At 72.8% G+C, this 57671-nt stretch carries 35 protein-coding genes (2 of these 35 cut by a window edge); 28 read left to right on the forward strand and 7 right to left on the reverse strand.

Features of this window, described 5'->3' with window-relative positions; all coding sequences use genetic code 11:
* The 15 genes from ETD85_RS00250 to ETD85_RS00320 all read left to right on the forward strand — a co-directional run.
* Positions 1-1118 carry the 3' portion of an aminotransferase class III-fold pyridoxal phosphate-dependent enzyme gene (locus ETD85_RS00250; RefSeq protein WP_170246431.1) on the forward strand. It extends 124 nt beyond the left edge of the window, so 1118 of the gene's 1242 nt are visible here — the last part of the coding sequence; the start codon falls outside the window, past its left edge; it ends in the stop codon at positions 1116-1118.
* 5 nt (positions 1119-1123) lie between these two features.
* Positions 1124-2638 (forward strand): GMC family oxidoreductase, encoded by a 1515-nt coding sequence (locus ETD85_RS00255; protein WP_138687502.1) that lies wholly within the window; start codon positions 1124-1126, stop codon positions 2636-2638.
* 11 nt (positions 2639-2649) lie between these two features.
* The gene (locus tag ETD85_RS00260) at positions 2650-3906 is read left to right on the forward strand and encodes an MFS transporter (RefSeq protein WP_138687503.1); all 1257 of its coding nucleotides are present in this window, start codon (positions 2650-2652) and stop codon (positions 3904-3906) included.
* A gap of 124 nt (positions 3907-4030) precedes the next feature.
* On the forward strand, positions 4031-6079 hold the full coding sequence (locus ETD85_RS00265; RefSeq protein ID WP_138687504.1) for a thiamine pyrophosphate-binding protein: 2049 nt from the start codon (positions 4031-4033) through the stop codon (positions 6077-6079).
* Complete coding sequence (locus ETD85_RS00270) at positions 6079-6720, forward strand: transaldolase family protein (RefSeq protein WP_138687505.1); 642 nt, start codon at positions 6079-6081, stop codon at positions 6718-6720. The genes ETD85_RS00265 and ETD85_RS00270 overlap by 1 nt, the downstream gene beginning before the upstream one ends.
* A gap of 7 nt (positions 6721-6727) precedes the next feature.
* The gene (locus ETD85_RS00275) at positions 6728-7924 is read left to right on the forward strand and encodes a glycosyltransferase family 2 protein (RefSeq protein ID WP_138687506.1); all 1197 of its coding nucleotides are present in this window, start codon (positions 6728-6730) and stop codon (positions 7922-7924) included.
* 1 nt (position 7925) lies between these two features.
* Positions 7926-8636, forward strand: a complete 711-nt coding sequence (locus tag ETD85_RS00280; RefSeq protein WP_138687507.1) for an HAD family hydrolase — start codon at positions 7926-7928, stop codon at positions 8634-8636.
* Between the two features lie 12 nt (positions 8637-8648).
* On the forward strand, positions 8649-10466 hold the full coding sequence (locus ETD85_RS00285; RefSeq protein ID WP_138687508.1) for a class II aldolase/adducin family protein: 1818 nt from the start codon (positions 8649-8651) through the stop codon (positions 10464-10466).
* Positions 10448-13114 (forward strand): DUF4915 domain-containing protein, encoded by a 2667-nt coding sequence (locus ETD85_RS00290; RefSeq protein ID WP_138687509.1) that lies wholly within the window; start codon positions 10448-10450, stop codon positions 13112-13114. The genes ETD85_RS00285 and ETD85_RS00290 overlap by 19 nt, the downstream gene beginning before the upstream one ends.
* Complete coding sequence (locus ETD85_RS66630) at positions 13107-14519, forward strand: glycosyltransferase (protein ID WP_138687510.1); 1413 nt, start codon at positions 13107-13109, stop codon at positions 14517-14519. Before ETD85_RS00290 ends, ETD85_RS66630 begins: the two co-directional genes overlap by 8 nt.
* Positions 14519-15493, forward strand: a complete 975-nt coding sequence (locus ETD85_RS00300) for an aldo/keto reductase (protein ID WP_138687511.1) — start codon at positions 14519-14521, stop codon at positions 15491-15493. The genes ETD85_RS66630 and ETD85_RS00300 overlap by 1 nt, the downstream gene beginning before the upstream one ends.
* A 14-nt stretch (positions 15494-15507) precedes the next feature.
* Positions 15508-17079, forward strand: a complete 1572-nt coding sequence (locus tag ETD85_RS00305) for an alpha-amylase family glycosyl hydrolase (RefSeq protein WP_138687512.1) — start codon at positions 15508-15510, stop codon at positions 17077-17079.
* On the forward strand, positions 17076-18326 hold the full coding sequence (locus tag ETD85_RS00310; protein ID WP_138687513.1) for an FAD-binding protein: 1251 nt from the start codon (positions 17076-17078) through the stop codon (positions 18324-18326). Before ETD85_RS00305 ends, ETD85_RS00310 begins: the two co-directional genes overlap by 4 nt.
* A 15-nt stretch (positions 18327-18341) precedes the next feature.
* A complete protein-coding gene (cysD, locus tag ETD85_RS00315) occupies positions 18342-19253 on the forward strand; it encodes a sulfate adenylyltransferase subunit CysD (RefSeq protein WP_138687514.1) in 912 nt (303 codons plus the stop codon).
* Entirely contained in the window at positions 19253-20515 is a 1263-nt protein-coding gene (locus ETD85_RS00320; protein ID WP_138687515.1) for a sulfate adenylyltransferase subunit 1, read from the forward strand. The genes cysD and ETD85_RS00320 overlap by 1 nt, the downstream gene beginning before the upstream one ends.
* Positions 20516-20539: 24 nt before the next feature.
* Here the strand turns inward: ETD85_RS00320 and ETD85_RS00325 are convergent, their stop codons facing one another.
* Positions 20540-21556, reverse strand: coding sequence for a serine hydrolase domain-containing protein (locus tag ETD85_RS00325; protein WP_138687516.1), 1017 nt, complete (start codon positions 21554-21556; stop codon positions 20540-20542).
* Positions 21557-22071: 515 nt separating this feature from the next.
* On the opposite strand from ETD85_RS00325, the gene ETD85_RS66635 reads away from it, so the two are divergent.
* The 8 genes from ETD85_RS66635 to ETD85_RS00365 are packed head-to-tail and all read left to right on the forward strand — an operon-like array spanning position 22072 to position 45137.
* Positions 22072-23556 (forward strand): thioesterase domain-containing protein, encoded by a 1485-nt coding sequence (locus ETD85_RS66635; RefSeq protein ID WP_170246432.1) that lies wholly within the window; start codon positions 22072-22074, stop codon positions 23554-23556.
* The gene (locus ETD85_RS00335; RefSeq protein WP_138687518.1) at positions 23553-28253 is read left to right on the forward strand and encodes a non-ribosomal peptide synthetase; all 4701 of its coding nucleotides are present in this window, start codon (positions 23553-23555) and stop codon (positions 28251-28253) included. Before ETD85_RS66635 ends, ETD85_RS00335 begins: the two co-directional genes overlap by 4 nt.
* Positions 28250-33622 carry a type I polyketide synthase gene (locus tag ETD85_RS00340; protein ID WP_138687519.1) on the forward strand — a complete coding sequence of 1791 codons (5373 nt, stop codon included), beginning with the start codon at positions 28250-28252 and terminating at the stop codon, positions 33620-33622. The genes ETD85_RS00335 and ETD85_RS00340 overlap by 4 nt, the downstream gene beginning before the upstream one ends.
* Complete coding sequence (locus tag ETD85_RS00345) at positions 33619-33810, forward strand: MbtH family protein (RefSeq protein ID WP_138687520.1); 192 nt, start codon at positions 33619-33621, stop codon at positions 33808-33810. Before ETD85_RS00340 ends, ETD85_RS00345 begins: the two co-directional genes overlap by 4 nt.
* On the forward strand, positions 33803-36943 hold the full coding sequence (locus ETD85_RS00350; RefSeq protein WP_138687521.1) for a non-ribosomal peptide synthetase: 3141 nt from the start codon (positions 33803-33805) through the stop codon (positions 36941-36943). Before ETD85_RS00345 ends, ETD85_RS00350 begins: the two co-directional genes overlap by 8 nt.
* Positions 36940-40062 (forward strand): condensation domain-containing protein, encoded by a 3123-nt coding sequence (locus ETD85_RS00355; RefSeq protein ID WP_138687522.1) that lies wholly within the window; start codon positions 36940-36942, stop codon positions 40060-40062. Before ETD85_RS00350 ends, ETD85_RS00355 begins: the two co-directional genes overlap by 4 nt.
* Positions 40055-43888, forward strand: coding sequence for a non-ribosomal peptide synthetase (locus ETD85_RS00360; RefSeq protein WP_138687523.1), 3834 nt, complete (start codon positions 40055-40057; stop codon positions 43886-43888). Before ETD85_RS00355 ends, ETD85_RS00360 begins: the two co-directional genes overlap by 8 nt.
* Positions 43869-45137 (forward strand): MFS transporter, encoded by a 1269-nt coding sequence (locus ETD85_RS00365; protein ID WP_138687524.1) that lies wholly within the window; start codon positions 43869-43871, stop codon positions 45135-45137. Before ETD85_RS00360 ends, ETD85_RS00365 begins: the two co-directional genes overlap by 20 nt.
* Here ETD85_RS00365 and ETD85_RS00370 read toward each other — a convergent pair.
* From ETD85_RS00370 to ETD85_RS00390, 5 genes are all read right to left on the reverse strand, one after another.
* Positions 45106-46125, reverse strand: coding sequence for an LLM class F420-dependent oxidoreductase (locus ETD85_RS00370; RefSeq protein ID WP_138687525.1), 1020 nt, complete (start codon positions 46123-46125; stop codon positions 45106-45108). The genes ETD85_RS00365 and ETD85_RS00370 overlap by 32 nt on opposite strands.
* Complete coding sequence (locus ETD85_RS00375) at positions 46104-46838, reverse strand: thioesterase II family protein (protein ID WP_138687526.1); 735 nt, start codon at positions 46836-46838, stop codon at positions 46104-46106. The genes ETD85_RS00370 and ETD85_RS00375 overlap by 22 nt, the downstream gene beginning before the upstream one ends.
* Entirely contained in the window at positions 46835-50947 is a 4113-nt protein-coding gene (locus ETD85_RS00380) for a non-ribosomal peptide synthetase (protein ID WP_138687527.1), read from the reverse strand. Before ETD85_RS00380 ends, ETD85_RS00375 begins: the two co-directional genes overlap by 4 nt.
* Positions 50944-51249, reverse strand: a complete 306-nt coding sequence (locus tag ETD85_RS62780; RefSeq protein ID WP_170246433.1) for an acyl carrier protein — start codon at positions 51247-51249, stop codon at positions 50944-50946. Before ETD85_RS62780 ends, ETD85_RS00380 begins: the two co-directional genes overlap by 4 nt.
* A gap of 453 nt (positions 51250-51702) precedes the next feature.
* Positions 51703-52437 (reverse strand): SDR family NAD(P)-dependent oxidoreductase, encoded by a 735-nt coding sequence (locus tag ETD85_RS00390; protein ID WP_138687529.1) that lies wholly within the window; start codon positions 52435-52437, stop codon positions 51703-51705.
* Between the two features lie 81 nt (positions 52438-52518).
* Here ETD85_RS00390 and ETD85_RS00395 point away from each other — a divergent pair, with 81 nt between their 5' ends.
* Both ETD85_RS00395 and ETD85_RS00400 read left to right on the forward strand, forming a co-directional pair.
* Positions 52519-53067, forward strand: a complete 549-nt coding sequence (locus tag ETD85_RS00395) for a TetR/AcrR family transcriptional regulator (RefSeq protein WP_240778693.1) — start codon at positions 52519-52521, stop codon at positions 53065-53067.
* Positions 53068-53287: 220 nt separating this feature from the next.
* The gene (locus ETD85_RS00400) at positions 53288-53818 is read left to right on the forward strand and encodes a pyridoxamine 5'-phosphate oxidase family protein (protein ID WP_138687530.1); all 531 of its coding nucleotides are present in this window, start codon (positions 53288-53290) and stop codon (positions 53816-53818) included.
* Positions 53819-54138: 320 nt separating this feature from the next.
* Here the strand turns inward: ETD85_RS00400 and ETD85_RS00405 are convergent, their stop codons facing one another.
* Positions 54139-55068, reverse strand: coding sequence for a LysR family transcriptional regulator (locus ETD85_RS00405; RefSeq protein ID WP_138687531.1), 930 nt, complete (start codon positions 55066-55068; stop codon positions 54139-54141).
* Between the two features lie 122 nt (positions 55069-55190).
* On the opposite strand from ETD85_RS00405, the gene cnbZ reads away from it, so the two are divergent.
* The 3 genes in view from cnbZ to ETD85_RS00420 are tightly spaced (each overlapping or abutting the next) and all read left to right on the forward strand, a layout consistent with a single transcriptional unit that may run on beyond the window.
* Positions 55191-55961, forward strand: a complete 771-nt coding sequence (gene cnbZ / locus ETD85_RS00410; RefSeq protein WP_138687532.1) for a 2-amino-5-chloromuconate deaminase CnbZ — start codon at positions 55191-55193, stop codon at positions 55959-55961.
* Positions 55958-56788, forward strand: coding sequence for a fumarylacetoacetate hydrolase family protein (locus ETD85_RS00415; RefSeq protein ID WP_138687533.1), 831 nt, complete (start codon positions 55958-55960; stop codon positions 56786-56788). The genes cnbZ and ETD85_RS00415 overlap by 4 nt, the downstream gene beginning before the upstream one ends.
* Positions 56785-57671, forward strand: partial view of a serine/threonine dehydratase gene (locus tag ETD85_RS00420; RefSeq protein ID WP_138687534.1) — the 5' portion only. It continues 61 nt past the right edge of the window; the window shows 887 of its 948 coding nt (coding positions 1-887); the start codon lies at positions 56785-56787; its stop codon lies off the right edge, out of view. The genes ETD85_RS00415 and ETD85_RS00420 overlap by 4 nt, the downstream gene beginning before the upstream one ends.

Below are 57671 nucleotides of genomic sequence, written 5' to 3' on the forward strand. Positions count from 1 at the left end.
TCTCGGCCGGACGACCGGCGTTCTTCCGGGCGGCCAAAGGCGCGCGGGTGCTCACCGAGGACGGCACCACCCTGCTCGACCTGTACGGCGGCAGCGGGACGATCATCCTCGGGCACGGCAACCAGGCGCAGATCGACGCCGTGCGCGCCGTGCTCGACAGCGGCGCCACCGTGAGCCTTCGCCATCCCCTGGAGCCACGGCTGGCCGGGCGCGTGGTGGACCTGTGCCCCGAAGCCGAGTACGCCGCCTTCTTCAAGACCGGCTCGGAAGCCGTCCACGCGGCCATCACCGCGTGCATCCGGGCGACCGGACGGCGCAAGGTGCTCACCACCACCTACCACGGATGGCTGCTCCCGCTCGGGTACCTCAAGCCCGAGAACCGATCGGCCGCCAACCGGACCTCGGCGCGGGAGACGACGGGCAACGCGTCCGGCATCGACGTGGTCGATCTGGACTGGCAGTCGCCGAACCTGGTCGAGGAGGTACGTGCGGCCGCCCAGGGCGCCGCCTGCATCCTCGTCACGCCCAACGCGCTCACCCCCGGCGCTCCGATCGTGCGCGCCGTGGTGCGCGCCGCCCGCGACGCCGGCGCCCTGGTGGTGTTCGACGAGGTGAAGGCGGGCTTCCGCTACGCCTATCCCAACGTGACGGCGGTGTGGGACCTGCGGCCGGATCTGCGGGTGCTCAGCAAGGCCATGGGCAACGGCTTCCCCATCGCCGCGCTGGCCGGAGGCGAACTGCTCGCCTCCGAGGCCACTTTCAGCCTGTTCAGCACCTACGCGTCGGAGTTCGTCTCGATGGCGGCCGCCTCGGCCTGCCTGGACGAGCTGGCCGGCGGCGGCTACGACGCCTTCGCCCGCGCCTCGACCGCCCTGTACGAGGGGCTGCGGGAGATCGGCCCGCGCTACGGCGTCGCCGTCCGCGGCATCCCGACCTTCTTCCGGCTGGAGCTGCCCGGCACCGTGCAACCGGACGTGCTCTGCCGGGCTCTCTACGACCGGGGCGTCCTGTACCACCCGCTGGACGAGGTCCTGGCCAGCGCGGCGTACGGATCGGCAGAGGTCGAGCAGGCGCTCGCCGCCTTCACCGGCGCGTTCGACGAGACGATCCTGGGGTGAGCGGCATGGGCGGGAAGACCTATGACCACGTCATCGTCGGCGCCGGGGCGGCGGGCGCGGTGCTGGCCGCCCGCCTCAGCGAGGATCCGGCGTGCGAGGTGCTGCTCCTGGAGGCCGGGCCGGACTATCCCCGCTCGGACGACATGCCCTGGGAGCTGCGGCGGAGTTACGGTGCAGGCCACGTCATCCAGGGATACGACACCCACGACTGGAATCTCCGGGCACGGGTGACGGAGCTGGCGACGATCCACATGCCGCGCGGCAAGGTGGTCGGCGGTTCGAGCACCACCAACGGCCAGGTCTTCCTGCGCCCCGAACCGGGCGACCTGGACTCGTGGAACCTGCCGCGGTGGACCTTCGACCAGGCGCTGCCGTACTTCCGCAAGCTGGAGAGCGACCAGGACTTCGACGGGCCGCAGCACGGCTCGGACGGCCCGATCACGGTGCGCCGCTTTCCGCGCCCCACCTGGACGGCTGACCAGGAGGCGTTCTACGAGGTCAGCCGGACGTTCGGGCATCCCGACTGCGACGACCACAACCGGCCCGGGTCCACCGGCATCGGGGCCACCCCGCTCAACGACGCGGACGGGTTGCGGAGCAGCACCCTGACCGGCTACCTCAACCCCGTCCGCGGCCGGCCGAACCTGACGATCACCGCCGGCGCCCTGGCGTGCCGGGTCGTCCTCGACGGCGGACGCGCCACCGGCGTGGTCGTCGAGACGGACGGGCGGGTGGAGACGGTGCGCGGGCGGGAGGTCATCCTGTGCGCGGGCGCCATCGGGTCCCCGCACCTGCTCATGCTCTCGGGCCTCGGTCCCGCCGGACGCCTCCGTCACGTCGGCCTGCCGGTCGTCGCGGACCTGCCCGGTGTGGGCCGGAACCTACGCGACCACATGACGACCGAGCTGATCTGGCCGCTGCGCCCGGATTTCCGGCCCGACGGCGTCCACCACCCGCACCAGGTGCTCCTGCGGCACACGTCCTCCGGCTCGGCACCGGTCAACGACATGATCGTCTACGCCGCGGCCCGGTGGGCCGAGCGCACGTTCGCGATGCGGCCGACGGTGAACCTCGCCGTCAGCCAGGGTGAGCTCACGCCCGCCTCCGACGATCCCCACGTGCCGCCCGTCCTCGACTTCCGCTACTTCTCCTGCCCGTCCGACCTGGAACGGCAGCGGGACGGCATCCGGATGTGCGCCGCCATGGCACGGGAGCCCGAGCTCGACAAGCTCATCGACGCGCGTACCACCCCTGCCGAAGAGGTCCTCGGCTCGGACCGCGCGCTGGACCGCTGGATCCTGCGCAACGCCGCCACCGGCTACCACGCGTCCAGCACCTGCCGCATGGGCCCGGCCGGGGACGCGGCGAGCGTGGTGGACGAGTGCGGGCGGGTCCACGGCGTGGAGGGCCTCCGGGTGCTGGACGCGTCGATCCTGCCGGACAACGTCCGGGCGAACCTGCACGCCACCGTCATCATGATCGCCGAGCGAGCCGTGCCGCTGATCCGCGAGTCGACATAAGGAGCCAGGACATGTTCGGCATGATCGCCCCCTACCTGTCCCTGTTACGCCGGCCAGGCGTGTCGCTGCCGTTCGCCTCCGCGTTCGTCGCGCGCCTCCCCCTGGCCATGACGCCGCTCGGGCTCGTCGTCCTCATCGAGGAAGTGAGCGGCTCGTACGCCGACGCCGGTCTCGTGACCGCCGTGTACGCCCTGGCCACGGCGGCCTCCTCGCCCCTGTGGGGCATGGTCATGGACCGGGCGGGACAGTCGGTGGTGATCGCCGGCACCTCGCTGGGCTCGGCGGCGTTCCTGACGGGCGGGACGCTGGCCGCCGCCACCGGCGCCCCGAACCTGCTCCTGCTCGTCCTGATCGCCGGGGCCGGTCTCAGCTTCCCGCCGATCATCCCGGCCATCCGGGTCGCCTGGTCCGTCGTCGTCCCGCAGCCGGAGCAGCGTCGTACCGCCTACGCCATGGACGCGGTCGCCGTCGAGACCATCTTCGTCCTGGGGCCGCTGCTGCTCACCGGCCTGCTCTGGCTGCCGCCGGCAGTGCCCTTGCTCGTGACGGCGCTGCTCATGGCGGCCGGGGGCCTGACCTACAGCAGGACCCGTGCCGCCCGCCTGTCGCGGCCGGCGGGCGGCACGGGCCGCGAGGGCGCACGCGGGCGGCCACCGCTGACGGTGCCCGGGGTCTGGCTCACGCTGTTCACGGCCCTCGGCATGTCCCTCGGTTTCGGGCAGATGGACGTGGCGATGACGGCGTCCGCCGAGCGCCTGTTCCACAGCGAGAGCCTGATCGGGATCTTCTTCGCGTGCGCCGCCGTCGGCAGCACCGTCGGCGGGCTCTGGTACGGGAGCCGGACCTGGACCGGACCCGAGCGCCGTCACCTTCCCCTCACCCTGGCCGCCTACGCCACGGGACTGGCCGCGGTCATGCTGGCGCTGCTCCCCGGCGGCGGGCTGCCCGCTCTGGTCTTCCCGGCCCTGGTGGTGACCGGGCTGTGCATCTCGCCGAGCCTCATCGTGCAGCAGGCGCTCGTCGACCACAACACGGTGCCCGACCGCCGCAGCGAGGCGCAGGGCTGGCTGCAGACGTCCCTGACCTCGGGCGCGGCCCTGGGCATGGCGTTCGCCGGCGTGGTGGTCGAGCAGGCGGGCCCGCAGGCGGCCTTCGGCACGGCCGCACTCGCCGTGGCCGCCGCCGCGCTGGCCGGCACGGCCGCCCAGCGACGGTGGCGCCGGACCGGCGACGGCCACGACCGGGCCGAGGCCGCGCTCCCTTCCTGAGAAGTCCCAGCCCGAACCCGTACTGAAGATCGAAATCACTCACTCGCCGCCGGGGCGCGCGCATGCTCCGACGTCCGCGAGACGCCACATCCTGCCCTGAATCCACTGAAGGAGACGGATTCCCATGTCATCCCACCCGCTCGACACCGAGATCATCCGGTCACTCAACGGGGACCGGCCCGATGCGGCCCTCCTGACCCAGGCGTTCCGCCGCCCCGACGGCACGCCGGACGCCCTGCGCTGCGGCGAGTTCCTGGTGGCCGGCCGTGAACGGGCGGAGCTGCTGCTGCGCAAGGTGCTCGGCCTGCGCGGGGTGACCGATCCCGGCGCGCAGCAGGCCGTTGCGCGGGCCGCCGTCGACGACGTGCTCAGCTGGCGGGTCCGGCTGACCGGCGCGGAAGCGGTGGCGGTCCTGCTGGCCGCCGACGACGTGAAGACCGTCTTCGTCTACGCCGGCACCTCCGAGCTGTCCATGTGCGACGCGGTCGACCGGGTGCACGGTGTGCGCCTGGTGAACGGCCGCGGCGACAAGGAGTCGGCCTTCATGGCGGCCGGCGCCTCGCTGCTGGAGCCCAACAGGGGCGTCGCCATCCTGCACGGCGCCCGCGGGCTGACCAACGCGGCGGGCGCGGTCGCGGACGCCCGGCGCAACGAGGCGGGGACGCTGTTCATCGTCGGCATGCCGTCCACGAGCTCGGCCCGCTTCCTGCCGCCGCACGGGGAGGACGACCTGCTCGGCGGGATGGCGGCGTTCGCGGACTGGATCTGGCAGGCGAGCGCGATTCCCGACGACCCGGGCAGGCAGCGCGAGGCCGCCCGGCGGTTCGTCGCGCAGCTCCGGGACGGCCTGACCACGTCCGCCCAGCCGCCGACCCGCCCCGCGATCTTCGGCGTCCCGCAGGACGTGGCCGAGCAGCGGTGGATCCCCGTCGAGGACCTCATGCGCGCGCCCGCCGCCCCCCAGCGGCTGATCGACCTCGACCAGCCGGCCTTCGACGCCGCCTTCCGCGAGCTGCGCCACGCCGACAAGCCCCTGTTCCTCATCGACGACTACGCCCTGCGGCATCCCGGCCTGCGGGAGGCCCTCGACGATATCTGCGGCCTGCTCGGCGCCCCCGTGCTGCAGCTGCGCTACCGGCGCGGCCCCATGCTGTTCGAGCGGCTGCAGACCTCCGAGGTGGCGAACTTCGCGGGCTGGCTCAACCAGTTCAGCCCCGTCCACAACGATCTGGTCCAGGCGTGCGACCTGCTGGTGACGGTGGAGGACCGCAACCTCTACGAGAGGACCGCGGGCCGGCTGCCCTCCTGCCGGAAGATAGCGATCAACACGGACCCGGAGAAGGTGCTCAAGAACGAGTACCTGGACGCCGACGACGTCCTCGTCATCGGGGACTCCCCGGGCGTGCTGTCCCGCCTCGCCGATCGGCTGCGGCACACCGGGCACACGCGCACGGAGCCGTGGTGGCCGCACGAGGAGGTGCGCGCGGCGGCCCGCGTCACGCCGGAGCCCGCCGACCCCTGGATCGAGGAAGGGCGCGGCGCGGTGGCCGGCGCGCTGGCCGGCGTCCTGGCCGGCTGGGACACGCCCGTGCTGGTGGACGACAGCCAGATGTTCGGCGGCCTGCTGTCGGAGCACTACGACGACCTGCCGCCGGGCCTGCGCGTCTTCGGCGGGCACGGCGGGTTCGTCGGCGGGGGCCTGTCGTACGCGGTCGGCCTGGCCGTCGCCGACCCGCGGGCCCGGGTGATGTGCACGCTCGGCGACCAGGGGTTCACCAACTCCTTCCAAGGGCTGGTGGCCGCCGTACAGGAGCGGGCCCCCGTGCTGTTCGTGGTGTGCAACAACGGCAGGTCGGTGTCGCTGACCAAGCAGGCGCTCGCCTCCTTCGGCGGCACGGAGACGGGTCGCGCCTACCTGTCGAACGTCGCCGGGTTCTCCTACTGCCAGGTCGCGGCCGCCTTCGGCATGCCGGCCGAGCGCGTCCCGATCCCGATCGGCGGCCAGGAGGACGAGCTGCGCCGAGCGATCTCCGAGCTGCCGGACATCCTCGCGCGGGCCGCGGCGGCGAACGGGCCCGCCCTGGTGGAGCTGGTCCTGCCCGCCGACCCCGAGGTCTGGCGCGGGATCTGGATCACGCAGGGCTTCGAGCAGCGGACGGCGGTGCCGGTGTGATGGGGCTCTACCTGGACTCCGCCGGCCTGGACGACGCGGCCGCCGCCGCCGGGCTGGGATTCGTGCGCGGGATCACCACCAACCCCACGCTCATGCGGAAGGAGACCGGCGACCCGCTGCGGCACCTGCGTGACCTGCTCGCCGCCGTCGACCTCCCCGAGATCTACTACCAGCCGACCGGCGCGTACGGCGCGCTCCAGGAGGAGGCCGAGGAGGCGTGGTCGGCGGACAAGGACCGCGTCGTGCTGAAGCTCCCCGCCACCCCGGGCGGGGCCGCGCTCGCCGGGACGCTGGTGCGCCAGGGCGCCCGCGTGGCCCTGACCGCCGCCCAGACGCCGCACGCGATGATCGTCGCCGAGTCGATGGGCTGCGCGGCGGTGATCCCGTACCTGGACCGGGCCGTGCGCGACCTCCGCACGGACGCTGAGCTGATCCGGTCGCTGGCCGGGCTGCGGCGCGGATCCACCCGCGTCATCGCCGCCTCGGTGAAGAACGCAGGGCAGGTCCTGCAGGCCTTCGCCTCCGGAGCCGACGCGGTGACCACGCCGCTCCAGGTCCTCAGGGAGCTGCTCAGGCACCCGGCGAGCATCGAGGCCGAGCTCGCCTTCGCCCAGGAATACCGCACTGCCGGAAAGGAGTAGAACTGCGATGTCCGTCCTGATGCCGACGAATCCCGCCGTCCTGGCGACCGCCGTGGCCGACTCCCTCGTGATCGCATCCGACCTGGGGGCGCGTCGCGCGGGCCTGCTCTACTGGGAGCTCGCGCAGCCGTGGACCGCGGCCGTGGTCAAGGCCGTGCAAGAGAGCGACGACCCCATCAGGTCCCTGGGCCAGGCCCTCGCCGATGACCCCGCCGACCCCGGAGCCTACTTCGCCCTGACCTCGGCCCTGCTCCGCCGCGACCCGGGCGAACCCGCGGTGCGAGCGCTGTTCGACCTGGCCTGGCAGGCGGAGTGCAACTCGCGGGTGGGGTATCACATCGGCCGCTCGTACGGCGGGCCGCAACCCCCGGTGCCCGCCGAGGAGCTGATCGGGAGACCCGCGGGCGAGCCGCCGTCCGAGCCGTCCGGGGCCGGGGCGCTCATCGTCATCCCGTTCCGCGACCGCGACACCGGCGGTGTCCGGCTCCGCAACCTGCTCGCCTGCCTGCTCGCCCTCCGCGACCAGTCGGCGGCGCGCGAGGAGTATCGCGTCATGGTCGTGGAGTCGGACGATGTGCCCCGGTGGCGCGAGCACATCGAACCGTACGCCGACCACTACCTGTTCGCTCCCAAGTCCGGGTTGTTCAACAAGTCCTGGGCGGTGAACGCGGGCGTCATGAACTGTCCCGGTCAGGTCGAGCTGGTCTGCATCCTGGACGCCGACGTCCTGGCCGACCGCGAGTTCGTCGCGCGTAACGTGGCCCGCTTCCAGCGGCCGGGCACGGCCGGCCACCTGACGTACCGCGACATGTTCTGCCTCGACGACGACGCCACCTCATGGGCGATCCGCGAGCGGATCCACCGCAAGGCGGCCCACGCCGACCCTGCCCATCTGCGCGGCTTCCTCCTGCGGCGGCCGCCCGGCTGCTGCCTGTGGGTACGGCGAGCCGTCTTCGAGGGCATCGGCGGGATGGACGAACGCTACGAGGGCTGGGGCGGCGAGGACCACGACTTCGTCTACCGCTTCGACATCGCCGCCCCCTTCGACAGCTACGAGGACCCGCTGCTGCACATGACCCATCCCGAGGCGTCGGTCCTGAACGACGACGGCAGCCTGATCAACGCCCACATCCCGCCGCTGAGCTGGAAGCCCGCCGAGCCCATCGGGCGGCTGGACCGGTTCGCGCGGGCGGAAGGAGCCTGAGGTGTACGAGGCAGTGCTGTTCGACATGGACGGTGTCGTCGCCGACACCGAGCAGTCGGTGACGGAGTTCTGGCAGCGGCTGGCCGGCGATCTCGGCTACCTGCTGGGCGCCGAGGACCTGGAACGGCACGTGTACGGCCACCGTGCCGACCACACGCTGCGCGTGCTGTTCCCGGAAATCCCGGCGAGCCGCCACGACGAGATCTACCGGCAGCTCAGGGAGAACCAGGAGAGCCTGGTCTACACCGCGATTCCCGGCGTGCTGTCCCTGCTCGGCGCGCTCTCGCAGGCGGGCGTGCCGCTCGCCCTGGTGACGGGCGCGCAGGACTGGAAGGCCGCCGAGGTGCTTCGCCAGCTCGGCCTGCCCGCCGCCTTCGACGTCGTGATCTGCGCCGACGACGTGCCGTACGGCAAGCCGGACCCCGCCGGCTACCTGCTCGCCGCCGAGCGCCTGAGCGTGGGCATCGGCCGCTGCCTCGTCTTCGAGGACGCCGTGAGCGGCGTGGTCTCCGCGGTCGCGGCCGGTGCCGCCTGCGTGGCCCTGGCCACGTCGCGGCGCGCGGCACAGGTGCTGGACGCCGGCGCGACGGCCGTCGTACCGGACTTCCGGGACGCCGCGTTCGACGCGCTCACCCGCACCCTGCGGGTGGACGCGCGAACCGGGTTCTCCTTCGCTCTCGAACGCGAGAGCCAGCGGATCGACGTCGGATAGCGAGGGACGGTCATGGACGAGCTGTTCACCCCGCCGGTGGACCGGTGGGACCCCAAGATCGCCCGGGACCTCTCGGGCAGGGACGAGGTCATCTACCGCTCTCACCTGGTCGGCGCCGACCCGGCGCTGACCAAGGAGGGCGGCGGGAACTTCTCCGTCAAGGACGTCACGGTGGACCACCGCGGCCGCTCCACCCGGGTCCTGTACATGAGCGCCTGGGGCTGTGACGGCGCCACCACCACGGCGGACGACTTCCCGGCGCTGCGCCTGGACGAGCTGCTGCGGCTGCGGGACTCCGGCCCGTTGAGCGAGACCGAGATGGTCGGCCACCTGGTCGACAGCGGCCTGCACGGCGAGCAGCGCCGTCCGGGCATCGAGACGCTGACCCACGCGTTCATCCCCGCCCGCCACGTCGACCACTGCCATCCCGACGCGGTGATCGCGCTCACCTCGTTCCCGGGCGGGCGGGAGGCGGCCGAGGACGAGTTCGGCGAGGAGGCGGTCTGGTTCGACTACCGCCAGTTCGACGCCGGCGTGGCCCGCGAGCTCGCCGGCCGGATCGCGGCCGGGCCGCGGTGCCGCTTCGTGCTCCTGGCCAACCACGGGATCTTCACCTGGGCCGACACCAGCGAGCAGTGCTACCGCAACTCCCTGGAGGCGGTCGAACGCGCGATGCGGGCGCTGCGGAAGGCGCAGCGCCGGCCGGCGGACCTCGGCGGACCGGTCGTGAGCCCGCCGCCGCCCGAGCCGGCCGCGGAGCTGCTCGCCGAGCTGCTCCCGGCGATCCGCGGCGCCCTGTCGGACCCGGACCGCGGCGTCGTCCTGCACGCCGATCGCAGCCCCGAGGCAGTGGGCTTCGCCTCCTCCGAACGCGGGCCCCGGTGGACGCAGGCGGGGCCGGGCTGCCCCGACCATCTGGTCACGGTGGGGTACCGGCCCCTCGTCCTCGATCGGGTCCCCACCGGCCCCGCGGAGGTGCTGGCCGCCATCCGCCGCCACCGCGACTGGTACGACGCGTACTACGAGCGGCACGTGCCCCAGCACGCCCGGGCCCTGGGCAAACGCGACAACAGGCCCCGCGCGGTCGTGCTGCCCGGCCTGGGCGTGGTGAGCTGCGGCCCCGACGCCGCCAAGGCGCGCCTGTGCGCCGATCACCTGGCGCAGACCATGACGGTCATCAGGGCGGCCGACGCGGCAGGCGGCTACCGGTCGCTGTCGGAGGCCCAGGGCGCGGCCGACGAGTACTGGCCGCTCCTGCGGCTCAAACCGCAGCTGCGCGCGGCCGAGGAGCCGCTGGCGGGCCTGGTGTTCCTGGTCTCCGCCGACGACGCTCACGCGGACGCGGTCGCCGAGCGCCTGGCCGCCGCGGGCGCCCACGTCGCGCTCGCCGCTCCGCCCGAGCGGCACGCGGCGGCCGTCGCCACCGCCGCCACGATCACCGCCGGCCACGGCGAGCGCCGCGCGGTGGCGCTCGCCCGGGACACCGACCAGAGCGCAATCCGGGAGGCCGTGCTGTCCTACGGCGGCTTCGACGCGGTCATCGACGCGGACGGCGACCTGGCCCGCGCCGCGCTGACGGTGTTCGCCAGGCAGGGCCGCCACGGCTCGATCCTGCTCACCCGCGACACCGGCCAGAAGCTTCCCGTCCACGGGCTGCCCGGCGGCGGCGCGTCCGTCCACACCGTCGTCGCCGCGGACCCGGAGGCAGTGGCCCGGGCGGCGGTCTTCCTCACCGGCTCCGGCGGCACGTCGTGGCGGGACACGACGCTCGTCGCCACGGCCGGAGCCAACGCGACCACAAGGAGAAACCCATGTCCAGCGATCTGCTGACCAGCCTTGAGGGGCTGGTCCCCCCCGACCAGCACCTCCTGGCGTCGTGTTTCGACGCGCATCACACGATCGGCGGCGGCCTGTTCGCGATCAACGGCACCGTCGAGGAGATCGACCGGGTGTCCAGCACCGGCCTGCACGCGGACGACGGGCTGCTGTACCGGTGCCTGTGGAGCGCCGAAGGCAGCCCCGCCGAGCTGGTCGCCTACGACACGACCGGCGTGCGGCGCTACCACCGGCTCGACGACGTCTCCACCCCGCACGACATCCTCGCCCTGAACGGCCAGGTGCTGGTGGTGGGCACCACCCAGAACGAGGTGCGGTGCATGGCGCCCGACGGCAGGGTGGCCTGGCTCTGGCGGGCGCCAGGTGAGCAGGACAGCTGGCACCTGAACAGCCTGGCCGTGGCCGGTGACCAGATCGTGGTGTGCGGGTTCGGCCCGTTCCTGCGCCGCCGCGGCTGGGACGAGAACGGCAAGCCGGCCACCGGGCAGGTGGTCAACCTGGAGACGGGCGAGCCTGTCCTCCGTGGCCTGCACGCGCCGCACAACCCCCATTACAGCGACGGGACGTGGTTGATCTGCGACTCGGCGGCAGGCGACCTGGTGGAGTTCTCCGACGCGACCCGGCAGGAGATCCGGCGGCTCGGTCTGCCCGGCTGGCCACGGGGCCTGGCCGTGACCGACCGGTACCTGTTCGTCGGCGTCAGCCCGCACCGGTACCTGACCGCCTCGGTGGAGACGGCGGCCGTCGCGGTCGTGGACCGCCTGGAGTGGCGCCAGGTCGCGCTGGTCAGGCTGCCCGCCCGTGAGGTGTACGCGCTGGCGCTGGTCCCGTCGCCGCTCGCCGAGGGCGCCCGGCGGGGGTTCACCGCCAACCACACCAGGGTCCACGAGCAGGGCCAGCGGCAGCTGTTCGACCGGCTGGGCCGGCGGCCGAGCCGCTTGTGGGCCATCGGCGACCGGCTGGCCGAAGAGGAGTGCCGGGCCGAGATCACACTGGCCGGCCAGGCCGAGGAGCGGGCCGAGACGGGCAGCCTGCTGACCGTGGACTGCCGGGTCGGGAACACCGGCGCGGGCCTGCTCACCCCCGCGCCGCCGTACCCGGTCAGGGTGGTGCACCGCTGGTACGACGCGGACGGGCAGGAGGTCCCGACCCAGCCGATCAAGGCGGCGCTGCCGCGTACGCTGCCGCCCGAAGGCGTCGTCGAGGTGCCCGTCAGGGCACGCACGCCCGACGAGCCCGGCGACTACCGGCTGCGCATCACCCTCGCTCAGGACGGCGGCGTGCCGTTCGACGAGCTGGACCCGTCCGCCGCCGCGGACGTGCGCGTGCGGGTGCTGGCCGACGGCCCGGCCGCCGAGGCGCTGGCCGCCTTCGGCCTGCGGCCCCCCGAGGTGCAGGCGGCGCGGACGGCGGGCAGCACCGTGCACGACATGATCCGTGCGCTGCTGGCCCGCACCGGCGATGGCGTCAACGGGCTCACCGCGGCGCTGATCGAGGAGCGCGGACGGCAGGAGTTCGTCAAGGCGCTGGCCATCGCGCTCGGCGCGTCGGAGCGGGCGCTGACGCACTCCGTCGCCCAAGCCCTGCCCGATTCTGACGACGTGCTGCTGACCGGCGCGGAGGCCGTGGCGCTGACCCTGCGCCGCTCGGGCGTCGGCATCGTCTTCGCCGGATCCGGTGAGCCGCTCCTGCGCGACGCCATGGCGCGCCTGGGCCTGCTGGCCGAGGTGGCCGGAGACCGCGCGGCGGCGATCCAGGCGGGCGGTGCGAGCATGGTGCGGCCGGGGAACGGCGTGGCCGTCCTGTCGGGCACCCGGGGCCTGGCCGACGCGCTCGGCGCGCTGTCCGATCTGCGCCACGACGACATCGGCATGGTCGCGGTGGTCGAGTTGCCCGGCGACGGCGAACCCGGCCTGCCCGCGGCCTGCGGCGCCTTCGTCAAGTCCTGGTACGAGCCGGACGGACCGCCCGGCGATCCCGAAGGCCGCGGGGCGGCGGCGCACGCTCTGGTGGCGACGGTGCGGCAGGCGCTGGACGACAGCAGGCAAGCGCCTCTCGGCCCGGTGCTCGTGGCTCTCCCCCGCCATCTGGCGGAGACCGCCTGGGTGCCGTTGACCGCGCTGCCGGGCGCCGGCCGGGTGATCGGTGAGACGGCCGGGCGGCCGGCCCGCCAGGTGGCGCCGGTGGCCGACGTGCTCGGCGGCGTGCTCGGGGCCGTACCGCCGGGCGTGTATGTCACCGGCGGCGCCGCCCTGGCCACCGGGCTGGCCCTGGGCGAGCCGTCCGCCAGGGTGGTGTGCGGCCTGGGCGGCCAGGACGGCGGGGACGGGGTTCGGGAGCTGGTCGCCGCCGCGCGGCAGGCGGCGCCGGTGACGTTCGTGGTCTGCGACGGCGCCTCGCGGTACGGCGAGATCGCCGACGCGCTCGGGGTGCGAAGCCGCCGGGTGGACCTGAGCGGCCGGCTCGACGGCGACTACCTGGCCGCGCAGGGGAAGGCGTTCGCCGTCACGCTGCAGGCCATGACCGATCACCCCGGGCCGAGCCTCATCGAGCTGGTCCCTCCCGCGGGCACTCGGCTGTGGGACACGGGCTGGATCAGCATGCTGGAGCTGCCGACGACGGTGGGAGCGGGAAATGCGTGAGATCGCCTTCGCGGAGGTCCCCCTGGAGCCGTACCGGGACGCGCTCGGGGAGGAGCGGCTGGAGTCGCTCCGCCGGGGCTGCGAGCGGGTGCGGTCGCTGCTGGGCGGCCGGACCGTCTGGAACGTCAACTCCACCGCCGCGGGCGGCGGCGTGGCGGAGCTGCTGCACGTGCTCGGCCCGCTGGCCCGCGCGGCTGGCGTGGACGTGCGCTGGCTGGTGCTCGACGGTGACGCCGAGTTCCAGGCCATCGCCAAGCGGCTGGTCTCCCGCCTGTACGGCGTGGCCGGCGACGGCGGCCCGCTCGGCGACGCCGAGGCGCGCCGCTACCGTCGCCGGATCGAGGAGAGCGCGGAGCCGCTCGCCGCGTTCCTCCGGCCGGGGGACGTCGTGATCGTGCACGACCCCCAGCCGGCCGGCCTGATCGGGACGGCCCGGCGGTGCGGCGCGAGCGTGGTGTGGCGCTGCCACATCGGCAGCGACCAGGCCAACGAGCACACGCGCGACGGCGGTCGCTTCGTCGGCGGGTTCGTCGCCGAGGCCGACGCCACCGTGTTCTCCACGATCGGTCACGTGGCGGGCTGGGCGCCCCGGCCGCTGGTCATCCCGCCCTCGATCGATCCGTGCGGCCCGAAGAACATGCCCCTCACCGGCGCGCAGGTACGCGACGTGCTCGGTGTCGCCGGGCTCATCGCCCACGAGCGGCCGGCCCCGGTCGAGACGCCCGTCCCCGTCGGCGCCGGAGTGCGGGTGCACCGGCCCGCGGTGGTGCTGCGGGAAGGACCGCCGCCGCCCGCGGACCTGCCGATGGTCGTGCAGGTCTCCCGCTGGGACCGGCTCAAGGACATGATCGGGGTCCTGGAGTCCTTCGTCGCCTCCGGCGTGGACGGCTACCTGACGCTGGCCGGCGCGGATCTGGCGGGCGTCGCCGACGACCCGGCCGCGGCCGGGGTGTACGACGAGTGCCGGCAGGTCTGGGAGTCGCTGCCCGGCGGGCACCGCCGCCGCTGCCAGCTCGTCTGCCTGCCGATGGACGACCTGCGGGAGAACGCCGTGATGGTCAACGCGTTGCAGCGGCACGCGAGCGTCGTCGTGCAGAAGAGCCTGGCCGAGGGCTTCGGGCTGACCGCGACCGAGGCCATGTGGAAATCCAGGCCGCTGGTGGCCAGCGCCGTCGGCGGGCTGCGCGACCAGGTGACCGACGGCGAGACCGGGCTGCTGGTGGGCGACCCGCGCGACGTCGCGACCACCGCCGCGCACCTGCGGCGGCTCTTCCGCGACCGGCCGTTCGCGCGCCGGCTCGGGGAGGGCGCGCGGCGGCGGGTGCGCGAGCGGTACCTGCCCGACCGTCAACTGCTGGACTGGGCCCGGCTGATCGAGGGCGTGACGACGAAGGAGGCGGCGTGATGAGGACATTGGGACACGACGGGCCACGGGTCTCCGACCTCGGTCTGGGCTGCATGGGGATGTCGCAGTTCTACGGCGCGTGGGACGACGACGAGTCGGTCCGCACCATCCACCACGCGCTGGACCTCGGCGTCAACCTGCTCGACACCGCCGACATGTACGGCCCCTACACCAACGAGGAGCTGATCGGCCGCGCCGTCCGGTCCCGGCGCGACGAGGTGCTGATCGCCACCAAGTTCGGCAACGTCAAGGGGCCCGACGGCCGGGTGATCGGCGTCAACGGGCGTCCCGAGTACGTACGCGCCAGTTGCGAGGGCTCGCTGCGCAGGCTGGGCGTGGACGTCATCGACCTCTACTGCCAGCACCGGGTCGACCCGTCGGTGCCGATCGAGGACACCTGGGGGGCGCTCGCCGACCTGGTACGCCAGGGCAAGGTCCGCCACCTGGCGATCTCGGAGGCGTCTCCGGAGACCGTCAGGCGGGCCCACGCGGTGCATCCCGTGGCCGCGGTGCAGAGCGAGTACTCGCTGGTCAGCCGCGACCCCGAGCAGGGGCTCCTGGCGACGCTGCGCTCGCTCGGCATCGGGTTCATCGCCTACGCGCCGCTCGGCAGGGGCCTGCTGACCGGAAGGATCACCATGACGGACGACCTGTCCACCGAGGACTTCCGCCGCACCCTGCCCCGGTTCCAGCCGGGAAACCTCGCCCACAACGCGCGGCTGGTGGAGCGGATCACCCGCCAGGCCCGCGAGCGGGGCGTCACCGTCGCGCAGCTGGCGCTGGCCTGGGTCCTGGCGCAGGGCGACGACATCGTCCCCATCCCCGGCGCCAAGAGCCGGGCCCGGCTGGTGGAGAACATCGGCGCCACGAACCTGCGGCTCACCGCCGCGGAGCTGGCCCTGCTGGACGAGGCCGCGCCGTTCGGATGCGCGGCCGGAGACCGCTACCCGGACATGTCAGGAGTGAACAGATGAGCGTCCGGACCGGTATGACCCATGAGACATGGTGGCGGGAGGCCGTCATCTACCAGGTGTACCTCCGCAGTTTCGCCGACCACGACGGCGACGGGGTCGGCGACCTGCCGGGGCTGCTGGGCAAGCTCGACTATCTGCGGGAGCTCGGCGTGGACGCCGTCTGGCTGTCCCCGTTCCACCCGTCGCCGCTGGCCGACTTCGGCTACGACGTCAGCGACTACACGGCGGTGGACCCCGCCTACGGCACGCTCGGCGACTTCGACGTGCTGGTCCGGGCCGCGCACGAGCGGGGCATCCGCGTGCTGATCGATCTGATCATGAATCACACCTCCGCCGAGCACCCGTGGTTCGTGGAGTCGAGCTCGGATCGCACCAACCCCAAGCGCGACTGGTACATCTGGGCCGACCCCCGTCAGAGTGACGAGCCGCCCAACAACTGGCTCAGCTCGTTCGAAAGGTGCGGGCCCGCGTGGACGTACCAGCCGCGGACCCGGCAGTGCTATCTGCACAGCTTCACCCCCGGCCAGCCCGACCTCAACTGGCGCAATCCCGAGGTACGGGCGGCGATGCGCGAGGTGTGGCGGTTCTGGCTCGACCGAGGGGTGGACGGCTTCAGGATCGACGTCGCGCACCGGCTGATGAAGGACGCGGAGCTGCGTGACAATCCGGCCGAGCTCGCGCACGCCAGACGGCACACGGCTCACCCCACGCTGCGGATGCGCAATCTCGACCTGCCCGAGACCCTCCAGGTGCTGCGCGAACTGCGGGGGACGCTCGACGAGTACGGCGGGAAGCTCGCGCTGGGCGAGGTCCCCATCAGCGACGACGGGCGGCTGGCCGACTACTTCGGCGGCGACGGCATGCACACGGCCTTCCACATCGCATTCTGGGAGCAACCCTGGCGAGCCACCGCCTTCCGCCGGACCGTGGACGGGCTGGCCGCCCGGATCCGCCCGGGAGCCCTGCCGACCTATGCCCTGGCCACCCACGACATCTCGCGTACCGCCTCCCGGTACGGCGGCGCGGCTCGCGCCCGGGTGGCCGCCATGATGGCGTTCAGCCTGCGCGGGATCCCTTGCGTCTACTACGGCGAGGAGATCGGGATGAGCGACGCTCCGCCGCCTCTGGCGCTGGACGTCGACGGCCGGGACGGTCAGCGCACCCCGATGCAGTGGGACGCCACCGGCCGCGGTTTCACCACCGGCACGCCCTGGATGCCGGTGGCACCGGATCAGGCCGAGGTCAACGTGGCCGTCCAGTCAGGCGACCCCGATTCGCTGCTGACTCTGTACCGGAGGCTCATCTCCTTCCGGCGCGCGTCACCGGCCCTGCGGACGGGCGACTACCGATCCCTGGACGCCGGCGACGACGTCTTCGCCTACCTGCGTTCCGCTCCTGGCGAGCGGCTCCTGGTCGCGCTGAACTTCGCGTCCCGGCCGGCCACGGCCGTCCTGCCTGACCTGCCGGCCAAGGGCCGGGCCGACGTGTCGACCGGCGACCGGCCGGCCGGCTCGACGGTGGACCTGCGCCCGCTGCGGCTCGAACCCGGCGAGGGCGTGATCATCAGAATCGAGGACCGGTCATGACCACCAACTGGGCAGGCAACATCACCTACCGGGCGGATCGTATCCACCGGCCGGCCACCGTCGCCGAGCTGCAGGCGCTGGTGGCCGGCAGCCGGCGCATCCGCGCGCTCGGCACCCGGCACTCCTTCAACGACCTGGCCGACTCCTCCGGTGCGCTCGTGTCCCTCGCGGACCTCCGCTCGTCCGTCGAGCTGGACACGGGACGGGCCACCGCGAAGGTGCCGGCCGCGACCCGCTACGCCGAGCTCGTCCATTTCCTGGACGAACGCGGCTTCGCCCTGCCGAACCTGGGCTCGCTGCCGCACATCTCCGTCGGGGGCGCGTGCGCGACGGCGACCCACGGCTCGGGAGTGCGCAACGGCTGCCTGTCCACCTCCGTGTCCGCCATCGAGCTCGTGACCGCCGGCGGCGACCTGATCACCGTGGAACGGGGCGGCGAGCACTTCGACGGGGTCGTCGTCGGGCTGGGAGCGCTGGGCGTGGTGACCAGCCTGACCCTGGACCTGGTGCCCGCTTTCGAGATGCGCCAGCAGGTCTACGAGGGGCTGCCGCTGGAGGCGCTCGACGACCACTTCTCCGCCCTGGTCCACAGCGCCTACAGCGTGTGCCTGTTCACCGACTGGCGCGCGCCCCGCCTGACCCAGGTCTGGATCAACGAACGGCTGGACGAGCCGCCCGCGGACGTGGTCAAGCAGCCGTGGTTCACCGCCCTGCCGGCCGACGGGCCGCGCCACCCCGTAACCGGCATGCCCACGGCGAGCTGCACCGAGCAGCTCGGCGTGCCCGGCCGGTGGCACGAACGCCTGCCGCACTTCCGCCCGGACGCCGAGCCGAGCAGCGCCGGTGACGAGCTGCACTCGGAGTACATGCTCGCCCGCCGCGACGCGGTCGCCGCGCTGCACGCGCTGGACGGCATCCGCGACCGCGTCCAGCCCGTCCTGCAGATCTGCGAGGTACGCACGATCGCGGCCGACCGGCTGTGGATGAGCCCCTTCTACGACCAGGACTCGGTGAGCATCCACTTCACCTGGACCTCCGACACCAGCGCCGTCCTGCCGATCGTCCGGCTGGTCGAGCAGCGGCTGGCGCCCTTCGCCGCCCGGCCGCACTGGGCGAAGATCTTCACGATCGCGCCGCCGGATCTGCGGCCGATGTTCCCCCGCCTGCCCGATTTCGCCGACCTGGTCCGCACGTACGATCCGGCCGGCAAGTTCGGCAATCCCTTCGTGGACCGCTACCTGCACTAGGCATTGGAGAACCGCATGCTGACGACCCACCGGCTCTCGCAGCTCGACGTGCTGGAGGCCGAGTCGATCCAGATCATCCGCGAGGTCGCGGCCGAGTTCGAGCGGCCCGTGCTGCTGTTCTCCGGTGGCAAGGACAGCGTGGTGCTGCTCCGGCTGGCGATCAAGGCGTTCCGCCCCGCCCCGATCCCGTTCCCTGTGCTGCACGTCGACACGGGGCACAACTTCCGCGAGGTGCTGGAGTTCCGTGACCGGATGACGGCCGAGCTGGGCATCCGCCTGATCGTCGCCTCGGTCCAGGACTCGATCGACCGGGGCCGGGCGAGGGAGGAGACCGGCAGACGGGCCTCGCGTAACCGGCTGCAGACCGTCACCCTGCTCGACGTGATCGAGGAGCGCGGCTTCGACGCGGCCTTCGGCGGCGCGCGCCGTGATGAGGAGAAGGCCCGCGCCAAGGAGCGCGTGGTCTCCTTCCGCGACGAGTTCGGGCAGTGGGATCCCAAGAACCAGCGGCCCGAGCTGTGGAACCTGTTCAACGCCCGGATCCGGCGGGGCGAGCACGTACGGGTCTTCCCCCTCTCGAACTGGACCGAGCTGGACGTGTGGAGCTACCTGCGCCGCGAGTCGCTGGAGCTGCCGGCGATCTACTTCGCGCACCGGCGCACGGTGTTCGAGCGCGATGGGCTGCTGCTCGACGACAACCCGTACACCGATCGGCAGGACGACGAGCCGGCCTTCCTGGCCACGGTCCGCTTCCGCACGGTCGGCGACGCCTCCTGCACCGGCGCGATCGAGTCGGCCGCGGCCACCGTCGACGAGGTGATCGAGGAGATCAAGGTGACGCGGGTCACCGAGCGGGGCCAGACCAGGGCGGACGACCGGGTCAGCGAGGCGGCCATGGAGGATCGCAAGAGAGAGGGCTACTTCTGATGGACATTCTCCGCCTGGCCACGGCCGGAAGCGTCGACGACGGCAAGTCGACGCTCATCGGCCGGCTGCTGTACGACTCCAAGGCGATCTTCGAGGACCAGCTGTCGGCGCTGGAACGGATCAGTGCCGGCCAAGGCCGCGAGCACACCGATCTGGCCCTGCTCACCGATGGGCTGCGAGCCGAGCGCGAGCAGGGGATCACCATCGACGTCGCCTACCGCTATTTCGCCACACCGCGCCGCACCTTCATCATCGCCGACACGCCGGGACACATCCAGTACACCCGCAACATGGTCACCGGCGCCTCCACCGCCGACGTGGCCATCATCCTCGTCGACGCCCGCAAGGGCGTGCTGGAGCAGTCGCGCAGGCATGCGTTCCTGGCGGCCCTGCTCCGTGTCCCGCACCTGGTGGTCGCGGTCAACAAGATGGATCTGGCGGGCTACGAGCAGGCCGCCTACGAGCGGGTCGTGAACGAGTTCACCGCGTTCGCCGCCAAGCTCGACATCGGCGATCTGACGTTCGTCCCGATCTGCGCGCTGCACGGTGACAACGTGGTCGAGCGCTCCGTCAACATGCCGTGGTACGACGGCCCCTGTCTGCTGCGTCATCTCGAGCACGTGCACATCGCCTCCGACCGCAACCTCATCGACGCGCGCTTCCCCGTGCAGTGCGTCATCAGGCCGCCCAACGCGGACGACCCCCTCCTGCACGACTACCGCGGCTACGCCGGGCAGATCGCCAGCGGCGTGCTCCGGCCCGGCGACGAGGTGGTGCACCTCCCCTCGGGTCTGACCAGCCTGATCACCCACATCGACGGCCCCTGCGGCCCGCTGTCCGAAGCGTTCGCCCCCATGTCGGTCACCCTGCGGCTGAACGACGATCTCGACATCTCGCGCGGTGACATGATCGCCAGGCCCCACAACCAGCCGCGGGTGATGCAGGACCTGGAGGCCGTGGTGTGCTGGATGAGCGGCGAGCATGCGCTCACGCCCGGCACGAGACTGCTCGTCAAGCACACCACCGCCACCGCCCGGGCCGAGGTCGGCGACCTGCACTACCGCCTGGACGTCAACACGCTGCACCGCGACTCCCGGGCCCGGGCACTGACCCTCAACGACATCGGCCGGGTCCGCCTGCGCACCGCCCGGCCGATCTTCGCCGACGACTACGCGCGTAACCGGGCGACCGGGGGGTTCATCCTCATCGACGAGACGAGCAACGCCACCGTCGGCGCCGGCATGATCACCGGGCTGCGCTAGCGAGACCGCACTCTCGGCGGATGGCTATGCGGTGCACATGAGGCGTTCGGCCGCGGCGATGGCGTCCGAGGGCTGGCCGGAGGCCAGCTGGACGACCACCTCCGTCTCGCCGTCCGCGCTGCTCATCGCCATCCCGCTGTAGCCGAAGATCCACCCGGAATGGCTGTACACGCGCCGCCCGCAGCCGAGCGTCTGGGCGAAGATCCCGAAGCCGCCGGCCTGTAGCCGCCGGCCCAAGTCCTGGGTGAACACCCAGTGGTAGAAGCTCGACACGTCGGCCGCGGTCGAGATCAGCCCGCCCGCGGTCCAGAAGATCGACGAGTCCAGCTCGGCGTTGTCCACTCCGTCGGTGTGGATTCCGTGCGCGAGATCCTTGGGCAGGTCGTCGGCGGGTAACTCGGTCGCGGTCAGGCCCTGCGGGCCCGTGATGCGCTCGCTCAGCAGCTCCCGGTACGGCTTGCGGGACACCTTCTCCAGGATCATGCCGAGCAGGATGAAGTTGGTGTTGGAGTAGCCCTGCGCCTCTTTATCCGCATATTTCAGCAGTTCTCGGGGCGGCCAGTGCCGGAGGTGGGCACCGCCGCCCAGATCCTTGGTGAAACGCTCGTCGCGCAGGTAGTCGGAGATGCCGCTGGTATGCCTGAGCAGGTCCGCCACGGTCGCCTTCGTCTTGATGACCCCGGGCAGGACTTGGTCCACCCGGTCGGTGAGCGCCAGCCGCCCCTCCTCGACCTGCTGCAGGACGAGTGTCGCGGTGAACGTCTTGGTGATGCTCGCGATCCTGAACCGGTGATCCGTCCGCATCGGCACCCCGGCGTCCGCCCGCCCTGCCGCCGCCTGCCACGTCCGGTCGCCCTTCCTGACATGCACCACCGCGCCCGACGATCCGGCCGCGACCAGCCGCGCGGCCTCCGCCTGCACGGCCGGCGGCGGCGATGGCCGAGCGGACGGCGCCGGTGAGGGCCGTGCGGACGGCTCCCGGGGGGCGGGAGAGCTGCACGCGACCGCGCAGAGCAGGCAGAGGACGGCTGTGATCCGCATGACACCGATATTGATCGCCAAGCCCTTCGGGGGGAAGGCCGACGGCTCGCGAGGCCGCCGCGAGCAAGATCATCGGCTGTCTGACCGATATGTCAAATAAACTCGACTCAATTAGTCAATATGGGAAGACGTCTTATCGATACGAAGACCGAAACCATGGTTACGGGCATTGCATGGATGACCGTGATCTTCACGCAGCGTGACAGCCGTCCCGGGAGCAGAGGCAGGACAGAGATCATCTGTCCAGCTTGAGAGGGTTTCGTCACTCGCTGTCAAGCCCGCAGGCACCAAAAACGCGATGCCCGAAACCTCCATTCCGTCATTGGTTGAAATTTCACTCCTTGACTGACTTTCGGACAAAATAATAGGAATGGCGTGGCTTTAGGCGTTAACCGGTCCTCGCCACGGCGAACCCTGACGAGCGACCCATAGTTCCTGCTGTCCGCGCGACGACCTCGCACGGCGCCGTGGATCCGTCTGGGGGGTGACTTCGAGTAGCAATGCGAGAGGAACACGTGCTACCCGAGACACCGTTCGCCTCCCTGAGGCGACACCCGCCCGGCACTCCACTCCTCTTCTGCCTCCCCTACGCGGGTGGAGACGTCTCCGCCTTCTGGGCGTGGCGGCAGGCGTTCGACGGGGTCTTCGACGTACGGGTGGTGATGCTCCCCGGTCGTGAAGGCCGGGTTGCTGAACCCGGGGCCCTCTCCCCGGAGCTGATCGCACGCTCCATCGCCGCCCACCACCGCACGCCGTACTCGATCTACGGGCACAGCATGGGCGGCCGGGTCGCCTTCGAGGTGGTGCGCGAGCTGCGGCGGCTGGGCGTGCGAGCGCCCGAGTGCCTCTACGTCGGCGCCGCGCACCCGCCGGAGCGCCGGGAGACGCTGGGGCGGTGGACGGGCCTGGGTGACGAGGACCTGATCGAGGAGCTGATCCACCGGCTGGGCGCGCCCGCGGAGTTACGGACGCAGCCCGAGGTCAAGGCGCTGCTCATCCCCGCTCTGCGGACGGACATGGAATGGCTGCGCCGCTACCGCTTCGCCCGGCAGGAGCCGCTCGACGTCCCCATCGTCGCCTTCGCCGGCGCTCATGACCGGGAGGTCGCCCATCCCGTCATGCTCGGCTGGGCCCGCCACACCTCCTCGACCTTCCGCCTGCACACGCTCGACGCCGCGCACCTCTTCCTCGCCACGCACGGCGATCAGGTGGCGCGGACGATCGCGGCGGGCCCCCAGCAGCGCCCGGCCCCGGACGAGGTGCACGTGTGGCTGGCCGACCTTGAGGAACTGCCCGAGCTGTGCGCGGCCGTCGAGGAGCTGTCGCCCGGGGAGGCGGCACGAGCGGCCAGGCTCGGGCAGGAGGACCGCCGGCGCTGGTTCGTCGGCAAGTCGGTGCTGCGGCGGCGGCTGCTCAGGGAGTACGGGGTCGAGCATGGAGCCGGCGAGCCGCGTACCCGGCCAGGCGGCGGCGAGCCGGGCACCCGGCCGGGCGGCACCAGGCCGGGCACCGGGACCGAGCTCACCTGCAGCCTCGGCCAGTCGGGCGGGCTCGTGCTGGTCGCGCTGACGGCGGGCCGGGAGGTGGGCGCCGGCCTCGCGCACCTCCGCCCGCCGGCCGGCGAGCAGGCCCCTTTCGAGGAGGCGCTGGACGAGCGGGAGCGCGATGAGCTGGCCGCCCTACCCGAGGAGCTGCGGTTGCACAGCGCGCTGCGCATGTGGACGGCGAAGCAGGCGGTGCTGAAGGCGGCCGGTGACGGGATGCGGGCAAATCCGGCGCTGTTCGGGTTCGCCGGGCAGCGGCCGGGCACGACGTGGACGCCCGAGGTGGCGCCCGAAGCGACGCCCGGGATGGCGCGGCTGGCGGAGTGGCGGGTGACGCACCTGCCGCTGGGCCGGGCGGTCGCCGCGATCGCCGTCCGCGCGCCGCGCTTCCTGCTGCGTTTCGAGACGGTACGGCAAGGCCGGCTGGTACGGCAGGGCGTGGAGGCCGCAGGATGACGCTCCTCAGCAGTCTGATCACGGCCCAGGCCGCGCGGACCCCGGCTGCCCCGGCGGTCCGGCAGTGGGAGAACGTGCTGACCTACGCCCAGCTGGTCGAGCAGGCGCGGGTGCTGGCGGGCCGGCTCCGCGAGCTCGGCGTCGGGCCGGAGACGCGGGTGGGCCTGTGCGCCCGCCGGACCCCGCTGATGCCGGTGGCGGTGCTGGGCATCCTGCTCGCCGGCGGGGCCTACGTGCCGCTGGATCCCGGTCATCCGCGCAGGCGCCTGGAGGAGGTGCTGGAGGACGCCGGGATCGCGGTGATCGTCGCGGACTGGCGCGGCCGGGAGCTCCTGGAGGGCTGCGGCCGTACCCTCGTCCCGGCGTCGGCCGGCGCCCCCACCCCGCAGGAGAGCCACGCCGAGCCAGGCACCGCGACACCACGGAAGAGCCATCCCGAGCCGGGCAACACGGCACCGCGGGAAAGCGGCGCCCTGCCGGGCAACGCGGCCTACGTCATCTACACCTCGGGCTCCACCGGCCGGCCCAAGGGCGTGGTGGTCAGCCATCGCAGCGCGGTCGCCTTCGCCACCTCGACGGCCGCGCACTTCGGCCTGGACGCGAGCTGCCGCTCGGTCGCCTTCTCCGCGCTGGGCTTCGACGTCTCGGTGCTGGACATGCTGGCCCCGCTGACCGCCGGCGGCTGCGTGCAGCTGGTGCCGGACGAGGACCGGGTGGATCCGGCCCGGTTACAGCGCTTCCTGGAGGAGCACGACGTCACCTGGGGGTTCATCCCGCCGGCGTTGCTGCCGCTGGTGGATCCGGCGCGCCTGCCGTACCTGAAGGACGTGGTGACGGCGGGCGAGCCGCCCGGGCCCGAGCAGGTGGCGCGGTGGTCGGCGCACGCGCGCTTCCACAACTGGTACGGCCCGACCGAGTCGACCGTCTGCGTGGTGGGCGGCGAGTTCGACGGCGTGTGGGAGCGCCCGCTGCCGATCGGGCGGCCGCTGCGCGGCTGCCGGGCGCACATCCTCGACGAGGACCTGAACGAGTGCCCGCCCGGCGTGCCCGGTGAGCTGTTCATCGGCGGGCCGCAGGTGAGCCGCGGATACCTGGGCCGGCCGGGGCTGACGGCCGAGCGTTTCGTGCCCGACCCCTTCGCGGCGGAGCCCGGCGCGCGGCTGTACCGGACCGGCGATCACGTGGCGTGGGAGGAGGACGGCCAGATCTCGTTCATGGGCCGCCTCGACCGCCAGGTGAAGGTCCAGGGGCAGCGGGTGGAGATCGGCGAGGTGGAGTCGGCGCTGCGCGCGCATCCCGGGGTGCTGCAGGCGGTGGTGGACTTCGCGGGCGAGCTGGTGGCCTACGTCACGCCCGAGGACGCGCCCGGCCTGGCCGAGCTGCGCGCGGATCTGGCGGTGCGGCTGCCGGCGTACATGCTGCCGAGCAGGCTGGTCCGGCTGGCCATCCTCCCGCTGAACGCCTCGGGCAAGGTCGACCTCGCCACGCTGCGGGCGCGGTCCCGTCCGGAGCGGGGAAGCGGCACGGGGCTGGCCGGGATCTGGGCGCGGGTGCTGGCGGCACCCGCCCCGGACGACGAAGACGACTTCTTCCAGCGCGGCGGCCACTCGCTGCGGGCGATGCGGCTGGTGGCCGCGGTACGCGCGGAGCTGGGCCGCGCGGTGTCGGTCGAGGACGTGTACGCGGCCAGGACCTTCGGCGAGCTGCGCGCGCTGGTGGAGCGCGCGCCTCAGGAGACCGCGGCGGCGCCGCCCGCCGGGAGCCCGGCCGCGCTCTCCCCCGCCCAGCGCCGGATGTGGTTCGTCGAGCAGCTGGCGCCGGCGTCCACCGCGCACAACATCGCGATGGCCGAGCGGATCCGCGGCCCGCTCGACACCGCCGGCCTCCAGCGCGCGCTCACGGCCGTGGTGGCGGTCCACGAGGCGTTGCGCTGGCGGGTGGGCGCGCGCGAGGGGATCCCCGAGGTGACGGTCGCGCCGCCGGGCGAGGTGCCGCTGCCGATCGACGACCGCTCCCCCGGAGAGCTGGCCGAGGCGTTGCAGGCGGAGGCGCGGGCGCGGTTCGACCTGGCCGCCGGGCCGCTGTTCCGGGCCCGGCTCATCCGGCTCGGCCCGGACGAGCACGTGCTCTGCCTGACCGCGCACCATCTGGTGTTCGACGGCTGGTCGCAGGACGTGCTCTACCGGGACCTGGCCGTCGCCTATCGCGGCGAGCAGGTCGAGGTGCCGGAGCACGGGTTCGCCGACTACGTGCGCTGGCTGCGCGGGCACGGCGACGGCCAGGCGCTGAGCTGGTGGCGGGAGCACCTGCGCGATGCCCCGCTGGTGCTGGATCTGCCGAGGGACGCGCCCAGGCCGCCCGCGCAGACCTTCCACGGCGCCTCCTGCCGGGGCGCGCTGGACGCGACGCTCGCCGGGCGGGTGGCCGAGCTGGCCGCGGAACTGGGGGCCACCCCGTACGCGGTGCTGCTGGCCGCCTTCGGCCGGCAGCTGGCCAGGCTGTCGGGGCGGGACGACCTGGTGGTGGGAGCGGCGTACGCCGACCGGCCGCACGTGGCGTTCGAGTCGTTGGTGGGCATGTGCGTGCAGGTCCTGCCGCTGCGGCTGCGCCCTCAGGGGGACTTCGCGCAGCAGGTGACGGCGTGCGCTGCCGAGCTGGGCGCGGCGATCAGGCACCGGGACGTGCCGCTCGGGCAGCTGCTGGAGTCGCTGCGGCTGCCGCGAGATCTGAGCCGCAACCCGATCACGCAGGTCATGTTCAACATGTACAACTTCGCGCAGGCCCGGCTGGAGCTGGCCGGTTGCGCGAGCGAGCCGTTGCCGCCCGGGCTGCCGGGGGCGCTGTTCGACCTGACCATGTACGTGAGCGAGCAGCGCGACGGTTACGCGCTGGAGCTGGTCTACAACCCCGACCTCTATACGGCCGAGCGCATGGCGGCGCTGGTCGGCGGCTACGTCGAGCTGCTCGGCGAGCTGCTGACCGGGCGGGCAGGCCCCGAATCCCCCGACGAGGAGCTCCCGGGCTGGGCCGGGCCCGGCCTGCTGGAGCTGGCCGGCGACGCGCATGCGCGGGAGCGGCGGCGGACCGAGGCGGCGCTTCGGGAAGCGGGTGTCGAGCCGGGGGCCGTGGTGGCCGTCGTCGCCTCCCGGGTGCCCGAGCTGCCGGGGATCCTGCTCGGCGTGCTGGCGGCGGGGGCACGGTGGGTGGTGATCGACTCGGCGTACCCTCCTGCCGTGCGGGAGCGGCAGATCGCCGCCGCGGGAGCCCGGGCGGTCCTGCGGGAGCACGAGATCGAGCTGCGCGAGGGCGGCGCCGATCTGCCGGGGCCCGGCTATCTCTCGATGACCTCGGGCACCACAGGCGATCCCAAGCCGGTCGTCACCGGCGAGCGGCCGCTGGCTCATTTCATCTCCTGGTACGTCCGCACCTTCGCCGTCGGGCCGCACGATCGGTTCGCGCTCCTGTCCGGCCTGGCCCACGATCCGGCGCTGCGCGACATGTTCGTCCCGGCCGCGGCGGGCGCCGAGCTGTTCGTGCCCGACCAGGAGCTGGTCCGCGATCCCGCCAAGCTCGCCACCTGGCTGCGCGAGCACGCGATCACCGTCCTGCATCTGACGCCGCAGCTCGCGGCGATGCTGGCGGGCACCGGAGCCACGCTGCCCGACGTGCGGCTGGCCGGCGTGGGTGGCGACCGGTTCACCGGTGCCGAGGCGGACAGGCTGCGTTCGCTGGTGCCCGATGCCCGGCTCGTCGCCTTCTACGGCACGACCGAGACGCCGCAGGCGCACGCGTGGCACGAGCTCGTGGAGCCGTACCCGGAGATCGTGCCGATCGGGCGCCCCGTCGAGGGCAGCGAGATCATCGTGGTGGCGCCGGACGGCAGGCGGGCCGGTGTGGGCGAGCTCGGCGAGGTGGTCGTCCGTAGCCGCCACCTGGCCACCGGCTACCTGGATCCGGCGCTGACCGGCCGGCGCTTCGCCGGCGACCGCTTCCGCACCGGCGACCTCGGCCGGCTCAACCCCGACGGCACGATCACCCCGGCGGGGCGCGCCGACGACCAGGTGAAGGTGCGCGGGTTCCGGGTCGAGCTGGGCGAGGTGGAAGCGGCGCTGGCCGCCTGCCGGGACGTGCGGGCCGCCGCGGCCGTGATCGAGGGCGGCAGGCTCATCGGGTACGCCGTGCCCGCCCGGCCGGGGCTGGCGGCGCACCGGATCCTGGCGGAGCTGCGCCGCGTGCTGCCCGAGCACGCCGTGCCCGCCGAGGTGGTGGAGCTGCCCGCGCTGCCGCTGACGCCCAACGGCAAGGTGGACCGCGTCGCGCTGCGCGGGCGGCCGGTCGAGCAGCCGAAGGCCGACGGCCGCCCCGGCGGTCCCGCGCAGGGGGTCGACGGTCCCACGCAGAGGACGGTCGCCCAGGTGTGGCACGCCGTGCTGGGCATGCCGCGGCTCGGCCCCGACGACAACTTCTTCGAGCTCGGCGGCCACTCGCTGGCCATGGCCGCCGTGCAGGCGCGACTGAAGGCGGCGACCGGCCGCGAGATCCCGATCGTGGAGCTGTTCCGGCATCCCACGATCCGCACGCTCGCCGCTCATCTTGACGGCGCGGGCGGCAGTCCGGGGCTGGACCGGGCGGCGCGCCGCCTGGCCGTACGACGAGACAGGTTGAGGAACCGCAACGAGAAGGGGACTGCCCCATGACGGACGAGCCCACGGCTGAGCCGATCGCGATCATCGGCTTGTCGTGCCGGGTCCCGGGAGCGGGTGACGCGCAGCGGTTCTGGCGCAACCTCGCCGACGGCGTCGAGTCGCTGACCACCTACACCCTGGAGGAGCAACGGGCGCTGGGCGTGGCGGAAGGCATGCTGTCCGACCCGAATTTCGTGCCCGCCGCCATGGTGCTGGACGACCATCAGGACTTCGACGCGGGATTCTTCGGCATGTCGATCAGGGAGGCGGAGGTCCGCGACCCGCAGCATCGGCTGTTCCTCGAGCTGTCGCACACGGCGCTGGAGGACGCGGGCTACGACCCGTTCCGCTATCCGGGCGAGATCGGGGTCTACGCCGGGACCGGGACGGACGCCTACCAGTGGCGCAACATCCGCAGCAACGCCCAGGCCCACAAGAACGCCGGCTGGCTGGCGGTCATGGTGGGCAACCACGTCGACTACTGCGCGACCCTCACCTCCTACAAGCTCGACCTGCGCGGCCCCAGCTACACCGTGCACACCGCGTGCTCCAGCGCGCTGGTGGCGGTGCACATCGCGTGCGAGGCGCTGCGCAACGGCGAGTGCGACATGGCGCTGGCCGGCGCGGCCATGCTGGACCTGCCGCAGGGCGAGGGGTACGTCTACGACCAGGACGGCATCGTCTCGCCCGACGGGCACACCCGCTCCTTCGACGCCGAGGCCGGCGGCACCATCTGGGGCAGCGGCGGCGGCGTCCTCGTGCTGAAGCGGCTGTCCGAGGCGATCGAGGACCGCGACAACATCCGCGCGGTGGTCCTGGGCAACGCGATCAACAACGACGGCGCGAGCAAGGTGGGCTTCTCCGCGCCGAGCCTGGACGGGCAGGCCGCGGTGATCGCGCAGGCGCTGGGCGTGGGCGGCGTGGATCCCCGGACGGTCACCTACGTCGAGGCGCACGGCACCGGCACCGCGCTCGGCGACCCGATCGAGGTGGCCGCGCTGTCCAGCGTGTTCGCGCAGCACACGGCCGACACCCAGTGGTGCGGCATCGGCTCGGTCAAGAGCAACATCGGCCACCTCGGCCAGTCGGCCGGCATCCCCGGCCTGGTCAAGATCGTGCTGGCGCTGGAGAACCAGCTGATCCCGCCGACCCTGCACTACACGAGCCCCAACCCGAAGATCGACTTCCCGTCGAGCCCGTTCTACGTCGTCTCCTCGCCGACGAAGTGGGAGCGAAACGGCCACCCGCGCCGCGCCGGGGTCAGCTCGTTCGGCATCGGCGGCACGAACGCGCATGCCGTACTGGAAGAGGCGCCGCCGCGCCCGCCGCTCCCCCGCGAGCGGCCCGCGCACCTGCTGAGGCTGTCGGCCAGGACGGAGTCGGCGCTGGCCGCCGCGCGGGAACGGCTGGCGGCGCACCTGGCCGCGCACCCCGAGACGGACCTGGCCGACGTGGCCTTCACGCTGCGGGTGGGCCGCCGCGAGCTCAAGCACCGGGCCTCCGTCGTCACCACGTCACCGGCGGACGCGGTGGCCGCGCTGGCCGACCCCAAGCGGATCGTCGCCGGCGCCAAGCCGAAGCGGCCCGCGCAGGTGGCCTTCCTCTTCTCCGGTCAGGGCTCCCAGTACGGCGGCATGGCCGCGGAGCTGTACCGGAACGAGCCGGTCTTCCGTGAGGCGGTCGACGAGTGCGCGGCCGTCCTGGACGTGCGCGAGCAGATCTTCGCCACCGGCGAGGAGGCGGACGAGGCGCTGAGGCAGACCTCGCTCACCCAGCCCGCCCTGTTCACGGTCGAGTACGCGCTGGCCAGGCTCTGGCTCTCGCTGGGCGTCGAACCGGCCGCGATGATCGGCCACAGCATCGGCGAGTACGCGGCGGCCACCATCGCCGGCGTCTTCACGCTGCCCGACGCGCTGCGGCTGGTCGCGGCGCGCGGGCGGCTGATCCAGGGCATGCCGCCGGGCTCCATGCTGGCCGTGCAGCTCATGCCCGACGAGATCGCGCCGATGCTGCCCGACGACGTCTCCGTGGCCACCGTCAACGGCCCCGGCACGTGCGTGGTGTCCGGCCCGTCCGAGTCGGTCAGGGAGCTGGCCGAGATGCTGGAGGAGGAGGGCATCGGCTGCACGCCGCTGCGCACCTCGCACGCCTTCCACTCGGCGATGATGGAGCCGATGCTCGGCGAGTTCCGCGAGCTGGTCGCGGCCGTCGGGCCGGCCGCGCCGAGCCGGCCGTTCCTGTCCAACGTGACCGGCACCTGGATCACCGCCGCCGAGGCCACCGACCCGTCCTACTGGGCCAGGCACGTGCGCGAGCCGGTCCGCTTCGGCGACTGCGTCTCGGCGCTCCTGGCCGACGGCGAGTGGATCATGATCGAGTGCGGGCCGGGCCGGCAACTGTCCGGCCTGGCGGACACCCAGCTGCCCGCCGGTGCGATCGCCCCGCTGCCGTCGCTGCCCGGACCGCGCGACCGGGCCGGTGACGTCGCGGTCTTCTCGCGGGCCGTGGGCGCGCTCTGGGTCCACGGCATCGAGCTGAACGACTTCGGCGGCCCCGGCTTCCGCGTCTCGCTGCCGGGTTACCCGTGGGAGCGGCAGCGTGCCTGGATCGACCCGGACCCGCAGGGCGCCTTCGCCGGCGGCGTCGCCCGCCCGCGGCAGGCCGACGGGCCCCTTCCGCCCGAGCAGTGGTACGGCGTGCCCGTCTGGCGCCAGGCGCCCGCCGGCCCGGCGACGCCGGCGCCGATCACCCGCTGCCTGGCCTTCGTGGACGAGGACTCGGCCGCGCTGGCCGACGCGCTGCGCGCCTCCGGGGCCGAGGTCACGGAGGTACGGCCGGGCACCGCGTTCGGCACTTCCGACGGATATTTCACGGTACGGCCGGCCGTACGGGAGGACTACGACGCGCTGCTCGAAGCGGTCGGCGCGATCCCCGAGCGGATCGTGCACGCCTGGGCCCTCACCGGCGGCGAGCACACGTGGGCGGCGCAGGACCGCGGCTTCTTCGGTGTCCTCGGTCTCGTGCAGGCGCTCTCGGCGGCCCAGCCGCCGGACGGCGTGCAGCTCGATCTGGTGACCGCGGGCACGATGGACGTCGTCGGCGACGATCTGACCAGGCCGGAGCATGCGACGCTGGCCGCCTTCGCCCGGGTCGTCCCGCTGGAGACGCCGTGGCTGCGGGTCCGCCACATCGACGCGGCCGATCGGGACGCGGTGCGCGGGGTCGCCGCCGAGCTGGGCCGCGAGGCGGAGCCCGGCGAAGCCGGGCTGCTGACCCCGGTCGCCCTGCGCGGCGGGAAGCGGTGGCTGCTCGGATACGAGCAGGTGGAGGTGGCGAGCGAGCCGGGTGAGCCGCGCGACGGCCAGGTGTACGTGATCACCGGCGGTCTGGGCGGCATCGGCATCTCGCTGGCCGAGGACCTGGTGGCGCGCGCCCGCGTCAACCTCGTCCTGACGTCCAGGAGCGGGCTGCCCGGCGGCCCGCCGCGGTCGGCCCGCGAGGCGCGCGCCGTCGAGGCGATCCGCCGGCTGGAGGCCGCCGGGGCTCGCGTGCTGACCCTCGCCGCCGACGTGACGGATCCGGCGGACATGCGCAGGGTCAGGGACGAAACGCTCGCCGCCTTCGGCCGGGTGGACGTGCTCGTGCACGCGGCCGGCCTGCCCGGCGGCGGCATGGCCCAGATCAAGGAGAGGGAGGCGGCCGAGGCCGTGCTCCGCCCCAAGGTGCTCGGCACGCTGGCGCTCCGGGAGGCCTTCGGCGACCTGGAGATGGAGGCCGTGGTGCTCTGCTCGTCGATCACCGCGGTGGCCGGCGGGTTCGGCCAGATCGACTACTGCGCGGCCAACAACTTCCTCGACGCGCACGCCCGCGCCGGGCAAGGCTGGAACGCGGCCCAGATCGTCAGCGTCAACTGGGGCAAGTGGCTGGAAGTCGGCATGGCGGCGGAGACCGCGGCGCCCGCCGGATTCGTCGCGTTGCAGCGCGGCGACCGGATCAAGGCGATCGACCACCCGGTCCTCGACGCCCGGCACGCCGGCGAGGGGCTCGACTGGTGCAGCGGCACGCTCTCGCCGAGCACGCACTGGGTGCTGGACGAGCACCGCATCTCCGGCGTACCGGTGCTGCCCGGCACCGGTCACCTGGAGCTGGCCAGGACGGCCGCCGAGGCGGTGCTGCCCGGCGACGGGCTCGTCGAGCTGCGGGACGTGGTGTTCGTCGAACCGCTGTCGGTGGCCGACGGGGCGACCGCCGAGGTGCGGGTGGTCTTCACCCCGGAGGCGGACGGCGCGGAGTTCCAGGTGCAGAGCATCATCGGCGGGTCGCACGGCACCCATGCCAGAGGGCTGGCGGCCAAGGTGAACCCGCCCCCGGCCGACCGCGTGGACCTGCGCGCGATCATGGATCGCTGCGTGCCCGCGGCGGACGGGCAGGGCGGCGTCCCGCTGTCGGGCCTGCTCACGCTGGGCGGACATTGGAGCAGGACCCTGACCGCCACGCACATCGGCCGGCAGGAGGCGCTCGGCCTGTTCGAGGCCAACGACGTGCTGCTGGCCGACCTCGACCGCTGGGGGCTGCACCCGGCCCTGCTCGACGCCGCCACCACCTTCAGCTGGGTCCAGATCGAGGGTCACTACCTGCCGCTCGGCTACGGCCGCATCACCGTGCGCGGGAGCCTGCCCGAGGCGTTCTGGAGCCACCTGCGCGTCACCAGCACCGACACCGATGAGGTGCTGGTCGTCGACGTCACGTTGATCGCGCCCGACGGCACGGTGCTGGTGCAGGTCTTCGACTACGTCCTCCGGAGGATCGACACCGATGCCGTGGTGTCCGGGATCGTCGCCAGCGCCGGCTCTCAGGGCGCGGCCCCGGCCGGCCAGGTGGCCGACGACGCGGTCGGCATCCGGCCGGCCGACGGGGCCGTCTCCCTGCGCCGGCTGCTCGCCGCCCCGCTCGGACCCCAGGTCGTGGTGGCCGCCAGTACGGTGGCCGAGCTCATGGCCGGCGTCGGCTCGCTGACCCAGGAGACCGTCGAGACCGAGCTCGATCCGGCGGCGGTCGCCGACCGGCAGGACAAGGCGCCCGCCGAGGGTTACGTCGCCCCGCGCAACGACGCCGAGGCCACGATCGCCCGCCTCTGGGGCGAGGTGCTCGGCGGCGACCACATCGGCATCGACGACGACTTCTTCGAGCTGGGCGGCAACTCGCTCATCGCGGTCCAGCTCATCGCCCTCATCCGCAAGGAGCTGGGGGTGCGGCTGCCGATGCGCAGCCTCTTCGAGGAGCCGACCGTGGCCCAGGTCGCCGCCCTGATCGACGCCGCGCGGTCCACGCCTGCTCCCGCCACCCAGACCATCCCCCGCCTCCCCCGGAGTTCCGCATGAGCGCAGAGACCAAGGTCGTTCTCAACGACGAGGAGCAGTACTCCATCTGGCCCGCCGACCGGGACAACCCCTCCGGCTGGTACGACGCCGGCTTCTCCGGCACCAAGGACGAATGCCTGGAGCACATCGAGCAGGTGTGGACCGACATGCGGCCGAAGAGCCTGCGAGAGGCGATGGACAGTGAGTGATGCCTTCCCCGCTTCCTCCGGCCAGGAGCGGATGTGGTTTCTGTCGCGCTTCGAGCCCGACCTGGCCGTCTACAACATCGGGATGCTGATGCCGATGGGGGCCAGGCAGCCGGTGGACCCGCGCCGGCTGGAGCAGGCGATCGATCTGGTGGTGCGGCGCCATGAGGCGTTGCGCACCACGTTCGAGTTCCGGGACGGGCAGGTCGTGCAGATCGTCAGCCCCGGCGCGCCGCCCACGGCGCTGACGGAGACGGACCTGACCCACCTGCCGCCGGCCGCCGCCGAGGCGGAGCTGGCCCGCCTGGCCAGGGCGGACGCGGTCGTGCCGTTCGACATGGAGCGGGCGCCGCTGTTCCGGGCCAGGCAGGTCAAGCTGGCCGAGGGCGATCTGCGGCTGGTCATCGTCTTCGACCACACGATCTTCGACGGCGTCTCCTCCATGATCTTCATGGAGGAGGTGGGGGAATGCTACGACGCGCTCGGCGAGGACCGCGCGCCGAAGCTGCCCGAGCTGCCGATCCAGTTCGCCGACTTCGCCGTGTGGCAGCGCGGCCGGCTGTCCGGCGAGTTCCTGGAGACCGAGCTGGCGCACTGGCGCGAACGGCTGGCCGGGGTGCCCGCCGACCTCGCTCTGCCGGGCGACCGGCCGCGGCCGGCCCGCCGTACCTATCGGGGCGAGATCCGGCTCGGCGCCTACTCCCCCGAGCTGTCGGAGGGCGTGGAGCGGCTGGCCAAGGAGCTCAACGCGACGTTGTTCACGGTGATGCTCACCGCGTACGCGAGCGTGCTGTCGCGCTGGTCCGGGATCGACGACATCGTGGTGGGCACGCCGATCGCGGGACGGCTGCTGCCCGAGACCGAGCCGGTCATCGGCATGTTCGTCAACGCGGTGCCGCTGCGCGTGGACCTGTCGGGCGCGCCCAGCTTCCGCGAGGCCGCCGCGCGCGTGCGGGCGACGGTGGCGGAGGCGCTGGACCATCAGGAGCTGCCGTTCGAGCGGCTCGTGGAGGACCTGCAGCCGGCCCGGGATCTGAGCGTGCCGGCCCTCTACCAGGTGATGTTCAACCTGGCCGTCCGCACCAACGAGGGGCAGATCGGCAACGGCACCGCGAAGGTGGACATCCAGCTCGACGTCAACATGCGTGACGGGCGGTTGCACACCCGGCTGGAGTACGCCACCGACCTGTTCGATCCGGAGACGATCGAGCGCTTCGAGGCCAACCTGCGGACCCTGGTCGAGGCAGCCGTCGCCGACCCCGACCGGGCGGTGTCCGCGCTCCGGGTGCTCCCGGAGGAGGAGCGCCAGCGGGTGCTGGCCCTCGGGGCCGGCGCGCCCCGGGCCGCGCCCGGGACCCTGCACGCGTTGATCGAGGCCCAAGCCGCCGCGACTCCCGGCGCTCCCGCGGTGGTCTCCGGCGATGCCACGCTCACCTACGCCGAGCTCAACGGCCGCGCCAACCGGCTCGCCCGGTGGCTGCGGCACATCGGCGTCGAGCGCGGCCGGCCGGTCGCGGTCTGCGCGGAGCGCTCGCCCGAGCTGGTCGTCGCGCTTCTCGCCGTGCTCAAGGCGGGCGGGGCGTACGTGCCGCTGGATCCCGAATACCCGCGGGACCGGCTGGAGTTCATGCTCTCCGACTGCGGCGCACAGGTGCTGCTCACCCAGCGCCACCTGTCGCCCGGCGGGCCGATCAAGGCGGTGCTGCTGGAGGACGACCACGACCTCGACTCCGGCGATCTCGAACCGGTGACCGGACCGGACGACGCCGCGTACCTGATCTACACCTCGGGCTCGACCGGCCGGCCGAAGGCGGTGGTCAACACCCATCGCGGCATCGTCAACCGCCTGGCCTGGATGCAGGAGACGTTCGGCCTGACGGCCGGCGACGTGGTGATGCAGAAGACCCCGACCAGCTTCGACGTGTCGGTGTGGGAGCTCTTCTGGCCGCTGCTGCAGGGCGCCTGCCTCGTCCCGGTACGGCCGGGCGGCCACCGCGACCCCGGCCACCAGCGCGACCTGATCAAGCGGCACGCGGTCACCACGATGCACTTCGTGCCGTCCATGCTCGCCCTCTTCCTGGAGGAGGCGAACATCGAGTCGTGCACGTCCCTGCGGCGCGTGGTGTGCAGTGGCGAGGAGCTGCCGCCCAGGATGGCGGCCCGCTTCTTCGACCGCCTGCCCGGCGTGGAGCTGCACAACCTCTACGGCCCCACCGAGGCGGCCGTCGACGTCTCCTGGCACGCCTGCCGGCCGGGCGAGACGGTGATCCCCATCGGCCGCCCGATGCCCGGCTGCCGCCTGCACGTCCTCGACGGGCACCTGGAGCCGATGCCGGTCGGCGTACCCGGTCACCTGCACATCGGCGGCGTCCAGGTGGCGCGCGGCTACGCGGGCCGGCCGGGGCTGACGGCCGAGCGCTTCGTCCCCGACCCGTACGGCCCGCCGGGCGCGCGCCTGTACGCCACCGGCGACCTGGCCAGGCTGCGCGCCGACGGGGAGCTGGAGTTCCTCGGCCGCATCGACGACCAGGTGAAGGTGCACGGCTGGCGGGTCGAGCTGGGCGAGATCGAGGCGGCGCTGGCCGAGGACGCCCGGGTGCGCAGGGCCGTCGTGGCCCTGCGCGACGACGCGCCGGGCGGGCGCGGGCTGGTGGCCTACGTGGACTGGACGGGCGAGGCCGCCCAGCTGGCGCACGAGCTGCGGACCGGGCTGGCGGGCAAGCTGCCGCCGGCGCTGGTTCCGCAGGCGTTCGTCCGGGTCACCGAGTTCCCCCTAGGCCCGAGCGGGAAGCTCGACCGCGCCGCGCTGCCGCCGCCCACCGGGCCCGGCCGCAGCGATCTGGGCACCACCTACGTCGCGCCGGAGACGCCGCTGGAGGAGGAACTGTGCGCGCTCTGGGGCGAGCTGCTCGGCCGTGACCGGGTGGGCATCGAGGACGACTTCTTCGCGCTCGGCGGGCATTCGCTGCTGGCCGTCCTGCTGATCACCAGGTACCGGGAGGCGTACGGGATCGAGATGGACCTGCGGGTCTGCTTCGAGCTCACCACGGTGGCCGAGCACGCGCTGGCCGTACTGGAACTCCAGCTCGGCGACGTCGAGCTGGACGATCTGCTGGCAGAGGACGCGGACGGATGAGCGAGGTGAGAGGGCGGCTGGCCCGGCTCAGCCCGGAGCAGCGTGCGGCGCTGGAGCGCAAGCTCCTGCGGCAGCCGAAGGCGCGGCCCACCGGCATTCCCGCGCGCAGCGATCCGGACGCGCCGGCGCCGCTCTCCTACGGGCAGGAGCGGCTCTGGTTCCTGCAGCGGCTCGACCCCGCCGACGCCTCCTACAACATGTACATGGTGCAGCGGCTGCGCGGTGAGCTGTCCACCGAGGACCTCGCCGGGGCGCTGAACACCGTGGCGGCGCGGCACCCGATGCTGCGGGCCCGCTTCCCCTCCGTGGAGGGCAGGCCGGTCCAGGTCGTCGAGCCTGAGCTGAAGCTCGATCCGGTGCCGGTCGACCTCGCGGGCCTGCCCGCCTCCGAACGCGAGGCGCGCGCCACGGCGATCGTGGCCGAGCTGACCAACGCCCCGTTCGACCTGGCCACGGGCCCGCTGGTGCGGGTGCACCTGATCACGCTGTCGGCCACCGATCACGTGCTCTGCCTGGTCCTGCATCACCTGGTGGCCGACGGCTGGTCGCTCAAGATCATCTTTTCCGAGCTGGCCGCCTGCTACACCGGGAACGCGGCCGGGCTGGGCACTCCCTCGGCCGACTACCGCGACTATGCGGCCTGGCAGCGGGGCCGCGAGCCGTCGCAGGAGTCCCTGGACTACTGGCGGGCCCAGCTCGACGGCGTGCAGCCGCTCGACCTGCCGGTGGATCGGCCGCGGCCGGCCGTGCGCGAGCCCAGTGGCGACTACTGCGCGCGCCGCATCGGCCCCGAGCTGACGGCCCGCCTGGAGCAGCTGGCCAGGGACGAGCGGTGCACGCTCTTCATGGTCCTGCTGGCCGCCTACCAGCTCCTCCTGGGGGCGCACTGCGGCACCGAAGACCTCACGGTCGGCTCGGTCATCGCCGGGCGCGACCGCCCGGAGCTCCAGGACGTCGTCGGCTTCTTCCCCGAGACGCTCGTGCTGCGCGGCGATCTGTCCGGCGACCCGTCCTTCCGCACGCTGCTCGCGCGGACCAGGGCGACGGTCCTGGACGCCTTCGCGCACCAGGACATCCCCTTCGAACGCCTGCTCAACGACCTCGGCATCCGCCGCGACCTGAGCACGACGCCGCTGTTCCAGGCGATGCTGGTGATCCAGGACAAGGAGGCCTCCGCCCTTCCGCTGCCCGGCGTCGAAGTGGAGATCTTCGACCCCGGGGCGGCGCAGGTGAAGTTCGACCTGATGCTGGACGTCACCCAGTTCGACGGCTCCCTGTGGGCGATGCTGTCCTACGCCGGCGACCTGTTCGAGGAGGAGACCGCGACGCGGTTGCTGCGGCGGTGGGAGCGGGTGCTGGAGACGGTCGCGGGCGACCCGGGCGCGCCGCTGTCCGCGCTGCGCGTGGCCATGCTGCTGCCCGAGGACCGGCCGCCGGTCCTCGACACCCCGCAGCCGCCCGCGCGCGACGTGCTCGACCTCTTCCAGGAGCGCGTCCGGCTGGCGCCCGGCGCGCCGGCGGTGAGCCACGGCACCCGCCGGGTCACCTACGCCGAGCTGGACGCCATGGCCACGGCGCTGGCGGGGCGCCTGTCCGAGGCCGGGGTCGGCCCGGACACGGTCGTGGGCCTGCGCGCCGGACGCTCGGTGGAGCTGATCGCCGGGATGCTCGCCGTCGGCAAGGCAGGCGGCGCCTACCTGCCGCTCGACCCGGCCTACCCGCCGGAGCGGCTGCGATGGATGGCGGCGGACGCGGGCGCGGCCCTGGTGCTGGACGAGGACGACCTGTCCGAGCCGGGAAGATCATTCCGGGCCGCGGCGCCGGGCTCGCTCGCGTACGTGATCTACACCTCGGGCTCGACCGGGCGCCCCAAGGGCGTGGAGGTGCCGCGCGAGGCGCTCGCGTCGCGGGTGAGCTGGATGCGGGAGCACTACGAGCTCGGGCCGGGCGACCGCGTCCTGCAGTTCGCCTCGCCGAGCTTCGACACCCACGCCGAGGAGATCTACCCGGCGCTGGCCGCCGGCGCGGAGCTCGTTCTGTGCCCGGACGAGCCGCTGCCCGACTTCCTGAAGACTCCCGAGGGTGCCGCGCTCACCGTGCTGGACCTGCCCACGTCGTACTGGCAGGAGCTGGTGGCCATGGGCGTCGCCTGGCCGCCCGGGCTCCGGCTGCTCATCCTGGGCGCCGACCCGCTGCCCGGCCCCGCCCTGGCCTCCTGGTACGACTCCGGGCCCCCGGGCGTCCGCCTGATCAACAGCTACGGCCCCACCGAGACCACGATCATCGCCGCCACCGCCGAGATGGACCCCGCCGAGGCGCTGCGCCGCCCGACCGTGGGCGTCGCCCTGCCCGGCACCACGCTTGAGGTGCTGGCCCCCGACGGGCTCCCGGTGCCGCCCGGTGTCGCAGGTGAGCTGCACATCGGCGGCAGCGGCCTGGCGCGCGGTTACCGGGGCGCGCCCGCCCTCACGGGCGAGCGCTTCGTCCCCGGCCCTGACGGCTCGCGCCGCTACCGCAGCGGCGACCGGGCCCGCTTCCGGCTGGACGGCAGGCTGGAGATCCTCGGCCGCCTGGACCGGCAGGTGAAGGTGCGCGGTTACCGCGTGGAGCCGGGCGAGGTGGAGTCCGTGCTGCTCGCCCACCCGTCGGTACGGCAGGCCACCGTGGTGGTCCGCGACGACCGCCTGATCGCCTACGCCGTCCACGACGCCGGGGACGCGTTACGCGATCACCTCGCCGCCGAGCTCCCTCCGCACATGGTGCCCAGCGCGATCGTCTCGCTGGATCGCATCCCGCTGACCCCCGGCGGCAAGGTCGACCAGAGTGCGCTGCCCGCGCCGGGCCAGCCGCCGAGCGCGACGTACGAGCCGCCGACCGGCGCGGCCGAGGAGCTCGTCTGCCTGGTCTGGTCCGAGGTGCTGGGGCTGGAGCGGGTGGGCGTGCTGGACGACTTCTTCCAGCTCGGCGGCCACTCGCTGCTGGCCACCAGGACCACGGCCCGCATCGCCGCGGCCATCGAGCTGGAGGTGCCGCTCAAGCTGGCCTTCACCCACCCGACGCCCCGCCTGCTGGCCGCGGCGTTGGAGCGCCTGGCCGAGGAGGCCGACGAGCGTGAGTGAGCGGCGTGCGCGCGTGGAGGCCCGCTTCCGCAAGGCCCTGGCGGGCCTGAACACCGGCACCGGCACCGGTACTGGCACCGGTACTGGCACCGGCCCCGGCGCTGACACCGGCGCCGCGGAGGAGATCCCGCGGCGTGCCGCGGGCAGCGATCCGCCGCTGTCGTTCGCGCAGGAGCGACTGTGGTTCATGGAGCAGTTCGCCCCCGGGACGAGCGCCTACGTGCTGCCCGTGTCGGCCAGGATCCACGGCCCGCTCGACGCCGAACGGCTGCGGCAGTCGCTCGACGCCGTGGTCGCCCGGCACGAGAGCCTGCGCATGACCTTCCCCGCCGGCCCCGACGGGCGGCCGGTGGTGCGGGTGGCCGATCGGGTACGTGTCCCGCTGCGCGTCGTGGACGTGACGACGGAGGCGGCGGCCAGGCAGGTGCTCAGCGCCGACGCCGCGCTGCCTTTCGAGCTGGCGACCGGCCCGCTGCTGCGCGCCACCCTGGCCCGGCTGGCGCCCGGTGACCACGCGCTGCTCGTCGCCGTTCATCACATCGTCGCCGACGGCTGGTCGGCCGACCTCATCCTCCGCGAGCTCCTGACGCCGCCGGAGCGCGGTCCGCGGCTGGGTTTCGGCGACTACGCGGTGTGGCAGCGGGAGCGCCTGAGCGGCACGCGGCTGGCCGACGACCTGGCGTTCTGGCGCGGCGAGCTGGACGGGCTGCAGGTGCTCGAGCTGCCCCTGGACCGGCCCCGCCCGCCCCGGCAGGGCTTCCGGGGCGGCTGGCACGACGTTGAGCTGGACGTGGCGGCGTTCCGCGAGCTGTGCCGGGCCGAGGGGGCGACGCTCTACATGGGGCTGCTCGCCGCCTTCCAGGTGCTGCTGGCCCGCTGGTCCGGCATGAGCGGCTTCGCGGTGGGGTCGCCGGTGGCCGGGCGGAGCAGGCCCGAGTTCGAGGACATGGTGGGGCTGTTCGTCAACCTGCTCCCGCTGCGGGCGCGGCTGGCGGGCGATCCCGGGTTCGCCGAGTTGCTGCGCCGTACGCGGGATGGGGCGCTGGAGGTCTACGACCACCAGGAGCTGCCCTTCGAGAAGCTGGTCGCCGAGCTGGACCCCGAACGCGATGTCAGCCGCCCGCCGCTGGTGCAGGTGCTGTTCGCGCTGCAGAGCTATCGCGACGGCGGCGAGGGCTTCGAGCCGGACAGCACGACCACCCGGTTCGACCTGGAGCTCTACGCCGCCGAGCGGGGTGAGCGGCTGGGGGGACGCTTCGTCTACAACAGCGAGCTGTTCCGGCCGGAGACGATCGAGCGGCTGGCGCGGCGGTTCGCCGCGCTCCTGCGTGCGGTGGTGGCGGCGCCCGACGTGCCGGTGGGCCGCCTGGACATCCTGCCGGCCGAAGAGCGCGAGCAGCTCGCGCGCTGGAACGCCACCGCCCGGGAGCATCCGGGCGGGCTGCTGCACGAGCTGGTCTTCGAGCAGGCCGAGCGGACGCCGGAGGCGACGGCGCTGGTCTTCGAGGGCGACCGGCTGACCTACCGCGAGCTGGCCGAGCGGGCCCGCGCCGTGGCGGCCGGGCTGGACGTGCGGGTGGACCAGCCGATCGGCGTGTGCATGGAACGCGGCCTGGACCTCCCGGTCGTGCTCCTCGGGGTGCTGGCGGCGGGTGGCGCCTACCTGCCGCTCGATCCGGGCCACCCGGCGGAGCGGACGCGCGGCATGCTGGCCGACGCGGGCGCCGGCCTGGTGCTCACGGCAGCGGACGGGCATGCGGGCCCGGCACCCGTCGTGCGGGTGCACGAGGACAACCTGGCCTACGTCATCTTCACCTCAGGATCCACCGGACGCCCGAAAGGCGTGGGCGTCTCCCACCGGGCGATCGTCAACCGGCTGCGCTGGATGCAGGACACCTTCCAGCTCACCCCGCAAGACCGCGTCCTGCACAAGACACCCACCACCTTCGACGTCTCGGTCTGGGAGCTCTTCTGGCCCCTCATCACCGGCGCCACCATGATCATCGCCAAGCCCGGCGGCCACCGCGACACCGCCTACCTCCGCGACCTCATCAAAACCGAACAGATCACCACCACCCACTTCGTCCCCTCCATGCTCCAAGCCTTCCTCGAAGAAGACGACATCCAGCCCCCACCACGGATCATCTGCTCCGGCGAAGCCCTCCCACCCGGCCTCGACCTCCCCGGCCTGCACAACCTCTACGGCCCCACCGAAGCCGCCATCGACGTCTCCTGGCACCCCTGCCAGCCCGGAGAGCCGATCGTCCCCATCGGCAAGCCGGTCGACAACACCACCCTCCACGTCCTCGACCAGCACCTCCGCGAAGTCCCCATCGGCACACCCGGCGAGCTCTACCTCGGCGGCATCCAGCTCGCCCGCGGCTACCTGGGCAAACCAGCACTCACCGCCGAACGCTTCCTCCCCGCACCCAACGGCCAACGCCTCTACAAGACCGGCGACCTCGCCCGCTGGCTGCCATCCGGCGAGCTCGAATACCTCGGCCGCACCGACCACCAAGTCAAGATCCGCGGCATGCGCGTCGAACCCGGCGAGGTCGAGGCCGCCCTGCGCGCGCAGCCGGGAGTGCGCGACGCGGCCGTCACGGCGTACGAGCAGAGCCTGGTCGGCTACGTCGTCGGCGACGTGCCCGACCTCCGTGACGTCCTGCCCGACCACCTGATCCCGCGCCGGTGGGTGCACCTGGACGCCCTGCCGCTCACCCGCAGCGGCAAGCTCGACCGGGCCGCGTTGCCCCCGCCGGAGACAGCGAGCGGCCGGCCGTACGTGCCGCCGCGTGACGAGGTGGAAGCGCGCCTCGCCACGCTCTACGAAGAGGTGCTGAAGGTGCCCGCGGCCGGGATCCTGGACGACTTCTTCGAGCTCGGCGGCCACTCGCTGAGCGCCCTGCGGCTGGCCGCCCGCATCCGCCAGGAGCTGGGACGCAGCCTGCCGGTCGCCGCCCTCCTGGCCGCGCCGACGATCAGCGCGCTGGCCAGGGTGCTCCGCCAGACCGATGACCTCGCGCCGCCCAGCCACGTCGTGCCGCTCAACCCGGACGGCGACCGTACGCCGATCTTCTTCATGCACGCGCTCGGCGGCCAGGTCTTCCGCTACCACCCGCTGGCCCGCCGCCTCGGCCCCGACCAGCCGGTGTACGCCATCGCCGCGCGCGGGCTCGTGCCCGGCGAGGAGCCGCACGCCACGCTCGCCGAGATGGCCGACGCCTACGTGGCCGACCTGCTGGAGGTACGGCCGGCGGGGCCGTACGTGCTGGGCGGGTTCTGCATCGGCGGGAACATCGCTCTGGAGGTGGCCAGGCGCCTGCGCGAGCGCGGCGAGCAGGTGCCGCTCGTCGTGCTCTTCTACGCCGATGCCGAAGAGCCCGTGGCCGGCGCGTCGCTGGAGGACGACACGGTCCTGCTGTTCCACGCGCTGGCCGGCGGGCCTGAGGAAACCCTCGGGCTGGACCCGGCCGAGCTCGCCGCCCAGCCGCCGGAGGAGCGGCTGCTGGCGGTCATGGGCGCCGCCTCGGCCGCCGACCGGCTGGCCCCCGACACCGCCGAGGTCGAGCAGGCGCGCCGCTACCTGGCCGTGTTCCGGGCCAACGCGCACGCGGTCGGCGGCTACCGGCACGAACCCTACGACGGCGACATCGCGCTCTTCGCGCCCAGGCGCGAGGACGGCACCTGGTCCTCCGTCGCCAAGGGGCGGTTCGCGCACGTCCCGATCCCCGAGGAACGCGTCCCGATCCTGTACGAACCCCTGGTCGCCGGAGCGGCCACCGAGATCAGAAGGTGGATGGATCATGGCATCCCCGACCAGTGAACAGACCAGCCTGTGGCGCAACGGCAACTTCCTGCGCCTGTGGGCCGGGCAGAGCCTGTCGCAGTTCGGCTCGGCGATCACCTATTTCGCGATCCCCGTCATCGCGGTCACCGTGCTGCACGCCTCCGAGGAGGAGATGGGCCTCATCGGCTTCCTGCTCCGGGTTCCGATGGTGCTCTTCCTGCTCTTCGGCGTGCTGGCCGACCGGGTGCGCAAGCGGCCCATCCTGATCTGGACGGACGTGGCGCGCTTCGTGCTGCTGATGCTGATCCCCATCGCGTGGTTCGCCGACATGCTCACGCTGGCCTGGATCTACGGCGTCATCTTCGCCATCGGGCTGCTCGGCACGCTCTTCCAGACGGCCTACCGCAGCTACTTCCCGTTCCTGGTGCCGCCGGAGAACTTCCTGGAGGGCAACTCCAAGCTGCAGCTGACCGAGTCGACCGCCCAGACGTTCGGCCCCGGCCTGGCCGCGGCGCTGCTGAAGGTGATCTCCGCGCCCGCGCTGCTGGTCATCGACGCGGTGTCGTACCTGGCCTCCGCGATAGCGGTGGCGCTGATCAAGCGGCCGGAAGCGCGGCCGGAGCCGGACGACACCACCGCCGGGCAGGTGCACAAGGCGATCTGGCAGGGCATGGGCTGGGTGTTGCGGCACGAGCTGATCCGGCCGCTGGCCATCTCGTCGGCCGTGTACTCGCTGTTCATCCTGGGCTCGATGAACTCGATCTACGCCCTGTACGTGATCCGTGACCTGGGCGTGCCCGCGGCCTGGTTCGGCAGCATCCTGGCCGGTGGCGGCGTGGGCTCGATCATCGGGGCGCTGCTGGCCGTCAAGGTGATGCGGCGCTTCGCGATCGGCGGGGTGCTGCTGTGGTCGATCGTGTACGGCAACCTCGCGCTCTTCCTCATCCCCCTCGCCACCGGGCCGGTCTGGGTCTCGGTGACCATGCTGGTCGCCGCGCAGCTGATCAGCGGCGTCACCTCGCAGATCTTCTTCGTCACCAACACCACGCTGGTGCAGACGATCACCCCGCCGCGGTTGCAGGGCCGCGTGGTGGCCTCGATCTACTCGCTGGGCCTGATCCCCGCCCCGCTGGGCGCTCTGGGCGCGGGCCTGCTGGCCGGCGCCCTGGGGACGCGTACGGCGCTGTGGGTGGTCGTCGCCATCGGCGCGCTGGTGCCGATGGCGGCGATGGCCTGGTCGCCCCTGGCCAAGCTCAAGGAGATGCCGGCGCCAGAGCCGCAATGAGCCGTAGCTGGCGGCTGCGCAGCCGCCGGGTGGGCGTGACCAGGCCGACGATCAGCGTGGTCGCGCCCGCCTCCTGGTAGGCCGCCATCCGCTCGCGCACCTTGCCCGCGGGGCCGCACATGGTCATCGCGTCCACGAGCGCGTCGGGCAGCATCGTCATGGCCTCGCCCTGCCGCCCGTCCAGGAACGCCTCCTGCATGCGGGCGGCCTCCTGCTCGAAGCCGAGCGTGGCGGCCAGGCGGTTGTAGAAGTTGGTACGGCGCGAGCCCATGCCGCCGAGATAGAGGGCGAGCATGGGCCGCATCATGTCGTAGGCCAGCTCCTGGTCCTCCTCGACCAGCGTGAGCACCATGGGCGCGATGTCGAGGCCGTCGCGGTTCAGGTGCTTGGCCATCTTGGCCAGGTGGTCGGGCGGGAAGTGGATGGCCAGCCAGCCGTCGGCGAGCTCACCGGCCAGCGCGACGGTCTTGGGTCCCATCGCGGCCAGGTAGACCGGCAGCCGGTCCTGCACCGGCGAGACGGCCAGCGTCAGCTCCTTGCCCTCGCTGCCGGGCAGGGGCAGCGTCATCGTGGCTCCGTCGTGCCGCACCGGCTCGCCGCCCAGCGCCTTGCGCACCACCTGGAGGTAGTCCCGAGCGCGGGCCAGCGGCCGGTCGAAGGGCTCGCCGTGCCAGCCCTCGACCACCTGCGGGCCGGAGAGGCCCACGCCCAGCCGGGCGCGGCCGCCGGAGAGCTGGTCGACGGTGGCCGCCGTCATCGCGGCGACCACGGGTTTGCGTCCCGACATCTGGAGCACGCCGGTGCCCAGCGCGATGCGCTCGGTCTGGCCCGCGATCCAGGCCAGCAGGCTCGCCGGGTCGGTCCCGTAGGTCTCGGCCGCCCACACGGACGAATAGCCCAGTGCCTCCGCCTCTCGTACCAGCGCCAGGTGGTCGGCCGGGCCGAGGCCCGCACCGCCCCAGTAGCTCATGCTGTAACCGAGGCGCATCCCATCTCCTCAGCGATCGTGGCTGCCAGGGCGTCCGGAGTCTCCTCGGCCAGCCAGTGGGTGGAGTCGAGCTCCTTCAGCGCGGGCCTGTGCACGCTCTGCCGCCGCCAGCCCAGCAGGCCGCCCCTGGTCAGCGAGGCGTCCCGGACGCCGTACAGGACGGAGATGGGCACCGGCAGCGGTGGCCCCGGCCGGTGGTGATAGCCGGCCAGCAACCCGAAGTCGGCGCGGAGCGCCGGCTCCAGCACCGGCCAGAGCGCCTCCCGATCGGCCAGCTCCGGCGGGACGCCGCCGAGGGCGATCAGCTGCTCCCAGAACAACCACGACGGCAGCGACGGCAGGCGGCGCAGCAGCAGGGTCACGTCCGGCGCGGCGAACGAGGCCACGATCAGCCGTTCCGGCCGGCCACCCAGCTCGACCACGCGACGGCAGACGAGAAAGGCCAGCAGCGCCCCGCTGCAGTAGCCGAACAGCGTGTACGGCTCGCGCCACCCGGCGAGGTCGCGCGCCAGATCGTCGACCAGCCCGTCGAGGTCGGTCCGTGGCTCTTCGGCAAGCCTGGCCTGGCGCCCCGGCAGGTTGACCGCCCACAAGCCCACCTCGGGCGGGAAATGTCCGGCGAGCTCGCCGAGCGAGGCCGGACCGCCGCCCGCGTGCGGGAAGGCGACCAGCGCCCGCTCCCCCTCCTTGACCTGTGCGAACCACGGCGTCATCGGGCCTCCCCCAGATGCAGGGCCAGTTCGGCCGGTGTCGGATGGTCGAACACGGCCCGTACCGAGACGGCCCGCCCCGCCAGCTCCTCCAGCGGGCGGATCAGCCGGACGGCCAGCACCGAGTGGCCACCGTTGAGGAAGAAGTTGTCGTGCGGCCCCAGGCCGGGCCGCTTCAGCGCGTCGCGCCACAGCGCCACCACCTGCCGGACGAGCCCGTCGCCCGCCTCCCGCGCCGGGGCGCCGTCCTCGTCGGGCACGACCAGCTCGCGATAGGCGATCTTCCCGTTGGCGGTGGTGGGGAGCCTGCCGGTGATGATGTAGCGGGTGGGAACGGCGTAGTCGGGCAGCCGCGTCCTGGCGAAGCGCCACAGCTCCCCGTCAGCGGTCCGGCCGGTGGTCCCGAGGTCAGCGGCTCGGCCGGTGACCTCGAGATCAGCGGCCCGGCTGGTGAGCCCGAGGTCAGCGGCTCGGTCGATGAGCTCTAGAAAGGCGACGAGGCGTCCGTCGCTCTGCGGGTCGCCGTCGAGGATCACCGCGGCCGTCCGTACCGCCTCGTGCTCGTGCAGGGCCGCCTCGACCTCGCCGAGCTCGATGCGGTGGCCGCGCAGCTTGATCTGCCTGTCGTCACGGCCGAGCAGCTCCAGCGTGCCGTCGTGGCGGATCCGCGCGCGGTCGCCGGTCCGGTAGAACCGGCCGTACCGGTCGTGGTGTCCGAAGCGCTCCGCCGTCAGCTCCGGCCGGTTGAGGTAGCCCGCGCTCACCCCCGCACCGGCGACGCACAGCTCGCCCGGCACGCCCGGCGGCAGCTCGCGGCCCGCGGCGTCGGTGACGAAGATCTGGGTGTTGGCCAGCGGCTCCCCCGCGGGGACCGGATCGAGCGGCGGCTCGCGCAGCTCGGCGGCGGTGGACCAGATGGTGGTCTCCGTGGGCCCGTAGACGTTGAACAGCCGGCAGCCCAGCTCCAGCAGGTCCCTGGCCAGGGCGGCAGGCATCGGCTCGCCGCCGCACAGTACCGTGCGGCCGGCCAGCTCCCGCCCGGCTTCCGGCGCGATCAGCCGCCACGCGGTCGGCGTGGCCTGCACCACCTGGACGTCGGCCGCGGCGATCAGGCCCAGGAGCCTGCCCGGCTGCAACTGGTCCTCGTCCGAGGCCACCACCACGACGCCTCCGGAGGCCAGCGGCAGCAGCAGTTCCAGCCAGGAGATGTCGAAAGAGGTGGTGGTGGACCACAGAACGCTCGTGGGCGCTCCGAGCCGGTCGGCGAAGTCGAGCACCAGGTTCGTCAGGTTCTCGTGCGTGACCTGCACGCCCTTGGGCCGTCCGGTGGAGCCGGAGGTGTAAATGACATAGGCGATATTGCCGTACTCGGGTGGCTCCGGTACTCCCAGCGTGCCGGGCATCGGCGCGACCGGCGTCTCACCCGCCCACGGCGGCATGCCCGCCGCGACGACCAGCCGCGCACCCGAGTCGGCCACCTGGTAGGCCAGGCGCGCCTCCGGTTGCCGCACGTCCAGCGGCAGGAACGCCGCTCCCGCCTGCCATGTGCCCAGCACCGCCGCCACCAGGTCCGCCGAGCGATCCAGGGCCAGGGCCACGACGTCGCCGCGCCGTACCCCTCTCTCGTGCAGCAGGTCGCGGACCGCGGCCGCGCGCCCCAGCAGCTCGTCATAGCTGACCTCGCGCCCGCCCTCGCGCACCGCCACGGCCGGGCCGGGCGCGATGCGCTCGACCAGCGTGCCGGGCCAGGTGCGGCGCGTGCCGTTGACCCGGTCGAGCAACGCCCGGTCCGCCGGCGAGAGCACGTCCCGCACCCCGCCGCGCGCCGCCTGCCGCACCACCGCGCACATCCTGGCCGCGAACGCCGCGATCTCGTCCTCGTCGTGCACCTCGGTGCTGTGCCCCATCCGGACGGTGAGCCGATCCGGCTCCTGGATGACGTTGCACTGCAGGTCCAGGCGGCTGCGGTCGATGAGGTCCTCGACGTATCCGGGCACCTCGCCCTGGATGTGCACCTTCTCGTCGCTCCAGGGCCGGTAGTTGAACATGTGCCGGAACAGCGGGACCCGCCAGTCGTCCGTGCCGTGCCCGCGGCGGGTCAGCACCGCCTCCACCGAGGCGTCGGCGTGCTCGATCCCCTCCGCGAAAGCCTCCTCCACGCGCCTGGCGACCTGCTCGAAGTCGTCGTCCAGCTCGACGTGGACGCGCAGCGGCAGCGTGCTCACGGCGTAGCCGACGCGCTTGCGCTCCTCGCCCGTCCTGGTGCTGACCGGCATGCCGATCACCAGGTCCGGGCCGGCGCCGTGCCCGCGCAGCGTCAGCAGGAAGGCGGTGGCCAGCACGATGTTGCCGGTGGTGCGCAGCGTGGCCCGCAGCTCGTCCAGCGCCGCCACCGTCTCGGCGTCGACCCGCCACGAGCAGGTGTGTCCGGCGAACGTCGGGCGGCCCGGCGAGTGCCTGCTCCCCGGCAGCACCATGGACGCGGGGTCCACGCCGTCGAGCCGGTCCAGCCAGTAGCCGATCGACTCTTCCGACGGCTCCCCCGGCTCCAGCATCGGCGCGGGCCCCGCCAATTCGGGCGGCAGCGTGCCGTGCCCGGTCTGGCTGTCGTAGAAGCGGCCCAGCTCCTCCACCAGGACTTGCAGGGAGATGCCGTCGATGACGATGTGGTGGCCGGCCAGGCACACCACGGTCCCGGCGCCGTCGGGCAGGGTGAAGTGTCCCACCCTGATGAGCAGGTCGCGGCCCAGGTCGAAGGGCTCGTCCAGGAAGGACCGCAGGTCAGCGACCAGCGTCTCCTCCGTCGTGGCCCGCACCTCGACCTTCAGCTGGGCGTCCTGGGGCGCGACCAGGTGCCTGACGGGCGTCCCGCCGACCACGGGGAACCGCAGGCGTAGCGCCGGATGCCGCTTGACCAGCCGGTTCACCGCGATCTGCAGCGGCAGCCTGCGCAGCGGTGTCTCGAACCTGAGCGCCACCGCCAGGTTCGACACGCCGCTGTCCGGCGCGAGCTGCTCCAGAACCCAGAAGGAGTACGGCACCGCCGGCAGCGGGCGCGGCTCCTCCACGGAGGCGGGCAGCTCCGGCTGCGGCCGCGGGATGGGGAGGCGTTGCAGCGGGTGGTCGGGGTCGAGCGTGGCCCAGTCCACCCGGCCGCCGCCGGTCCAGAACCTGGCCACGGCGGCCAGCAGCCCCGCGAGATCGCCACCCACCCGGACCTCGGCTCCGGCCGTCCCTTGCGCGAGGCCGCCAAGCTCTTCCCCGCTCGGGAGGTGCGCGAGGCCGCCAAGCGCCTCCCGCAGCGGAGGGCGCGCGAGGCCGGCGAGCGTCTCCTCCAGCGGGCGGTCACTCGTGAGGAGGGCCGGGTCCGGGGGTTCCGCGCGGATGCCCCAGGCGGCGAGGGTGGCGGCCAGCCCGTAGGCGGTGGCGAAGGCGGGTGGCGGCTCTACACCTCGCGCTTCCAAAGCTTCTTCGCACACGTCCACCGCCTCGGTGAACACGCGCTCCACCCCGTACAGACCCGCCGCCTCGTCGGGGAAGGACAGGCGGACCGGCTCCTGCTCGTAGGCGTGCTCGCGGCCCAGCGCGAGAGCGGCTTCCGCGGCGCTCCGGCAGACCACCGCGCCTCGCACGGGGTGGTGGACGCGTCCCTGCTGCAGGGTGCCCGTCGCGTCGGCGTAGCGATCCTCCGGCAGTCCGGCGAAGAACCCGGCCAGGGTACGCCGTACCGACTCGGCCTCCTCCTGCGTGCGGCCGGACCACACGACCACGCGCGGGCGGCCGTCACCCGGGGCGTGCACCGGCGGATAGCCCTCCTCGACCTCCAGGTCGTCGGGCCAGATCACCCGGTGCACCAGGTCGCCGTCGAGCAACGCCCGGTCGAGGAGCCGCAGGACCAGGGTGCCGCGCAGCGTGCCCGGTGGCAGCTCGCCGGCGTCGGTCACGGCCAGCTCGCACTCCCTGGCCAGCAGCGCCGCGCAGGCCTTGCCCACTCCGCCGTACAGCCGGACGACCTGCGCCCCTGGATCGTGCCCGGCCTCCTCGGCCGCCCCCACCTCCTGCGGGAAGCGCCCCATCGCGATCACGGCGATGGGCTGTTCGTGAGGGGTCACAGACCGTCCTTACGGATCCTGGCACGCACGTCGCGGCGGCTGCCGCCCAGCGGGCGGCGGCGGGCGCCGTCCTGCCTGGCGGGCGCCTGGCCCTGCGTGATCAGGTGCGAGAGTGCGCGCAGGTTCGGGTGGGTGAACATCGCGGTGACCGGCAGGCTCAGGCCCAGTGTGCTGGTGAGCTCCTCGTGCAACGCGACCAGGGCGAGCGAGTCGAGACCGGCTTCGAAGAAGTTGAGATCGGGATCGAGAGCGCGGCCCAGCCTTCGCTCCACGAGAGATGCAACCGCGTCGGCCTGGGTCATCCGGCGTCCTTTGTCTAGCCTGCGATCGGACGGGATCACCGTCCGCCTCCCAGCATCCTTACCGAGCGCCATAATCCACCACAAGCCCGTATTTTTCGGGATTTCGGAGCCTGGTGCGCGGCTCCCGGCGTCCGGCGGGCTCCTGCCTGGTGATCGCGGTGGTCGGGTGACCGCGGACGGCCACCAGACGCGGCACTCCACCGCCTCGCCCACAGGCACCCCGGCGTCCGTCAGCACGCGCAGGACCGACATCCAGACCAGATCGACCGCCTCACCCGCGGTCACCGTGCCGTCGGGAGCGAGGTGCAGTCCGACGTACCTCTTGACCGGGTCGGAGGTCCTCAGCGAGACGGCCGCGCCGGGGGCCGAGCAGCCCGCGGCCCTGCGATTCCGGGCCTCCGGCAAGAGCAGGGGCCTGAGTCCGAAGAGAACCCGAGAGTCAGAGCCGGGACATCAGGCCGTCGCTCCGGCGTCCACCGTGATGGCCGTCCCGGTGATGGTGCGACCGGCCGGGCCCACCAGGTGGAGGACGGTGGCCGCGATGTCGTCCGGGGTGCCGTAGCGGCCGAGGGCGGTGTAGGAGCGTTCGGTGTCGGCGTCGGGGCCGTCGGCGGGATTCATCTCGGTGTCGGTGGAGCCGGGGTGGACGAGGTTGGCCGTGATGTCGCGGTGGCCGAGGTCGCGGGCGAGGCCCTTGGTGAGGCCGATCAGGGCGGACTTGCTCATCGAGTAAAGAGTCCAGCCGGGGTAGGGGACGCGTTCGGCCAGGCTGCTGCCGATGTTCACGATCCGCCCGCCGGCCGGCAGGTGGCGGGCGGCGGCCTGCGACGTGAGGAAGGCGGCTCTGGCGTGGATGGCGAGGGTGCGGTCGAGCTCGTCCAGGCTGACCTCCTCCAGCGGGCCGAACGGGGCGATCCCGGCGTTGTTCACCAGGATGTCGAGGCGGCCGAAGGTTGAGACGGTGCGGGCGACGGCTGCCTGGAGCGCCTCGGCGTCGCTTGCCTCGGTGGCCGTCGCCAGGCCGCGGCGGCCGAGCGCCTCGATCTCCTTGACCACGGCTTCCGCCCGGCTCGCCGCTGTCGCGTAGGTGATCGCCACATCGGCGCCCGCTTCGGCCAGGCGGCGGGCGATGGCCGCGCCGATGCCCCTGCTGCCGCCGGTGACGAGTGCGACCTTGCCATCGAGCATGAGTCCTCCACTATGCGGAACTGATTCCGCTTAACAGTATCCGGAACGCGTTCCGTTTATCAATGCCGATAGAGTGCAGGCGTGGCACGGGAGCGGGCTGACGCCGCCAGGAACCGCGCGAAGATCCTTGCCGCGGCCGCAGAGATCGTCGCCACCGCGGGCATGGACGGGCTGGCGATGGCCGACGTCGCGGCCGCCTCGGGCGTCGGGGTCGGAACGCTGTACCGGCGGTTCGGCGACAGGTCGGGGCTGGCGTATGCGCTCATCGACGAGAAGGAGCGCGAGTTCCAGCAGGCGTTCCTGACCGGCCCTCCCCCGCTGGGGCCCGGGGCGCCGGCGATCGAGCGGGTACGCGCCTTCCTCCAGGCGCTGACCGATCGCACCTTCGCCCAGCTCGACCTGCTGCTGATGGCCGAGACCGCCGGGGAGTTCGCGCGTTTCGGCGGGGCGTACGAGGCATACCACCAGCACCTGGCCCTGCTGATCGCCCAGATCAAGCCGGAGGCGGACGCGGGGTTCCTCGCCGATGCCCTGCTCGCGCCGATCGCGGCCAACCTGATCGCTCACCGGGGCCGCGAGGCCTCCGCGGTGAAGGCGGGCTTCGATGCGCTGCTCGCGGGCCTCGGGTAGCGACGCTTTCCCGTTCTGTTAGGCATCGGCCGGAATCGAGGCCAGGCCGCCGTCGCCGGGGCAGGCTCCGGAACACCCACGAGCGTCCACGCCGGTCTGGGCAGCCGGGGACCGATGAGAAAAACATGACACAGGGTGTCGGGTATTGGATCAATCATGGGTTCACCGGTCGGCACCGACGTGGGGGTGGACCGGGCCCCATGAACAGACAAGGACCGCAATGCGCGAAACACCACAAGATCTCAAAGAGCTTCAAGCTCTCCTCGACGCCTCGCTCTCCCGCTCCACCTCGCACCTCCGCTCGATCATCAACACCGAGCGCACGCTGACCGCGGAGCAACTCACCCAGGTCCTCACCGGCATGTGCACCCTCGCCCTGTCCACCGTGACGGCCAAGGGCGAGCCGCGGATCAGCGGTGTGGACGGGCACTTCCTGCACGGGAAGTGGCACTTCGGCACGGCGCGCGACGCCGCCAAGGCCCGCCATCTCGCCGCCCGCCCCGCCGTCAGCGCCGCGCACATGCGCGGGGAGGACCTGGGCGTGTTCACGCACGGCACGGTGGAGATCCTCAACCCCCGGCACGGCGAGCCGGCCGCGGACTGGCCGGAACTGCTCGCCTACTTCAAGGACTTCTACGGCGACGACCTCTTCGACTGGGACAACGACGTGGTCTACTACCGGCTGCATCCGCACTGGATGACCGTCTACGCGCCCGACCTCGACAAGCTCACCGGGGCGGCCCGGTCCTGAGCGGAAGGACGAAGGTTGACTGCGTTCGTACGGGACGTCGCGAGTATGGAGTCGAAGCCGACCGGCTGAAGGTCGATCGCATCCTGGGACTGGGCGCGACGCTTTCCTGTTCCGTGGACATGGGGACCGCCATGTGACCCTGATCGATCTCAAGTCCAGACTCTGACGGCACGCGAGCATCGCGGACAGCCACCTGGCCCTCGTGCTCCAGGGAGTACCTGATCCCCTGCCTCGATCAGCCGCTCGCGCCGGCCGGGCCTCCGGCGGCGGGGTACTGCGGGGTAAGCCGGAGTGAGCCTGCGCCTACGGCAACACGCCACTCATCTCGTCGGCCCCTCTCCCCGCCCTCCCCGCGACGGACCGCGCAACGCGGCCACCAAGGCGTCGGAGACCACCGTCAGAGCCGGGGAACCGGTCGCCGCGAGCCCGCTGATCAGGGTGATACGGGTGCTCGTGAGTCGCCGATCGTTGATCGGGACCGCGGTGAGCAGCCCAGCCTCCAGCTCGGGGCGAGCACCTTCGAGCGGCATGAAGATCGCCACCCCCGTGCGGACGGCGAGTTCGCGCAGGAGGGCCAGTGAGTTGGTCTCGTAGGCGACGATCAGCCGGACGTGGTGTCCGGCGGCGGCTCGTTCGACCTCCTGCCGGATGCCGAAGGACTTGTCCGGAAGTGCGAGCCGCACGTCGAGCAGGTCGCGCAGGTCGCAGTTCGGCCGAGCCGCCAGCGGATGGCCCGGCTCCACCATGACGAACAGCGGCAGGGGCCGGGTCGCCAGCTCCGTCACGTCGGAGCGCGGGACCGGGCCGAAGACCAGGCCGAGATCGGCCCGGCTCTCGGCGACGAAGGCCGCCACATCGTTGGAACCCGCCGCCACCACGTTGACTTCGATGTCCGGGTGGGTGTGCGCGACCTTGGCCAGAGCCTCGGGAACGAAGCTGCTGAGCGGCGCCTCGACCGTGGCCACGCTGACCCGGCCGCCCGTCCTGTGCCGGTCGGAGCCGAACTCCATGTGCAGCCGTTCGGCCGTCGCCAGTTGCTGATCGGCGAATCCGAGCAGCACCTCACCCGCAGCGGTGAGCGTCATGCCCTTGGGCCCGCGATTGAACAGCTCGACGCCGAGGTGCTCCTCCAGGAGACGCAACTGCCGGCTGATGGCGCTGGGCGCGATGAACAGGTGATCCGCGGCACGGGCGATGGAGCCGGTCCGGGCCACTTCGCGGAAGTAGCGCAACGCTGCGGTCTCCAGCATGCCCCGCCTCCCTGCCTTGCTCGCACCATGCGAAAAATTAGCATGCGTGCCGCGAAATTTGCTAATAGCGATCTAGTCCTCCGAATGACAGTCTGTCCTGCATTCGAAAGGAGCAGACTGAAATGTTGCGTTCGGCCGGACCAGAATCCGGCTATCTATACCTGCCCGGTGTCTCCCAGTACTCGGCGGGTGTCGTGGCCGAGCCGGGCCACGGCATCGCCCGGGTCCGGTTCCCGACGCCCGTGCCGCTCGCCGCCGCGTTCAGCACGGCGGAAAGTATCCTCGGCGCGGCCGGCCGGCCGCTGACGGCACTGTGCTCGTGGGAGCTGCGGTCGCCCGAGCCGTTCACGGAGTCGTCGTTCAGCTCGTTCAACACGGAGTACATCGCGCTGTTGGACAAGTGGGGGCTGATCGGATCGGACGGCGCCAACCCGGTGGCACGCAGCAATGTCTGCCCGACCGTGAACCCGGTGCCGGAGCCGAGTGCGCACGCGTTCGCGTTCACCGTACGGACGGAGGCCGACACCGTTCAGTACGTGGTGTCGGGCAGCGCCGAGTCTCCTGAGGGCCTCGGCGACTATCGCGACCACATGATCGCCTATCAGGACATGTCCGCCGAGGGCCTGCTGTCCAAGGTGCGGTTCGTGACCGCCGCGCTCAAGAGCCGGATGGACGGGCTCGGCGTCTCGGGTCACGCCCCCCAGGTCGTCCAGGTCTACACGGTCCACGACGTCCAGGCGCTGCTGGCCCGCGAGGTGATGAATCCGCTGCGCAGCACGGACGGCCTCACCTGGCATCCGCACCGCCCGCCCGTCGTCGACCTCGAGTACGAGATGGACTGCCGCACGGTGGGTGCCGAATACCTCGCCGGATCTGGAGGGATCGCCTCATGAAACTCGTACGCCACTGGTCGGGCGAGACGGTGCGGCCCGGCCTCATCGACGGCTCGGGGCAGCTCAGGGACCTGTCCGGGCACGTCACGGATCTCGCGGGCGAGACGCTGGGACGCGCCGGGATCGAGCGCCTGGCCGCGCTCGACGAGGAGTCGCTGCCGGTGGTCCCCGGCGAGGCACGACTCGCAGCGCCCGTCGCGGGAACGCGGAACTTCATCGCCGTAGGGCTGAACTACCGCGATCACGCCCAGGAGACGGGCATGGACGTTCCGGCGGAGCCTGTCCTGTTCAGCAAGGCGGCCGGCGCTCTTTCCGGCCCGTACGACGATGTGATCATTCCACCCGGCGCCACCCAGGTCGACTGGGAGCTCGAGCTGGCCATCGTCGTCGGAGAGCGGGTCTACCGCGCCGATGAGGCCGAGGCGGAGCGCGCGATCGCGGGCTACTGCATCTGCAACGACGTCTCCGAACGCCACTGGCAGATGGGCGGCACGGGCCAGTGGCTGAAAGGCAAGAGCGCGCCGACGTTCGGCCCGCTGGGCCCGTGGCTCGTCACCACCGAGGAGATGCGCGACGTGTCCGGCCTCGCGATGTCGCTGACCTTGAACGGCGACGTCATGCAGAGCAGCAGCACCAAGGAGATGATCTTCCCGCCGGCATTCCTGCTCTCCTACGTCTCACGGTTCATGGTCCTGGAGCCGGGGGACGTCGTGACGACCGGCACGCCCGCGGGGGTCGGGCTGGCGCATGGCCGCTACCTGCGGCCCGGTGATGTCATGCGCCTGGACATAGAGGGGCTCGGTCACCAGCGGCAGGTCGTCCGGTGAGTCTTCCCGTCGTGGCCGAGGACATCCGCGCGGCACAGAGGCGGATATCCGGCCACTGCCGCCGGACGCCGACCATCGAGGTGCGCGGGGACGACTTCGGCATCGCGCACGACATGACCATGAAGCTGGAGTTGCTGCAGCACACCGGCTCCTTCAAGCCGCGTGGCGCCTTCAACAACATGCTGGTGGAGATCGCCGGTTTCGGGGAGGCGGGCGTCGCGGCGGCCTCGGGCGGCAACCACGGCATCGCCGTCGCGTACGCCGCACGCCGCCTCGGCGTCACCGCGACGATCTTCGTCCCGGCCACGGTCAGTCCTTTGAAGCTGGCGGCCATAGCGGAGCTGACCGATCGAGTGGTCGTGTCCGGGGACGACTACGACGAGGCCCAGCAAGCCTGCGCCGCCTACGTGCGCGACTCCGGCGCACACGAGGTGCACCCCTACGGAGTGGCCGCGACGGTCGCCGGCCAGGGGACCATCGCCCTGGAGTGGGACGAGCAGGCGCCGGGACTCGACACAGTCCTCGTCGCCGCAGGCGGAGGAGGGCTCGTCTCGGGGCTCGCGTCGTGGTGGCACGGCCACCGGGTCAAGGTCGTGGGGGTCGAGCCCCGCGGCTCCCGTGCTCTACACGCCGCGCTCGAAGCCGGGGGTCCCGTGGATGTGGCGGTCGCCTCCGTGGCGGCGGACTCCCTGGGCCCGCGAAACGTCGGAGACCTCGTACACCGCATCTGCTCACAGGCCGTCTCGGACGTCGTCCTGGTCGACGATGACGACATCGTCCGCGCCCAGGCGGCGCTGTGGCGCAGCCTGCGGCTCCCGGTGGAAGCGGGTGGCGCGACCGCGCTGGCCGCCCTCCTCAGTGCCGCCTACCGGCCCCGCCCCGG

Origin of the sequence: Nonomuraea zeae (assembly GCF_005889725.1) — a bacterium.
In the GTDB taxonomy this organism is placed as follows: Bacteria; Actinomycetota; Actinomycetes; order Streptosporangiales; family Streptosporangiaceae; genus Nonomuraea; species Nonomuraea zeae.

What these genes read in the sequence shown, in the direction of transcription:
- ETD85_RS00255 (WP_138687502.1), top strand. Translation starts at nt 1,124, where the DNA reads ATGGGCGGGAAGACCTATGACCACGTCATCGTCGGCGCCGGGGCGGCG.
- ETD85_RS00260 (WP_138687503.1), top strand. Translation starts at nt 2,650, where the DNA reads ATGTTCGGCATGATCGCCCCCTACCTGTCCCTGTTACGCCGGCCAGGC.
- ETD85_RS00265 (WP_138687504.1), top strand. Translation starts at nt 4,031, where the DNA reads ATGTCATCCCACCCGCTCGACACCGAGATCATCCGGTCACTCAACGGG.
- ETD85_RS00270 (WP_138687505.1), top strand. Translation starts at nt 6,079, where the DNA reads ATGGGGCTCTACCTGGACTCCGCCGGCCTGGACGACGCGGCCGCCGCC.
- ETD85_RS00275 (WP_138687506.1), top strand. Translation starts at nt 6,728, where the DNA reads ATGTCCGTCCTGATGCCGACGAATCCCGCCGTCCTGGCGACCGCCGTG.
- ETD85_RS00285 (WP_138687508.1), top strand. Translation starts at nt 8,649, where the DNA reads ATGGACGAGCTGTTCACCCCGCCGGTGGACCGGTGGGACCCCAAGATC.
- ETD85_RS00290 (WP_138687509.1), top strand. Translation starts at nt 10,448, where the DNA reads ATGTCCAGCGATCTGCTGACCAGCCTTGAGGGGCTGGTCCCCCCCGAC.
- ETD85_RS66630 (WP_138687510.1), top strand. Translation starts at nt 13,107, where the DNA reads ATGCGTGAGATCGCCTTCGCGGAGGTCCCCCTGGAGCCGTACCGGGAC.
- ETD85_RS00300 (WP_138687511.1), top strand. Translation starts at nt 14,519, where the DNA reads ATGAGGACATTGGGACACGACGGGCCACGGGTCTCCGACCTCGGTCTG.
- ETD85_RS00305 (WP_138687512.1), top strand. Translation starts at nt 15,508, where the DNA reads ATGACCCATGAGACATGGTGGCGGGAGGCCGTCATCTACCAGGTGTAC.
- ETD85_RS00310 (WP_138687513.1), top strand. Translation starts at nt 17,076, where the DNA reads ATGACCACCAACTGGGCAGGCAACATCACCTACCGGGCGGATCGTATC.
- cysD (WP_138687514.1), top strand. Translation starts at nt 18,342, where the DNA reads ATGCTGACGACCCACCGGCTCTCGCAGCTCGACGTGCTGGAGGCCGAG.
- ETD85_RS00320 (WP_138687515.1), top strand. Translation starts at nt 19,253, where the DNA reads ATGGACATTCTCCGCCTGGCCACGGCCGGAAGCGTCGACGACGGCAAG.
- ETD85_RS00325 (WP_138687516.1), bottom strand. Translation starts at nt 21,556, where the DNA reads ATGCGGATCACAGCCGTCCTCTGCCTGCTCTGCGCGGTCGCGTGCAGC.
- ETD85_RS00335 (WP_138687518.1), top strand. Translation starts at nt 23,553, where the DNA reads ATGACGCTCCTCAGCAGTCTGATCACGGCCCAGGCCGCGCGGACCCCG.
- ETD85_RS00340 (WP_138687519.1), top strand. Translation starts at nt 28,250, where the DNA reads ATGACGGACGAGCCCACGGCTGAGCCGATCGCGATCATCGGCTTGTCG.
- ETD85_RS00345 (WP_138687520.1), top strand. Translation starts at nt 33,619, where the DNA reads ATGAGCGCAGAGACCAAGGTCGTTCTCAACGACGAGGAGCAGTACTCC.
- ETD85_RS00355 (WP_138687522.1), top strand. Translation starts at nt 36,940, where the DNA reads ATGAGCGAGGTGAGAGGGCGGCTGGCCCGGCTCAGCCCGGAGCAGCGT.
- ETD85_RS00365 (WP_138687524.1), top strand. Translation starts at nt 43,869, where the DNA reads ATGGCATCCCCGACCAGTGAACAGACCAGCCTGTGGCGCAACGGCAAC.
- ETD85_RS00370 (WP_138687525.1), bottom strand. Translation starts at nt 46,125, where the DNA reads ATGCGCCTCGGTTACAGCATGAGCTACTGGGGCGGTGCGGGCCTCGGC.
- ETD85_RS00375 (WP_138687526.1), bottom strand. Translation starts at nt 46,838, where the DNA reads ATGACGCCGTGGTTCGCACAGGTCAAGGAGGGGGAGCGGGCGCTGGTC.
- ETD85_RS62780 (WP_170246433.1), bottom strand. Translation starts at nt 51,249, where the DNA reads ATGACCCAGGCCGACGCGGTTGCATCTCTCGTGGAGCGAAGGCTGGGC.
- ETD85_RS00390 (WP_138687529.1), bottom strand. Translation starts at nt 52,437, where the DNA reads ATGCTCGATGGCAAGGTCGCACTCGTCACCGGCGGCAGCAGGGGCATC.
- ETD85_RS00400 (WP_138687530.1), top strand. Translation starts at nt 53,288, where the DNA reads ATGCGCGAAACACCACAAGATCTCAAAGAGCTTCAAGCTCTCCTCGAC.
- ETD85_RS00405 (WP_138687531.1), bottom strand. Translation starts at nt 55,068, where the DNA reads ATGCTGGAGACCGCAGCGTTGCGCTACTTCCGCGAAGTGGCCCGGACC.
- cnbZ (WP_138687532.1), top strand. Translation starts at nt 55,191, where the DNA reads ATGTTGCGTTCGGCCGGACCAGAATCCGGCTATCTATACCTGCCCGGT.
- ETD85_RS00415 (WP_138687533.1), top strand. Translation starts at nt 55,958, where the DNA reads ATGAAACTCGTACGCCACTGGTCGGGCGAGACGGTGCGGCCCGGCCTC.